Genomic DNA, 57,671 nt, shown 5'->3' with positions numbered 1-57,671 from the left:
GAAGGTCTCAATCTCGATTTCCAGTGAAGTCTCGCCGCAGATGCGCGAGTTTGAGCGCTTCAATACGGTATGCGCCAACGCTTACGTCAAGCCGCTGATCAAGTCCTACCTCGATCGTTTAGTGGTGACACTCAAGCAGTCTGGCGCCGATTGCCCGGTGTTCATGATTCACTCTGGCGGTGGAATCATATCTGTTCAAAGTGCAGCGGAGTTTCCAGTGCGGTTGGTCGAATCTGGGCCTGCCGGCGGCGCGATTTTCGCAGCCGATATTGCACGCAAATATTCGCTGGATTCGGTCGTTTCGTTCGACATGGGCGGCACCACCGCCAAGATCTGCCTGATCGAGAATCAGGTGCCCAAAACGGCTAAGACATTCGAAGTCGCCCGCACCTACCGCTTCAAGAAGGGTAGCGGTATGCCGATCTCGATTCCTGTGGTTGAGATGGTTGAGATCGGTGCGGGCGGCGGTTCCATCGCTAGCATCGACAGCATGCGTCAGATTCGCGTCGGCCCTCATAGCGCTGGCTCAGAACCAGGCCCTGCCTGCTACAACCGTGGCGGCGAAGCGCCGACTATTACTGACGCAAACTTACTGCTAGGACGTTTGGATGCCGACAACTTCGCTGGTGGAGCCATGCGCTTGTCTATCGACAACGCGGCATCGGCCACCTCGAAAGTGATTGGCTCCCAGCTGAACATGGACGCTGCCACCGCCGCATATGGCGTGTGTGAAGTGGTCGACGAGAACATGGCGAACGCCGGGCGAGTGCACGCGGTGGAAAGCGGCAAGGACATCGCTGAATACACCATGATCACCTTCGGGGGCGGCGGCCCGCTGCACGCAGCGCGGCTATGCGAAAAAATGGGCGTTTCGCGGTTTCTGGTACCTGCGGGCGCCGGCGTCGGTTCAGCCATTGGTTTCCTTCGTGCACCTTTCGGTTATGAGGCCGTGCGTAGCTCGTTTGTGCGTTTGTCCGAGTTTGATGCGCCGCAGGTAAATGCGCTGGTTGATGACATGAAAGCCGAGTCTATCGGTTTCTTGCGTCAGGGGATGCCCGAGGGCGAGCCTGAACTGGAGTGCACTGCGTTTATGCGATACGTCGGTCAGGGATGGGAAATTCCAGTCGCGCTGCCGTTCAAGCCTTTTAGCAACGCAGACACAGCACAATTTAAGACGCTGTTTGAGGCGGCTTACACCATGTTCTTCGGTCGTCCAATCGAAGGGCCGGATATCGAAATCGTGAGTTGGTCGGTAAAGGCAAGCTCGCCGCTGTTACCCGTGCAGGCTGTCACTCAGATTAAAGCTTCATATCGTGCGGATGAGGTGTCCCGCCGTCAGGTGTTCGACGTTGTCAGCGGTGGTTTTGTCGATGCGGGGATCTTCCAGCGTGAGCTTCTGCAACCAGGGGCGCTAATCGACGGCCCTGCCATCATTGCAGAGCGCGAAACCTCGACCTTTGTGTCGTCCTCATTCACCGCCACCGTACAGCCAGATGGCTGTCTGCTGGTTGTTCGACGCTAAGCGTCACTTGCATAGAAGGCGATTTAACATGAGCGATACATTGATCGATATTCAAATGCAGGTGATGTGGAATCGCCTGGTTTCAGTGGTTGAAGAACAGGCACTAACGCTGATCCGCACCGCATTCTCCACCAGCGTGCGTGAGGCGGGCGACCTCTCCGCTGGCGTGTTTGACCGCGCTGGCAATATGCTCGCCCAAGCCGTAACTGGCACACCCGGCCACGTCAATACGATGGCCGAAGCGGTGGTGCACTTCATCAATGACATTGGCCTTGAAAACATTTACGAAGGCGATGTGTACGTCACCAACGACCCGTGGAAAGGCACCGGGCATTTGCATGACATCACCATCGTTTCGCCCTCGTTCTACAAGGGCAAACTGATCGGCTATTTTGCCAGCACCGCGCACGTCGTGGACATCGGTGGTCGCGGTTTTGGCCCTGACGCTCGTGAGGTCTATGAAGAAGGCCTGTTCATCCCGATCATGAAGCTGTTTGAGCGAGGCAAGGTCAATCGAGACCTCGTCAATATTTTGCGCAACAACGTGCGTGAAAACGATCGGGTTGTGGGCGATTTTTACGCTCTGTCGGCCTGCAACGAAACCGGCCACAAGCGCCTGCTGAGTATGCTCGAAGAGTTCAAGCTCGAAGACCTTGAACATATTGGCGGTTTTATTCTCGAGCACAGCCGCCGGGCGACTCTGGAGAGCTTTAAGTCGCTGCCACACGGCACTTACGAAAACAGCATGACTCTGGATGGTTATGACGTTCCGGTGACGCTAGCTGTGACCCTGACCGTTGGCCCGGATGGGATTTTGACCGACTTCAAAGGCACCTCCGGCATGAGCCAGTTCGGCATCAACGTACCGCTGGGCTACGCCAAGGCCTATGCCTGCTACGGCCTCAAGTGCATCGTCGCGCCGGAAATCCCGAACAACTCGGCATCCCTAGCGCCGTTTGAAGTGGTCGCGCCAGAAGGTTGCATCCTCAATGCCAAACACCCGGCACCCGTCTCCGTGCGCCACGTTCTGGGCCACTTTGTGCCGGATCTGGTGCTCGGTGCGCTACACAAATGCCTGCATGGCCAGGTGCCTGCTGAGGGTGCCAGCGCCCTGTGGAACCTGCACCTGAGCGTGCGTCCGCTGGACAGCAACCCGCAGGGCCGCAACGCCGAGATGCTGATGTTCAACAGCGGCGGCATGGGCGCGCGGTCGGCCAAGGACGGCCTGAGTGCCACGGCCTTCCCGAGCGGCGTGCACACCATGCCGGTGGAAGCGACCGAGCATGCCGGCCCGGTGATCGTCTGGCGCAAGGAGCTGCGCAATGGCTCCGGTGGTGCCGGGCAGTTGCGCGGCGGGTTGGGGCAGGAGATCGAGGTGTCTGCCGCCGAAGGTTACTCGTTCCGCTTCAGTGCGATGTTCGACCGCATCCTGTATCCGGCCCGTGGGCTGGAGGGCGGCAAGGAAGGTGCGCAAGGCTACGTGGGACTCGACGACGGCACCGTGCTGCGTGGCAAGGGGCAACAATTCGTGCCTGCCGGGCGCCGACTGGTGTTGAGCCTGCCGGGTGGCGGCGGGTACGGCGATCCGCATCAACGGCCTCGCGAAGAAGTCGAGCGCGATCTGCGTTTTGGCTACATCAGCGCTGAACAGGCACGAGACGATTACGGCTATGTAGCCGGGCAGGGGGCGAAGTGATGGACTTTCAAAGTACACGCGTCAGATCGGTGAAAAGCTCGCCCAGCATGGCGGTCTCGGTTCTGGCCAAGAAAATGCTCGCTCAGGGTGAGCCGGTGATCAACCTGAGCCTGGGCGAGCCGGATTTCAACACGCCGGCCCATGTCATCGAAGCGGCGCATCAGGCCATGCTCGACGGCAACAACCACTACACCGCGCCCAACGGTTATGAAGCGCTGCGCAAGGCAATCGTTGAAAAGTTTGCCAGCGAAAACGGGCTGACCTACGGCATGGACGAAATCTGCGTGGCCAACGGCGCCAAGCAGCTACTGTTCAATGCCTTTCTTTCCACGCTGGAGCCGGGTGACGAAGTCATCACCCCGGCACCGTACTGGGTGTCGTACACCGATATGGTGCTGCTCAACGGTGGCGTGCCGAAGGTGATCCCCTGCGGTTCCGAGCACGGTTTCAAGCTTGATGCTGAGCGTTTGGAGGCAGCGATTACTCCAAAGACTCGTTGGCTAATGCTCAACTCTCCGAACAACCCGTGCGGAGCGATCTATACCCGCGAAGAGTTCGCTGCATTGGGTGCTGTTCTCCAGAAACATCCGAAGATCTTGGTCATCTCGGATGAAATTTACGAGCACATTATCCTGGGGAATAAGCCGTTTGTTCCTTTCGTAATCGCCTGTCCGGAGCTTCGCGACCGCACCCTTCTTATCAATGGTGTATCTAAGGCCTATGCGATGACGGGATATCGCTTGGGCTATGCGGCTGGCCCTAAGGGTTTGATTGATGCGATGAACAAAACCCAGTCTCAGACCACTACTTGCCCCTCAGCAATTTCTCAACTGGCTGCGGCAGCGGCGCTGAGTGGGCCGCAGGATTTTGTTCGCGACGCCAATCGCGAATATCAGGCGCGGGGGGCGATGGTTGTCGAGGGCTTGGCTGCGATCGAGGGGCTGGAACTGCAAATGCCAGAAGGCGCGTTTTACGCTTTTCCCAAATGCGCAGCGTTCATTGGCAAGCGGACGCCCGATGGCGAGGTAATCAAGAACGACACCGATCTTTCCAGCTTCCTCCTACGGGTTGGCAAGGTTGCTACTGTCCCCGGTTCTGCATTTGGTCTTGAACCTTATATCCGTCTGTCGTTTGCGACGTCTCGCCAACAGCTCGAGCGGGCAATCGTGCAAATGCGCGAAGCCTTGGCACTGCTCAACTGAGCCAATCGTGGCCAACCTACCGACTGAGGAGAAATTGTGATGAGTAAGCCTTTCAAACGCCTGCTGATAACCGGCGCTGCAGGCCGCCTAGGCAAAGTTCTGCGCGAGCACCTGCGCGACTTCGCCGATGAGCTGCGCCTTACCGACATCGCCGACATGGGGGCAGCCGCCCCCCATGAAGAGCTCGTGCGTTGCGACTTAGGTAATCTGGCCGATGTACTGCCGCTGGCCGAGGGCGTCGACGCGATCGTTCACGCCGGAGGTATACCACTAGAGAACACATTTGCCGCAATCCTGAACGGCAATATCGTCGGTACCTACAACATCTATGAGGCGGCACGTCAGCACGGTGTGAAGCGGGTGATTTATACCAGCTCCAATCACGCAATCGGTTTCTACGATCGCACCCAGACCATCGATTCCACCGTTCCGCATCGTCCAGACAGTCTTTACGGTTTAAGCAAGTGCTTCTCCGAAGATCTGGGCCGCTACTACTGGGACAAATTCGGGGTGGAGTCAGTAAATCTGCGTATCGGCTCGTCGTTCGAGGAGCCTCTGGATCGCCGCATGCTGGCGACCTGGTTGTCTTTCCGTGACTTCGCCCAGCTGGTTGAGCGTTCACTGCTCGCACCGCGTGTTGCTCACATGATCGTCTACGGCATGTCGGCTAATCGTGAATCGCTTTGGGACAACCGGACGGCGTCTTCTATCGGTTATGAACCCAAGGACAGCGCGGACGACTATCGGGAAAAGATTGAAGCGAAATTCCCGCCAATGGACGCCAATGAGCCAGCAGCACGCTATCACGGAGGTAGCTTCGCCGGCGCGGGTCACTTCGAGGACGCCAAGTAAGGCCTTTTACACGTATTTTAGAGATCCGAACCATGGCTACGACAGCTACAAAGCAACACTACGATGTCGTCATTGTTGGTGGCGCAGTGAACGGCAGTGCTACCGCTTATTTTCTGGCGAACAATCCGGATTTCACCGGTTCGGTGCTTGTGGTCGAGCGCGACTGGACATACGCGCAGTCCGCCACTGCACTGTCTAGCAGCTCGATTCGAGTGCAGTTCTCTAATCCGATCAACATCCAGATTTCGCGTTTCGGGGCTCAGTTCATTCGCGATTTCCCTCAGCTGATGGAGGTCGGGGGAGATCAGCCAGATCTCAACTTCAAAGAAAACGGCTACTTGTTCCTAGCCGACCAGAAAGGTTTTGATGTGCTTAAGCGCCTTCATCAGACGCAACTGGATAATGGTGCTCATGTCACGCTGATGGAAACCGAAGCCTTGATCAAGCGCTTCCCGTGGGTTAATCCTGACAGCCTGGCTGGCGGCACCTACGGTGAGAAAGATGAGGGCTGGTTCGACAACTACGGGATCATGAACGGCTTCCGCAAGAAGGCCCGTTCTCTGGGTGTCGAGTACATCGAGAACGAGGTGGTCGAAGTACTGCGCAAGGGCGATCGTGTTAGTGCCGTGACCCTGAGTAATGGTGACCGCATCACTTGCGATTACTTGGTTAACACTGCAGGCACTCGTGGGCCAGCCGTGGCGCGTATGGCCGGTTTGCAGATTCCTGTTGAGCCGCGTCGTCGCTCGTTGTTCGTTTTCGACTGTCACACACCGCTAGAAGGCATCGTGCCACTGACCATCGATCCAACCGGTGTGTTCTTCCGTCCCGAGGGGCATTTGTACTTGGGCGGCACCTATCCCAAGGTCGATCCGGAAGTTGCCTACGACGACTTCGACGTGCTGCATGACGAGTTCGAAGAGGAAGTTTGGCCGATTCTTGCAGAGCGAGTTCCTGCGTTCGAAGCCATCAAGGTAGTGAACTCTTGGGCTGGGCATTATGACTTCTGCGTTCTTGATCACAATGCGATCGTCGGCCCGCATAACGAGGTAAGCAATTTCCTCTTCTGCAACGGTTTCAGTGGTCATGGTCTGCAGCAGGCACCAGCCATTGGTCGGGGCTTGAGCGAGCTGATCACCTATGGCGAGTACCGCAGCTTGAATCTCGAGGCGCTTTCGTATGAGCGCGTTGTTGAAAACCGCCCCTTTTTGGAAGACTCGGTCATCTGACCGTGCGGCCCAATGGAGAACACAATGATTAACAAAAATCCCACATTGGCTCGCACCGGTGGTCAGGTATTGGTCGACGCGCTTCGTATTAACGGCGTTGATCGTGCGTTCTGTGTGCCAGGGGAGAGCTATTTGGCCGTGCTGGATGCATTGCATGATGCCAAGGACGACATCGATCTGGTGGTATGCCGCCAGGAGGGCGGTGCTGCTTATATGGCCGAAGCTTACGGCAAGTTGACTGGCAAGCCGGGCATCTGTTTCGTCACACGCGGGCCTGGTGCTACCAACGCATCTGTAGGGGTGCATACAGCGTTCCAGGATTCCACACCGATGATTCTGTTCATCGGTCAGGTAGCTCGTGACCAGGTTGAGCGGGAAGCATTCCAAGAAATCGACTATCGCCGCATGTTCGGCCAAATGGCCAAGTGGGTTGTCGAAGTCGACGATGCGGCTCGCCTGCCCGAGTTACTGAGTCAGGCGTTTCACCGTGCCACCAATGGTCGTCCTGGGCCTGTAGTCGTCGCATTGCCTGAGGATATGCTGACCGACGTAGTCAATGTACCCAACGCCGGGCCAGCCCAATCCATCGAAGCAGCTGCTGCCCCTGCTGCGCTGGAGCATCTGCAAGCCTTGATCGCTCAGGCGAAGCGGCCGTTGGTAGTTGTGGGTGGGGGTGGCTGGAGTACGCAAGCCGTCGCTGATCTCCGCACGTTCATCGAGAGGCAGAATCTACCTGTCGCCGCCTCGTTCCGTTGTCAGGATCTGTTTGATAACACCTTGCCGAACTACGCCGGTGATCTGGGCCTTGCAGCAGGGCCTGAACTGGTTGAGGCGGTCAAAAACTCTGACCTTCTGATTGTCATAGGTGCTCGTCTGGGCGAGATGACCACGGGTGGTTACGCACTTGTGGACATTCCTGTTCCCAAACAGAAGTTAGTGCACGTGCACCCCGGCATTGAGGAGTTGGGTCGGGTATACCAGCCCACACTGGCCATCAACGCGGGTATGAAAATCTTTGCGGCTCAGATCGCGCTGTTGCCTGCGATCAACCCGCAGGGACTAGCTGACTGGACGGCGCAGCTCAACCGTGGCTACCGAGCAAACTTTGAGTGCCCAGCTTCCCCTGGTGCGGTTCAGATGAGCGAGGTCATCGCGTGGCTGAACCAGAATTTGCCCTCCGACAGCATCCTCACATGTGGTGCCGGTAACTATACGGGTTGGGTGCATCGCGGATATCAGCACCGTACCTTCCGTACATTGCTGGGCCCCACCAATGGCTCGATGGGCTACGGTGTGCCAGCAGCAGTGGCGGCCAAGATCACGGAGCCGCAACGTACCGTAGTGGCCTTTGCCGGGGACGGATGTTTCCTCATGAACGGTCAGGAGCTGGCAACTGCTGCCAATTACGACGCCCGCCTCGTGGTCATTGTAGTCAACAACGGTATGTACGGAACCATACGTATGCACCAGGAGCGCAGCTACCCGGGACGCGTATCAGGGACTGAATTACACAATCCGGATTTCGCGATGTTCGCGCGTTCATTCGGCTTTCATGCCGAAACTGTAACGGCCACCGAACAGTTTTCCGAGGCCTTCAAGCGCTGCGTCGATTCGCAAAAGCCTGCTTTGATAGAAATTCAAGTCGATCCTGAAGCGCTAACGCCGAAGATGACTTTGAGTCAAATCCGCGAAAAGGCCCTCGCTTCGCGCTGATTTACCTCAGGCGGGACGGATTGATCGTCCCGCTTTTTTTCGCCTTCATTTTTTTAGAGCGCTTTCTCATGAGACTTGCCGATCCTGAACTGCTGCGTGAATTGTGTTACGTCGACGGAAGCTGGGTCGCCGCTGACAATCAGCAAACCATTGATGTCACCAACCCTGCCACAGGCGAAATAATCGGCCGTGTGCCGCGTATGGGCGGTGCAGAAACTCGCCGCGCGATTGATTCTGCTCAAGCTGCGTTGCCCGCATGGCGCGCCTTGACCGCAAAGGAGCGTGCCGCGCGGCTGCAGGCATGGTTTCGCGAGATCATGGCGCATCAGGAAGATCTTGCGCAGATCATGACTGCCGAACAGGGCAAGCCTTTGGGGGAGGCGCGGGGCGAAATCGCTTTCGCTGCAGCCTACGTCGAATGGTATGCCGAGGAGGGCAAGCGTCTGTATGGCGATGTGATTCCTTCGCCCCATTCCGATCGCCGTCTGATTGTGACTAAAGAGCCAATCGGCGTCTGCGCAGCGATCACGCCGTGGAATTTTCCGGCAGCTATGATCACTCGCAAGGCGGCCCCGGCACTAGCAGCGGGCTGCACCCTGATTCTTAAACCTGCTTCTCAGACGCCTTTAAGTGCTTTGGCTCTGTGCGTGCTTGCTGAGCGTGCAGGGATTCCGCGCGGCGTCCTGAGTGTAGTTACCGGCGACTCAGGTGCCATTGGGGGTGAGCTGACCTCCAGCCCCGTGGTGCGTAAACTGTCCTTCACCGGCTCCACGCCGATCGGCATTAAGCTGCTTGAGCAGTGCGCCGCAACGGTTAAAAAAGTCACCATGGAACTGGGTGGCAACGCTCCGTTCATTGTCTTTGATGATGCGGATCTCGACGCGGCGGTTGACGGTGCGGTAATCGCCAAATTCCGGAACTCGGGGCAGACATGCGTGTGTGCAAATCGCTTCTATATCCAGGATGGCATCTATGAGCGGTTCGTCGAAAAATTCGCTGCAAAGGTGCGAAGCCTGGTGATTGGCAATGGTGCAGAGGCTGCGACTCAAGTCGGGCCAATGATCGATAGCAAGGCAGTTTCCGGAGTCGAAGCCTTGGTGCGAGAAGCTCAAGAGGCCGGTGCTCGTGTCATTACTGGAGGAAGGCGGCATGCGTTAGGTGAGGCCTTTTACGAGCCTACACTGCTCGGTGATGTCACCGGCAGCATGCGTGTCGCCCAAGAGGAAATTTTCGGCCCAGTGGCCCCATTGTTCCGCTTCCATACGGAAAATGAGGTGATTGAGCAGGCCAATGCCACCGAATTCGGGCTCGCGTGTTATGTCTACGCTCGGGACGTGGGACGCGTATGGCGGGTGTCCGAAGCACTTGAATACGGGATGGTCGGTGTCAACGTCGGGGTACTGGCCACGGAGGTGGCGCCGTTTGGCGGCGTCAAATCTTCCGGGCTGGGTCGTGAGGGATCGCGCTACGGCATTGAAGACTACGTGGAAATAAAATACGTATGCCTCGGTATAGGCTGATCAGGGGAGGGGGCAGGGCGGAGATCATTCTCCGCTCTGTACAAGGCGCTGGTAGCGCGACAGGCTTTCTTCCAAATGCTTGCGTAATGCTGCACGCGCGGCGCTGACATCCCCCATGGTAATCGCCGTCAATATTGCACCGTGTTCCCGGCCAATCTTCTTAATATGCGCTAGGCGGCTCTTGCCGGTGGACTGACCATGCTTGAGATGTAGATCGAAAATTATGTCCGGGCCAAGGGCTTCGAGCAGCTGGGTGAAATGTGGATTGTTGGTCGCGCGTGCAATGGCCAGATGAAATTCAAAGTCGGCCTTAGCTTCGGCTTCCAGATCTGTACCATCCAGTGCGTTGAAGCGGTCGAAAGCATCGGTGATGTCGGCCATGCTGGTCGGGCTGCGACGTTCTGCAGCTCGGGCTACGGACTCAGTCTCGATCCCCAGGCGAAGTTCCAGCACCTGAGCGGCTGCGCGCACGTCATCGGCTGCCGTGCTTAGGGCGTAACCGATACGCTTAATGTCCTGCTCGACGACGAACACCCCTACGCCTTGCCTGGCGATCAGGCGTCCGCCAAGGCGCAACGATGCGACTGCTTCTCGGATCACCGGGCGGCTGACGTTGAACTCTTTGCACAGCTCTTGCTCGGAGGGGAGTTTCTCACCTGGGCGATAGGTGCCCACATCAATGCGATTCGACAATTCGCGAATCACTGTCTCGGCAAGATTGCCTCTACGCGTACCAGTCGTCGCGTCCATCGTCGTTGCTCCTAAAAATGCTCATCAAGGAATGAATGGTTGAACTGCTGAGTGGGCTTCGTCAAATAGTTGCGAACCTCGAATTATTTAGCAAAAACCGCCCGTAAATTCAGGCGGTTGCCTATCCCGTATGTTATCAAACAACTGACCTCACATGGTGCGGCACGCATCTTTTCCCTCGAATCATGCATCGCATTTGTGCAGATTTCTCTACCCCGAAATTCTTCATGTGCAATTTCGCTGGTGCGAAGCGCACGCCCATTGACAGTTGCCTGCTGACTGTTATCTTACAAGTGAAGGCGACAGTCATGGTGCCTGAATGCAGTGAGATGTCCGGAATAAGATCTGGCGGCCGTAGCTGGAGCCAGATGTGGAAAAAAAGAAGATTTGCACGCCAACGTGCTCAATTCGTTTGTCCGTCGGTTTCTGGGAGGGGTATATGCACAAGAACAACCTGATTCACACAGCACTGGCGTCCGCTTTTTTGGTCGCGCTGAGCACCGGCGCAGCGTATGCGGCTGACACCGAGCTCGTTAAGATTGGTTTTGCTGGCCCTCTAACCGGGCCGTCGGCGCACCAAGGTCTTGACGTAGAACATGGCGTCAGCATCGCTATCGAAGAGGCAAATGAACAGAAACTGAAAATCGGTGACAAAGTCGCTGAATTCAAATTAGTGTCGGAAGACGACGTAGCTGACCCCCGTACTGGGACTGCCGTGGCGCAACGTCTGGTCGATGCAAAAGTAGCTGTTGTCATCGGACACTACAATTCGGGAACCAGTATTCCGGCCTCGAAGATCTATGGCGACGCCGGGATCCCGCAGATTTCTCCATCGGCCACCAACCCGGCACTGACCCGTCAGGGCATCAAGTCGGTGTTTCGCGTGGTGAACGACGACGCCACGCTGGGCCGTTACGCCGGTAACTATCTGGTCAATAAGCTTGGCGCCAAGCGCATTGCGATTTTCGACGATCGCACCGCCTACGGTCAGGGCCTTGCTGATGAAGTGAACAAGGCCGTCAAAGCCGCGGGCGGCAACGTTGTTGTGCGTGAGTACACCAACGACAAAGCCACCGATTTCAACGCCATTCTCACCACTGCGAAAGCCCAGCAGGTCGACGCCGTCTTCTTTGCGGCCCTTGATTACCAGGCCGCGCCGATGGCCAAGCAGATGAAGAACCTGGGCATTAAGGCCAAGTTCATGAACATCGGCAATTTGCCCAATGACGAGTTCAAGAAAATGGCTGGCAGCGCCGCCGAAGGCGCGTATGCCTGGAACTACGGCACGCCGCTACAGGACATGCCTAAAGGCGCGGCGTTCGAGCAGAAGCTCAAGGCCAAGTATGGAGTAGGGGTGGTGCAGTCATCTCCTGCGGCATATGACGCCACCTGGGCGGCCATCAACGCGATGGTCAAGGCGCAGTCGGACGATCCGGCCGTTTACCTGCCTGTGCTGAAAAACTCCAGCTACGACGGCGTAACCGGAACCATCGCGTTCGATGACGCTGGCAACCTGAAAAACGCTGCAGCGACCATCTTTCAGTTCGAAAGCGGCAAGTGGAACACCCTGTCGGTAGAGCGCGACTGAGCCTTTATTTGCCCACAGAACCACAAGCGGGCCGCGAAGGCCCGCGACTACAACAAAAAGACTTTTTCTGACCTGCCCTGAATGTCACCGCGTTGCTTTCATCCGCTCCGGCAGGTGGACACGTCGCAGCTCTGAGGATTCACCAAGTGGAAGCCACTCTCAATATCTTGTTGCAGCAAGTTCTTAATGGCTTGGTGCTCGGTAGCATCTATGCTCTGGTCGCACTGGGTTACACCATGGTGTATGGGATCATTGGACTGATCAATTTTGCACATGGCGAAATCGTCATGGTGGGCGCCATGGTAACGATCTCTGTTCTTACCATGCTCGCCGGATTTGGATTCGCACCGGGGGTTCTTACTCTGCTGCTTGCCATCATGATCGCAGCGATCGTCTGCATGCTCATGGCACAAGGGATGGAGAAGTTTGCCTATCGGCCATTGCGAAAGGCCCCAAGGCTTACCCCTCTGATTCTGGCGATTGGGATCTCAATCTTCCTGCAGAATCTCGCGATGATGATCTGGGGGAGGGGGTATAAGACTTTTCCCGAAGTTGTTGAGACTCAGCCCATCGACATTTTTGGTGCCACGATCACGAATGTCCAACTGAGCATCATGATCATTTCAGTGTGCATCATGGTCGGCCTATGGCTGCTTGTCGATAAGACCAAGCTGGGCAAGGCCATGCGAGCCACTGCACAGAATCAGGAAGTGGCGGGGTTGATGGGTATCAACATCAACCGAGTGATTTCGGCGACCTTTGTGATCGGCGCGTCGCTGGGCGCAATCGCGGGAGTAATGCGAGCTGTCAACTATGGCCAAGCGGATGCGTACATGGGTTTGTTGCTGGGACTTAAGGCATTCTCGGCTGCCGTATTAGGCGGTATCGGTAACCTGTTCGGCGCCATGCTTGGCGGGCTGCTGCTAGGTCTGATCGAATCATTGGCCGCAGGCTACACCGGCCAGGTAACTGGCGGGTTCCTGGGCGCGAACTACCAGGACATCTTCGCGTTCATGGTGTTGATCATGGTCTTGCTCTTCCGGCCAAACGGCCTGATGGGTGAGCGCATGGCCGATCGCGCATAGGAGCCCGGTATGAAAAATCAACATGCTCAATATGCCCTGCTTATTCTCGCGTTCATTGCGCTACCTTTCGTAGTAGATGCCATCCCATTTTTAGGGGCCACGTGGGTACGTATTCTCGGCTTTGCGATGCTTTATGTATTGCTCGCACTAGGTCTGAATATCGTGATTGGTTACGCCGGTCTGCTCGATATGGGCTACATCGGGTTTTACGCATTAGGGGCCTACCTGTACGCATTGCTCTCTTCGCCACATTTGAATATGGCGGGCTTGGTCGACGGCGTGCTCAATTGGCCCCTCTGGGTCATCATCCCGCTCTCGGCATTTGTCGCGGCAATCTGCGGAGTGCTGATCGGCGCGCCGGTGCTCAAATTGCGCGGCGATTATCTGGCCATCGTGACCCTAGGTTTCGGCGAGATCATCCGGATCTTCATGAACAACCTGGATCAGCCGGTGAATATCACAAATGGCCCTCAGGGGATCTCCGGGATTGCCCCCCTGCACATCGACGGCGGCGCCTGGAGCTACGCCCCCGGCAGCGCACCTGAGGCGATAGTGTCGCTACAGACCAAGTGGAGCCTGTTCGGCCTCAACGTCTCGCCGGTCATCAGCTACTACCTATTTTTCCTGGCAGTAGTGATCCTTTCAATCATTCTCTCCAAGCGCTTAGAGGTTTCGCGTATTGGTCGCGCTTGGATGGCATTGCGGGAGGATGAAGTGGCGGCTGAGGCGATGGGACTGAACAAGCGCAATCTTAAGCTGCTGGCATTCGCCATGGGCGCCACCTTTGGCGGTGTCTCGGGGGCGTTATTCTCGGCCTATCAAGGGTTCGTCAGCCCGGAGTCGTTCACCCTTATGGAATCGATCATGGTGCTGGCAATGGTCGTACTCGGCGGCATGGGGTCAATTCGGGGTGTGGTACTAGGTGCGCTTATCCTGTCGATCATGCCGGAGATGTTTCGCGATCTGGTGAACTGGATTCAGCCATTCGTAATGGACAACGTCACGTTCATTAGCCGCGAGGTATTGCGGAACATCCTTGATGCGTCGACGTTACGGATGTTGGTTTTTGGTCTGGCTCTGATCCTGGTCATGCGTTTCCGACCGGAAGGTCTATGGCCGTCCAACCGCAGACGTGCGGAGCTGCATGAGGAGAAAGCAGATTCAGTAACTGCTGAGCCGGTGCTAGATACTGCTATCGAGCACGCAGAGCCAGCGCAAGCCGAATACCGACTGAACGAGGCAAATAAAGTATGAGTGACGTACTGCTAGAACTGCGCTCAGTCAGCAAATTCTTCGGAGGCCTGCAAGCCCTACATGGGATCGACCTGAGTATTGGACGTGGCGAAATCCGTGGCTTGCTTGGGCCCAACGGTGCTGGTAAGACCACGCTTTTCAACGTGCTCACGGGCCTATATCAGGCGGAAGAGGGCAAGGTCACTTTTAACGGTAAGCCGCTTCGTATCAGCAAGCCTCACAAGGTTGTGGAGGCGGGCATCTCTCGTACCTTCCAGAACATCCGCTTGTTTCACAACATGACCGCGTTGGAAAACGTGATGATTGGCCGACATGTACGAACCAAGAGCGGCGTGTTTGGGGCCATTTTTCGCACTCCAGGTTGCGTTAGGGAGGAGCGGGAGATTTACGAGTCGGCACGCTATTGGCTCAACTACGTCGGTATCGGGCGCTTCGCTGATGAGCTGGCGAAGAACCTTTCATACGGCGATCAGCGCCGCCTGGAAATCGCACGAGCCCTTGCCACCGAGCCGCTTCTTGTCGCTCTCGACGAACCTGCAGCCGGGATGAATGCCTCTGAGACCGAAGGTCTTCGCCAACTGATGTGCAAGATGCAGGCTGACGGCAAGACAGTGCTCCTGATTGAACATGATGTGAAGCTAGTTATGGGCTTGTGCGACCGGGTCACTGTACTGGAGTTCGGAAAAAAGATTGCCGATGGGCTGCCAGCGCAGGTGCAGAAGGATCCTCGGGTCATCGAAGCATATCTAGGCACGGAGACCGCTTGAACATGAAAAATATTCTTCAGGTAAGCGACCTCAAGGTGTCTTACGGCGCTATTCAAGCCATCAAGGGCATGGATTTCCATGTAGGAGAAGGTGAGATGGTCGCTCTGATCGGTGCAAACGGCGCCGGCAAGACTACTACCCTCAAAACCTTGGCCGGGTTGCTGACGCCCAGTTCAGGACAGATCATCTTCGACGGGAAAGCCCATTCAGGGATTAAGAGTTACGACTTGATCCGCGAAGGTTTAGCTCTGGTGCCGGAGGGAAGGGGCATCTTTCCACGGCTCACTGTGTACGAAAACATGGAAATGGGTGCCTTCTCTAGAACGGATAGTAAAGCCTCGATAGAAGCCGATATCGAGCGCATGTTCACTATCTTTCCTCGACTCAAAGAGCGTGCATTCCAGCTCGCAGGGACTATGTCTGGCGGCGAGCAGCAGATGCTTGCGATCTCTCGGGCGCTAATGGGCAAGCCTAAGCTCTTGCTTCTTGACGAACCATCAATGGGGTTAGCGCCCATTATCGTTCAAAAGATTTTTGAGACTATTCGGGAAGTGTGCAAAACCGGTGTCACGCTGCTGTTGGTGGAGCAGAACGCCAAGCTGGCTCTGCAGACTTGCCAGCGGGCCTATGTAATTGATGGAGGACGCATTGCCCTCGAGGGGCAGGCGGCTGAGCTTTTACACGACGAACAGGTTCAGAAAGCATATCTGGGTGAATGACGTACTTCTCCAGTTTTGCCCACATCATCTGGGTTGACGGATGTTGACTCGGTGATGGGAGCCAGGAGCCTTGGAGTATGAGGTATGAATATCTATCAAAGAAGTAACCGTCCGGCCAAGTCACCTACCGAACTCCAGCATTAAGGGCGATGGTGTCCGCGTATTTTTAAGCGGACGCGATCGCCCTTATCGCCAGGATTTCCATGCGCCAACGAAGCTCTTACCCCAAACCATTCAAAGCCCAGGTCGTCCAGGAATGCCTGCAACCCGGAGCGACAATTTCCAGTGTAGCTATCCATCACGGCATCAATGCCAACGTGATCCGCAAGTGGCTACCGGCTTACCGAGATCAATCGCCTGCAACCTTGCCGGCTTTCGTTCCGGTAACAACGGCACCAAGGCGAGCATCAGAAGAGATGGTGATCATCTCGCTGCCTCTGGGCGATAAATCCATCACCGTAAAATGGCCAGCCTCAGATCCGGACGGCTGTGCGTGTTTTATTCGTGGCCTGGCCCGATGATTCGTGTCGATGTCATCTGGCTCGCCACCGAGCCCATGGATATGCGCGCCGGCACTGAGGCCGCGTTGGCCAGAGTGGTCGCGGTGTTCGGTGCGGCGAAGCCGCACTGCGCTTACCTCTTTGCCAACCGCCGGGCGAACCGGATGAAAGTCCTGGTGCACGACGGCGTCGGTATCTGGCTGGCGGCACGGCGCTTGAACCAAGGTAAGTTTCATTGGCCAGGCCTCCATCGTGGAACGGAGGTCGAACTCGACCCCGAACAACTCCAGGCGCTGGTACTTGGATTACCCTGGCAACGAGTCGGTGCGGGCGGCGCAATCACATTGCTTTAAATGCTGCCTTTTAGCTGAAGCGGTCGGGCTGCTTTGGTAAAATCCCCGCCCATGACTTCCTTGCCCGTTCTCGACCAAATGACTCCCGAACAACTGCGCGCACTGGCTGCGCAGTTGATGTCCAAGGTCGACACCATGGGCCGAAAGATCCATCGTGATGAAACGATCATTGAGCAGCTCACTCACGAGATCGCCGTCCTCAAACGGCACAAGTTCGCCAAACGCAGCGAGCAGATCAGCCCGGCGCAAGGCAGCTTGCTTGATGACCTGCTCAATACCGACCTCGAAGCCATCGAGGCCGAGTTAAAAGCCCTTCATCCAGCGCCCGCAGAGACAGAACCGCGCCAGCGACCCAAGCGGGCGGCGCTGCCGCCGCAGTTCCCTCGCACTGTGATCCATCACGAACCGGACAGCACTCAGTGCGCGTGCGGCTGCCAGCTTCAGCGCATCGGTGAATACGTCAGCGAGAAGCTGGACTACACGCCGGGCGTGTTCACGGTGGAGCAGCACGTTCGTGGGAAATGGGCCTGCCGACAGTGCGAAACGCTGATCCAGGCGCCGGTGCCGCCGCAAGTAATCGACAAGGGCATCCCCACTGCGGGCCTGCTGGCCCACGTGATGGTCGCCAAATTCGCCGACCACCTGCCGCTCTATCGACAGGAAAAGATCTTTGGCCGTGCCGGCCTTGCCATCCCGCGCTCGACACTGGCGCAGTGGGTGGGCCAAACCGGCGCGCAGCTTCAGCCGCTGGTTGATGTGCTGCGAGAAGCAGTACTGGCCCAGCGCGTCGTGCACGCCGATGAAACGCCGGTACAAATGCTGGCACCCGGCGAGAAGAAAACCCACCGCGCCTATGTCTGGGCTTACAGCAGTACGCCGTTTTCGGCCCTCAAGGCCGTAGTCTACGATTTCAGCCCCAGCCGTGCAGGCGAACATGCGCGTAACTTTCTGGGCGCATGGAACGGCAAACTGGTCTGCGATGACTTCGCCGGCTACAAGGCCAGCTTCGAGCTGGGCATCACGGAAATCGGCTGCATGGCCCATGCGCGCCGCAAGTTCTTCGACCTGCATGTAACTAATAAGAGCCAGTTGGCTGAGCAGGCGCTTCACTCGATTGGCGGGCTATACGAAGTCGAGCGACACGCCAAGGAAATGAGCGACGAAGACCGTTGGCGATTACGCCGGGAAACAGCAGTGCCCATCGCTGAAAAGCTGCATGAGTGGATGCTGGCCCAGCGTGAACTTGTGCCCGAGGGTTCGGCCACAGCGAAGGCTCTGGATTACAGCCTCAAACGCTGGGTAGCGCTGACGCGCTACCTGGCAGATGGTGCTGTGCCCATCGACAACAACCAGATCGAGAACTTGATCCGGCCGTGGGCGCTCGGGCGTTCAAACTGGTTGTTTGCCGGGTCGCTGCGCAGCGGCAAGCGGGCGGCGGCAATCATGAGTTTGATCCAGTCAGCGCGCATCAACGGGCATGATCCGTATGCTTATCTCAAGGACGTGCTGACACGGTTGCCGACGCAGCGGGCCAGTGAGATCGAGAAACTGCTTCCGCATAAGTGGCAGTTGGTTTAATCACGCAAGACATTATGCCCGGCGCACACTCCAAAAGCGCACAGTTCGACAAAGGACAGCTATGAAAAATCTCATCTTCGACCTAGACGGCACTCTTGTTGATTCCGCACCAGGTATCGTCGTCAGCCTGACACACGCAGTTCGGGCTCTAGGTCATGACTTCACGCCCTATGCCGGAATCACGCACCTTTTGGGGCCGCCGATGACTCAGGTAATGGCGCAATTGCTAGAGCCTTACGGAGATGACCGGGTCGACGAGGGCGTCGAGTTGTACCGGACACATTATGGGCAGGACGGTATCTCTGGATCAGTGGCTTACACGGGAATTAGACAAGTTATTGATTCGCTGGCTACACAAGGATATGCGTTGTACGTTGCTACCTCTAAACGTCAGGGGTTTGCCGAGCGCATTCTGAGTGATACAGGGCTGCGAAGGTATTTCCAAAACGTTTTCGGTACTTCGCCGGACGGTAAACTGGACGATAAATCTCGCTTGCTGGATACAATGCTGGCGATAGAAGCGATCCGTCCTAAATCCGCCTGCATGATCGGTGACAAACGCGATGATATTATAGCCGCCCATCAAAACGGATTACTTGCCATTGGCGTCCTTTGGGGCTACGGCGACCGTAAGGAGCTGACCGAGTGCGGTGCCGACAAGCTAGTCGAGCAGCCGACCCATTTGTTGGATGCAATCCTAAAAGACTAAGGTGCAAGACCTATGAGCCAGCCGCTTCCCAGTTCTTAATTTGCCAGCACCAGCGAATTATTTGACCAGTCCGGAAAACTGAGGCGGGCACCATTATCTTGATGTTTGGACAGTAAAGGCGACTTCGCCGGACGCTTACTCAAAGAACGCTTCCTCCTCTGGACATGCTTGTCACATTAGCGTCAGTAGGTCGGACTCTTAACTTCACGCGCTCAGCTCGGGAGCTCGGGTTGACGCAAAGCGCTGTCAGTAAGCAGATCAGACAATTAGAGGGTCACCTGGGTGTGGGGCTTTTCGAGAGAAAACCGCGTGGTGTGGTGCTTACTTCGGCTGGCTCGGAGCTGTTCGTGTGCGCTGTTCACACCTTGGAGCTAATCCACCAAGGGATGATTCGGGCTAGGCACGGTGGCTTCGAGGACGCATCGGTGCTGAGGAGCGATGAGGCTCAACTTTAAGTCTGATGTTCAGAGACGGGAAATGCCAAGATAGTTTGAGCGGGCCAAGCAGCCGCAGGCGCTTTGTCGAGGTATCGAAAATTTCTTCGCATTGAAGCGGCATTGGTTATCGCGGGCATGCTGGGTGCTTTCACCATGAGTGGCTATGTACACCTGGAGAAGTATTACCAGACCCTAAACGTTTCGTTCGACCGGCTGAACTTTGGAGCTCAAAAGTACGCAATCTATGGTGGTGGTGTAGGTATCGTCTCGTGGATCGGGGCATTCATGGTCGGTATAGCTGCGGCGCTCTTGATCGCGGTCATGCTGGCTTTGCTCGAGCGGCCTGGGAAGGCACCAGCGCCTCAAAGTATGCCGTCATGGATGGCCCGGATTGCTGATCGGGCTCGCGAGCTACGCACCTCACTGAAGATCACGGCGGGTTTTTTTTCACTTGCCATTTTGCTGGTTGGCTCTTGGTACCTGACCATGCAATTCCCCTCAGGAGTGGCTAGAAACGCAGCGCTCAACACTGCTGCAAAATGCAGTGAGCGGACACTGATCTATAAAAACTTGGATCGTACACAGGCCTGCCAAATCGCCGAGTCAGACGACGTGCTTTTTCTGCTCAAACGATCTCACGCTGATAAGGGCGGTGTCTCTTACCACACCCTTGAAGTCCCCAAAGAAGGGCTGCTCAGGATTGAAACTCAGGAAGAGGAGCTACGCTTCGATTCATGAGTGAGATCATCGGAAATGTCGAGGGGATTGTTTCTCGACGTGAATTGATCGCTACATAGACTTCACAGAAACCACTTCCACGTACCGGTATTTTTTCCGGGCCATCTTAACCGCTTCCTGCTCAGCGAGGAGGGTGCTCAAAGTGTCGGCTACGTGGATCAGATCGTAGGTTTTGCCCTCAAACTGGTTGCCCACTTGCATGGTTACTCGGAGGCGCGGAGTGAACGCCTTTGCGGCTTTCTTTTTTGTCCGTGGCTTGGGGGGAGGCGAAGGTACGAGTGCTGATGTCGGCGTAAGTGCTACAGCAGCAGTCACTTGTCGGGCCGGGGCGGCGCTGCCGAAGAGCGCGCGGCCTTCAGTCTAATCTGTGGTCATGGGGCATCCCGTGGGGATGTGTTGCTGGCCGGATTCCACCATTTCGAGATGGAGCCCGGATGATGAGCCACCCTGATCTAGGAGATCACGAGATCCGTTATCTGGAAATCGATTAGGGCAGATGATCCCGTCGATTTAATCTCTAGGGTTGAGGAGCTCACACACTGCGAATCTGACATCAAAGGTATGATTCCGCACACCGGTGCGAACAAGCGGAGCGCGCAGGTGCAGCCGAAAGCGTGACGGATGGATCCCCGAAGGGCCAAGACGCCAGCGGGCGCCTTGGTTCACGACAGCCTCGCTCGAAGAGTCACGCCATTGAACTCAAGTTTCCTCCTGGGCACCAGCGTACGGTTCAGTTCACGGTTCATCAGCAGAGGTCTAGACTCATCACGTTCAGATCTGTGATGGAGGGCCACCAAAATGGCTACCGAAACTGACGACATGGTCTACTGCGACATTCACATGCCGCTTGCTACTGGTAGAGCGTTTCTCAGGCTCGTAACTGCTCTTCGTGAAAGTGAAGTTCACCCCAATCTCGATACGGTCTTCAGAAATATTGAAGACGAGCTGAAGCTGTCTATCGATCTTCTGGTGAACCCCTTGGACTGGAGCAAGTTGGACGCAACACGACACTAATGGGCAAGCGGAGCGCGCAGGCGCGAGGATGAAAGCCCGAAGGGCCAAGACGCCGTACGTAGTAGGGCGGCTTGGTTCACGACAGCCGACCCGAAGGGCGCGCCCTCAAAAGGTTATTCGGGCTTAGCAGCTTGGCCGTTCCACGACTCAACCAGCTCATCAATTTTGTCAGGGAGAGTCGGTGTCTTAGAGAGAACCAAGCACGGCTTGTTGCCCACGTACTCTACGGTGACATATAGGGAGTCCCCAACGTCGACCCCCAGGTCTTGGAGAACCTCGTCAGGAATCCGGATGGCACCATCACCGTCTCAGTCTTCAATCATCACTTCGATCGACATGCTCATAGCCAACTCCATACCCTATTGTCTGGGGAACCCCACCAGCTACACATCAAGGTTATCCGCGATCAACCAAACCATTCGCAGAGGCTGTTTGCTGTCGATCACCTTGTAAACGCCATCACGCTTGCTACGAGGCAGCTTCTTCACAACATTTTTCGCTACCGCACGAACACCTTCGTCAGTCCCGTGTATCCGAGCCGCGAGTAGCAACACGATCATCGCGTCAGTAAGGTTCATGCCAGAGCTCAGTAGTAATGATCGCCCAGTGTAATGAAGCACTAGGTGTGTCGCCCAGGCGCTCTACGAGGCGCCAGATCAATGGAGGGAAAAAGTGCAGAGGTTTTTCAACGTGAGATTGTTCGGATGGCTTGCTGTGGCATCAACCCTCCCGGTGGTGAGCGGTTGCGGTGATGACAGCTACAAATTGAATTGCCCTGAAGCCGATTCAGCATTCATCGAGAAGTCGGTAGCTGATTATTTCGCGAAGCACCAAAACCCGTCAGGCACCAGGACATACCGCCTGGTCGGCGGAAACCACTACGACACCGCAACCCATTGGTGGATTGTTCCTCTGGATGCTGATGGGCAAAAGCTTCAAGCGCTTCTAAGCTGCGACGGACACCTGGAACTCACTGATCGCTAGCCGGCAGTTGTCGAGAAAAATGACTGGGCATTGGCAATCAACTAACATTTATAAAACCATTAGGTACTAGGAGCTTCACATGTCTCGTCTCGCCGAATTCCGCAAACTCGAACAACAGCTCGCAGCACAGCTCGCAGAGCTGGAAACGCTGAAAAACGACACCGGCCTGAAGAAAGAAATTGAGTTTGAAACCAAACTGCGCGACCTGTTGGACGAATATGGCTGCAGCCTGAAGGATGTGATCAACATCCTTGATCCGCAAGCGGCTAGCCGGAAAGGAGCGCCCGCTGCCCCAGAAAAAGCTACTCGTCGTGCTCGCACTGTTAAGGTCTACAAGAATCCCCACAGCGGCGAAGTGGTCGAGACCAAAGGCGGAAATCACAAGACCTTGAAGGCTTGGAAAGCCGAGCACGGTAGCGATGAGGTTGAGTCCTGGCTCGCCCACTGACCGGTCGAGCTGACAATTGAAGCCGCCCTACGGGCGGCTTTTTGTATCATCCCTGATGGCTTGGAAAATCAACCCGATAACGCCGCTCGACACTGCCTCCATGCTTTAGTCTCATGCGCACCTTAACAGCTTAGGCCGGCGCCATCGACAATTTGGGCATTGCTTGTCCAGGCTATTTGATGGGCTTTTTGAACACATAGGCAAATTTGTCGGTGTGCCGTTTGATCGCCGGATCGAACACTCTCAGCTCGTGTTTATCACCAGGGTTCGCCAATACCTCGCTCTGGCCTACGAAGACAAAGCCAGCGGCAACCACCGCCTTCTTCGCTACCGCAGGTTCGATCCGGTGCAAAGTGTCTACCTGAGTGGTTACGGTGCCGGCCGCACCCGCATGATCAAGTCTGTAGGAATCAATCTGCGCATTTCGTTGTTCCGTTGCTTGGAATGGGCGCGATCTCAGCGATGCAGAAAGATGCTTCTATGTGTCGCTTGGCATTGCGCTGGTGGTCAGAACGGATGCCCTAGCCAGGCTGCGCCAGTATGCATCCTAGCCTTGGTCGTTGTGCTTCTGCCGGTATCCGGCCATAGATGCATGGATCATTTGCCTCGGTAAAGGTTGCTGCACGTCTCGGCAGAGAAGCCAGTCGTCTGCAATCACTGCACGGTATTCTTTTGCCGTCGGCTATCTGCCTTTAACGCCTGTGCAATATTCGAGAGTGCGCCTGCCTGGCGACCGTCCTGTTTGAGATCGCTCGCACGGGGCTCGAAGAATTGGCAGTGCCTGCGGAGTGCGTTGGGATCGTTATGGTTTAAATCATGCTCGACAAGCATTTCGAGTGCCTATACAGGCCGTGTTCCAATGACGACCAATCCTGCCCTCGAATTGGTAGCTGGACAACTGGCGTTGGGATGCACGAGCGGTTTACACAATTATTGAAATGAACGACGGAGCGGTGCTGGTGTGCCAGAGTGCAATTTAGAGCTAGTGATTTGGCAGCTCGCCGCCAAAGTGTATGGCGAATCGCTGCGCAAGGTCATCCCCGAGATCTTGTCCAGTTACCGGCGTGAGCCGGGTTTGGATGACTTAACGCGCCTGTTCGAGTCTTCGATCGGTCAGGACGCATTTCAGATCTTGAAGGTCTCCCTGGCTGACCTGGGTGATCATGAGAGCCATCAGCCTGAGGTTATCGAGCTTCGGTATCGTAAACGCTGGCATCTACATATCGGGTTACGACGCCGGTTGGTGGTTGAAGGCCATGCGACGGATGTGATCCGTGACGCGCATTTTGCGGGTGAGGTGGGCCTCTAACCTGAAGCCGACTTCACCCAGAGGTTGCTATCGCAGATGTGCAACATCAGTTTGGTTGAAAGGTGGCGGAGAGCTAGCCCAATGTCCCGCAATGTATGGAGTGGAGCGATCCCAGCCACCAGGCTGACGTCGTAGGGAAGCGAAGCGTATCACCCTTCATCTGGGTACTGTTGATCCATACAGCTGTTACGAATATTCTCTATGGAGAACATTTGTACTCCTGGGGGCTGCGGTGGAAAACGATCTGATTGATTGCGAGGGGTTCGAGGAGCTAGGCGTGCCGTCAGCCCTAGATTGCTGGAAGCAACAGGCGCATATGCTTGCTTGCGAGATCAGTGATCTTCAGAGAGATCTTTCGAATGCTCGTCGGAACATTCGCACGCTAGTTAAGATGCATACAGAGGCGAGCAAGAGCAGGGATCATCTGACGTTGGAAGTCAGCCGTTTACGTTGGGCACTTGGTGACGCGCTCAGAGTTAATAGCAGGTAGGCGTAGATCTAGCAGTCGCGTGATCAGGTTGGTGGCGTTCAATCGGCGAAGCTGAATTCAATTTGTTCAAGAGACTTTGTGCCCAAGCCGTTGGTTAGTCGAGGGGTAATGCGGCTTCGCGGCCCGCTCTCTAAAATATGAAGCTCCTTGAGTACTCCTGCTCTGGCTAGCTCAGCCATCTCTAGTTCTGTTTGCTGGAGCAAAGAACGGGTTGATTGACCAGTCTCTGCCGCGATAGTGACGGCAACCAATGCCAGGGGGCTCAGCCCCAGTGGTGCGCTGAGCGTCGAAATCATTTCCAGGGTAGGGCTGCTCTGTCCGCGTTCTAGCTTGCTAACGTAAGTACGGCTGCTGACTTGTGCCAAGTCTTTCTGTGAAAGGCCACGAGCCTTTCGCATCGCCTTGAGCACGACAGCTATTGCGGATTTCAGTGACATACAGCTTCCTAGGCTAATGAATATCTGGCTCGGCCCAATGTCCAGGATGGGCAGACGAAAAAGCGTTTCAGGCCAAAGGCTACCACAGCCTGATGAATGCGCACCGCCAGCTTCGGGACTGTGCCGTAATGATCCGTCAACCTGATTAGGTTGTCTTAGTTGGGAGACTAACCCTGCACTTGTGACATGCATCCCATACGCGTCTGCCCAGCTAATTGCCGGCAGCGCTCCCCTTTGTAGGCCCGAACGACGCTATCGCCCCCCCACAGTGGCAACTGAAGCAATTGGCATCCGGACGAACACGCCTTCATCGAGGTGGGCCGGCAACCTGGCACTCCGCCAAGCTCTCAACGCTGAGTTACCTGTCTCTGCGGACAAATGGTAGCTGTGCCGCAGCCACATACGTCTAGTGACCCCTCTAGCAAGAGGGCTTAACACAGACGTGGCTGCCTCGATCATCGAAACAATGAATGTCGAACATTCGTGAAAAAAATGTGATGAAAATGTGAAAAGTGTATAGAAAGGTCAGCTCATTTTCTGACGCACCACAGGAAGCTCATGTCCTATACGACGCATGGCCAGCTACTCAACGCCTCTGCAGGAATTTTGCTGCGAATGGGGTTGGTGGGTATTGCCTTTGGGATGCTCTGGCTGGATCTCGCAGTTTTTCAGACGCAGATTCTCGAAATCTCGTTCACCGAGATCACCCAAGAGGCCATGCTTTTTGTCTGTGCTGCGCTCTTCTGGACTGCTCCTGGCTCGGCGTCGGAACGAGGCTTCAAGGTTCTTGCAGGCGGGTTCTTCGCCTGTTTGCTGATGCGCGAGCTAGATGGTCTTTTCGATCCAATCAGTCATAGCGCGTGGTGCTGGCCATTTTGCGCGATTGCATTGTTTTGCATTTGGAAAGCGTTCAAGCCTGGCATTGCGCAGAACTCTCTGGATGCTTTAGCGGCTTTCACGCGCACGCCGATGTTTGGCTCCATCTCGACATGCTTGGGGATTTTGATCTTCTCTCGAATCTTTGGCACGGGCGCTTTGTGGCACATAATTCTTGACGAGGGGTATGCAAGGCTTGCTAAAACAGCGGCAGAGGAGGGGGTTGAGCTCCTGACTTATTCCATGTGGTTGGCTGCAGTGATCGAATATTTTGTCGCTCAGCGATCCGCGGTGGCACGGCCACAGATAATGGGTGAGCTTACTGGAGAGTCCGAGTTCTCAGCTCATCATCGAGAGGTATCGCATTAGCGCTAAGCGCTCCGCTAGCCCAGTTTTTTCAAGATGGCACGCCACTGTCTGGGGTTTAACGCCAGCGCTGTCGCCACGCCCACGTAGAACCCTATTGACGCAAGTGAATGACGACCGATGACGTCTTCACTTACGTACCCAAAATGCAAGCACACCAGGCTGATACAAACGGCGAGCCTGTATCCCAGAGGTCGTCGCTGTTGCTCTGACGCAGGCGACAATAAGTTGATTAGGCGACCAGCCGATGCCAGCACGATGACCAACATTGAACCCAGCAGCAGTCCCCATCCCGCGCTTACGAGCACGAACAGCAGTGCAATCATTTCGTTGATCCCTCAATCGCCCGATGGGGCAAGCAGCTTAATACGACTGCTGTGACGGTTGATCGATCCAAGGCGCGTGTCAGTGGATAGCCGAAGGGGAGATCGAACGTAGGTGTGTATGGGCGTTTAACACCGCGCTGCCGTTGACGTTCAGGGGGCTGGAGATGATCAGCGCGGGCTAAGCCAGCTAGGGGAGACGTATCTACATCAGGCTTGGTTTTTCAAGACAACATCAGCGAAGTCATTCAGGCTACTGAAATCTTTTCCCCCTTGCCGGTTCAGCAGAAACCCGCGTATGCCCACGCGACGTGGGCCATCGCGATCGCATTGTTCTGAATCGCCAATCATGGCAACGCTGCTATCACTGAAGTACTCGATGTCTACTCCCAAGAGCTCACAAGTCGCGCGATACATGAAGGCGTGAGGCTTCATGGCTCCAAGTGCGAAGCTGAATCCATGAGCATCTACTGACGGGTAAAGGCGCCGAACAGGCTCTGCGTACGGGGCGGCCAGGTTGGACGCGATGCCTACCTTGATGCCCTCCGCCTGGAGCCTTTTCACAGCCAATAGTCCGTCATCGAACGCTTCGATGCTACTCAGATCAGCATCCAGATCTCGCTGAATATCCGCCATGCGCTCGGTCGAAATTTTGATTCCAAACAGATTGGCGGCGCCTGCTAAGTCGAGTTCACGAGTCAGGATTTGATGGAGATCGTCAGGATGTGGCCGGCGGCCTTGGCGAATGCCTTCCTTGAGAATCTGGCGATAAGGATGCCGACCACACGGGATTTGGAGGAGGGTGCCGAATGCGTCGAGGAGAACGAATTTTATGGGCATCTAGTGGCTATGACTCACTATGGGGCGCTAGCCGCGCGTTGGGTCAGACAGGATATCTGGAATAGGGCACGTAGGTCTAACAGCGGCTCCAGCGTGAGATCATCGTTTTGCAGTGAGCGCGCGCTCACGCCACTGCATGGTGGTAACCGTCTGACCTCCAAATACGCGGCTCTATGGGTACGCGTGGGGGCTAGGGCTATTGGTCGACCATGGGTCACCGATGGCTGGTGACGGCTCAGTTCTGGCTGGCGATCTGGTCGGGCTTATGGGCGTTAGATCAGGATGACCGTTTGAGCTGGCGTTGGAAGAAGGTTGTGAATGATCCAGGCGTTTGAGAGGCCTAGTCATTTCTATTGCCGGGATCGTGGGTAATGTGTAAATGGCATCCACGGCTACACAAGTGCTAGATGTCCCAACCCTTGTCGCGAAGCCGTAAGCAGTTGGTATCGAAAGCTTTTCCTTGGCCGAGGGCGCGTCTGCTGATCCTCACGCAGAGCAAGTGAGTCGGGTGCATGATCGCTACATTCGTGAGCGCTCTAGGCGCTGGGTGATATCTCCACGGGGCGAGCACCGCCGCGGTTATTTTTCCCAGCAGCCCATGGCAACAAAGCCGCGATGAAATGGTTATCGTTGAGCGTTTCAATGACAGACTACGTTGAGAGCCGGTATTGCAGAAAATTGCCACTATCTATAGCTCCTTAACCCGTTTAAGTTAGATAGGCGGCGCACGGAAATATCAGGCTGTTTCTGGGTTTTTTACAAATATTTCTGCTTCTATGCTTTTGGTGTTGCGGCAACCAGTCCTCCAGCGCTACCTTAAAAATAGACCAACAATAAAAAAGGTATTGCGCAATGTCTGAACCTAAATTCTATGTTTTTTTAATCGATACTCCTTATGGAGAAGCTATAGGATTCAGACCGGGAACACATAGGCAAGAAAGCCATCAGCTTTCAGCTTTTCAAGCTCTGGGCCTAGAGTTATTGCGCATGGACACTATCATCGAAAAATTCCCTGTCTATACGAGACTGGCAATAGGAAACTTTGTCAGACATCTGATTAATGATGGATGGCCAGATGAACTTGCCCTTGGGTTACTAGGATCGCAGGATTGGAAGATTCGTATGTACCATGTCTGGTGCGCGATGGGTGAAGATGAGCGTAAGAAGTCAATTGCGTTGAATTACCACGTTTACGAAAACTACTGGCCCACCTTGGATTTCTCTAGGCAGGATTTCACTATCGAGATCGAGAAGTGGATTGCTGAAAAAATGGCGGTCGCTAAGGGAAAGAAAGAAACTTTATGTACTGTCCACTGATCATTTTCTTCTCCTCGCCCAGACGCTGCGTCAACCTCGTATTTTGATTGATGCCGTTTTGCTCGTGCAGGTATTCGGGAGAGGCGCCGGTAGGATCCCGGCAAGGTAGCGGGAGAGCGCTACCGACATAAACTTGCCCTATGGCGCACCGTGCGAGATTGGTACATCGCAGCTCTGTTGAGCGTTAAGGTGTGGGCATAGCCATATAGCCGCTGGAGTGCAAAGAGCAAAGTGTCCCTATCACTGAGCGCGGTTTCCAATCGCACCCGCTGGTAGCCCGGAACGATTGGATAAGCGTCAGTGACTCGGGCTATTCTTCCTCAGGGCATAGTACGGGATGGTCGAGTACCGCCAAGTAGGGCGCCGCCGCCCAAGGAGTTTCCGACGCTGTAACACCGTCAGGGGGGGGCGAGTGACGATACACGCGCTTCGATCCCATTGTTCTGCAACTTCCGCATAAAGTAACGGGCCTGAAGAGCATCGTGCGTCGCAATCACCATCTGGAGGCAGTGATCGACGATGTAGTCGTAAAGCTGATCGGATACCGCCGCATCGTGTAATAGGTAATGTTGCTGGATGGGGTCGTCCAGAAGCAACCCACGCAAGAAAGACCCTTGATGATCCATAGCCATCGATTGTAGGAAAGTCAGCTGCAGCTCGATTAACTAAGCTTCGCTCGCTATCGCCGGTATGGTACCTAGTGGCCACTAACCTGCACCGACACTTCCGCGCGCTCTTCTGTACAGGCTGGGGAATCAAGGTTTTCCGGTGAACCTCTGCTCCCTAACCGCTCCCCTCAACAGCGCCTTCCACCTTGTTACGACGGCAAGCACGTGCTTTTGAACATTGGTGATTTCGCTCGAAAGTTGCTGGCTGAGCGTGTCCATCGCATCGCATCGCATCGCTACGCTCGCTTCAGTAGCTCAGCCCAGAACACCATAGATTGTCACCTGATACCCTGATCCAGATGAGTCTGCTGGAATGGATCCCATCAGTATCCCTAGTGGGTGGCTAAATGATATTGTTCGCGATCAGGGCTCTTAGATTGAACCTTGGTGAGCACGCGCTGACGCACTGTGCCACTGGGAAAATGGAGGACGAGAAGGAACGATGAGCGATCCAGAAGCAAGTGCCAGCGCAGCGGGCTACGGTTATCAGTACGAACGTGCTTTGTACCGAATCTTCACCGCGCCAGCCGCGCAGACTCGATTTGGTGTCGAAACCGCTGATGATGTCGAGGAGATTAGCCATACGTCCTCAGGCACAACCCGTGTTTCAGAGCAAGCTAAGCTTTCTGTCCAACCGCGCAAGAATCCACTGCAAGACAGCAGTAAGAACCTCTGGAACACCTTGCGGATTTGGTTGAGAGGGATGGCAGAGTCTCGGCAACGATTTGACCATCTTGAGTATCTGCTGGTTACCAACCGATTACTGAAGAAAGGCACTCTGGCGATGCAATTGTCAGATGCCGCTTCAAACGAGGACGTAGCAGAAGCCTTGAAGGCTTTGCGTGCCCATGCCAACGGCATGAAAGGCAAAACGGGTGATATTGCAAAAGAGGTAGCTGCTTTCCCCGACTCGGATCTCTCATTCCTGATTCAGAGAATGAGGGTGGAAGATGGCCAGCTCAACGCGAACATGAAAGACCGCATCATTGCGGCGTTGCATCTTCCGGAGGACGCTCTGCCGTGCAGCGAATCAATCTACGATAGCTTGGTGGGCTTCCTATTCAAGCAGTGCCAAGCCGCCTGGGTCGATCAGAAACAGTTCTGGACGGACACGCAGCCTTTTTACAACCTGCTCCACTCTTTGGTGGACAGGTTCATGAATGGGCCTTGGGAACCCCTTCCATTTGAAAAGACCATGTTCTCAGATTGGGCGCAGAGGATTGATCCAGACGACATGCTCTTCATGGGTCAACTCAACAAACTGAGCGTCCCGAGTGACCTGATGATGGAGCAGTTCAGCTTCTTTTGCGGCGCATATTCTGAGCGAGTTCGTCTATTGGATTCGGGACGCGTGCTGCTCGATGATTTTGACAAGGCGGAGAGCGTGCTTTTTGACAGGTGGCGATCAATAGGAGGCGCCCATCGGATCGCTTCCAGCAAGAGGCTCGATCAGTTTGGGGTCTCAGATTATAACGCCGTCCTCGCCAAGACTCTTTTTCCTGAAACCTTCCCGATGACCGTAGGCCGAGTCAAGTCCTCAGCGCAATACCTTTATTGCGGAACCTATCATCGGATGGCGAATGGCGTCGAAACTCGATCGCCTATCCACTGGCACCGTGACGAAGCAGATGGTGATGCATGAGTGAGCCTTTCCTCGATCGTCAATTGATCCATAACTCGTCGCTAGCCTGCTTTCTTCTAGCCCACTTTGTTGGCCAATATCAGAACGCGGCATCGGGTGGAGTACCTGACCTGCCAAAACTGATGCTGGTTCTACCCCTGACGTGGAACGATAAATCCCGTGACGCCCTAGCCAAGCGCAACTCCCGATCGGCCATCGGAACTGTGATGAGAGAAACGCCTCTGCTGAGAATTGATCTTCAGCCTCGTGTCCAGGCGCACATTGGCACCACGCTCCAAGGCCTCAATCTCGCTGTGTCCACGCGCTTGATTGGAAGGCTTGGTGACAGCGCCGACACCGTCCGCTTTCAAGTGCTCACTACTCGTTGGCCAAACGGCATTCGGAACACGGTTCCGACTGCAATGTTGCAGACGGTAGAAAGGTTGGCGAAGTGGTTCGCTGCCGAGTCTACGGAAAATCTGTACAAGTTTATGTTTGGGATTCCCAATGAAATTCACGATTGACGCAGTTATTCTCTGGCCTCTCTCCGACGGCTTGGAGCCAAGGGTCATCCCTTTCGTTGAAGGGAAAATCAACATCATTCACGGCCTGAGTGGCACTGGAAAGTCTTCAATTGTCCACATAATCGACTATGTATTAGGCGCGAAGAAATGCCAGATTCCGATCGGAATAATCCGCGATACCGTTGAGTGGTTCGGTTTGAAAATCCGGATTCTCGACACTCCCCATATCGTTGCGCGACGTACGCCAGGTGCATCCCAGGGTTCTAGTGACTTCTACATGGTCGTAGCGCAGGACGATACTATCCCCGCCAGCGTGGCAAGGACGCACACCCATAGCCAGTACCAGGCTGCATTCGATGCCATGGTTCGGATAAGTGATCTGCCGCATTCGGATGCTGAGGTGCCGTCCAAATTCGATAGTCGAAGTTCATACCGAGACATGGCGGCATTCAATTTCCTACCCCAGCACATTGTCGCCAACCCCAACACCCTGTTCTTCAAGACCGATTCCTTTGCACACAAAGAAAGGCTTACCCGGGCGATGCCGTATGCGTTGGGAATGGTCGATGCGAACTACGTGATAAATTCACGCCGGCGTGACGAAGCGCAGCGAGAGCAAGACAAGGTGCGCAAGCAGATGGACGTGCACGCTGCTGCCAAGGCTAGTCACCACGCTGACGTTGATCAGGTGTTTGATCGATGTGTCCAGCTTGGGTTGCTTTCTGCGGCCAACTCGTCCATGAACGCTGAGAAGGTCGTGCAACTGAAGCGCATTCTGGCTGCGACCCATGAGGGACGGCTTGAGCAAACCCTTTTAGAGCCGCAGCGCCTTCATATCTCCAAGAAGTTGCAGGAGGCAATTGAGGCGGTGGCCAAGCAGCAAGGCGTGGTCGATGAACTAGACACGCAGATAAACGGCTTCTCGCATCTTGCGCGCACCAGCCAGCGGTTTGTAAAAGCCATCGATACCGAAAAGTCTCACGTGATTGGGCTCGATTGGTTGAAGCAAAGCGTGACGGACGGTGGACACTGTATCGCCTGCGGGTCATTTACCAACGCGCTGCCCATGGTGATTTCAAACCTTGAGACTAAGGTTAACAAGGTCACCCGCATATCTGATGCGCTGAAAGACAACCCGGTGGTTGACCAGCAGTTAGCCCTCCTTAAGCGTAAGCGAGCCAAAGAGGAGCGCGAGCTCTCGCAACTGCTCAGGGAGCGCAATCGTCTTATTCAGGATGATCAGCGAACCCGCGACGCGATCGGCCAAATCTACTTCGTCGCAGGAGAGATCAGCCGGCTGGTCAAACAACTGGATGGATCGACAGCGGATGAAAATCTGCTGAAGCGTCTCGGCGAGCTTGAGCAGCTTATCAAGGGCTACACCAATGCTATGTCGGGAACCCACCTGGCAGAGCAGGAGCGCAAGGTCGATCAGCAGCTCACACCGATGATCGAAGAGTATGCAGACCAGTTCGGATTGAACGGCACGCCCGGCTCCCGGATCGTCTTGGACAGGCGAGAGCTCACTCTGCGTTTTGAGTCAGAGGAGAGGAAGGACTTTCTCTGGGAGATTGGAAGCGGGGCGAACTGGATGGGATACCACATCGCGACCTTCCTGGGCATCCACGAATACCTCTCTCAGAACGCTAACAAAAACCTGCCTCCTTTCAGCTTCATCGTGATCGATCAGCCGAGCCAAGTGTATTTTCCTAGCAACTCTGGCGGGTTCAACGCTTTGGATGAAGGCTTCGATGCCATCAGTCAGGCAAGACCGGCGGACGTAATGGCGACCCGAAGGATCTTTGAAGTGTTGTCGGAAGGGCTGAAGCGGGCTGGTCACTTTGTCCAGATCATCGTGTTGGAGCATGCGGGGCCTGACATCTGGGGTGGGGTAGAGCACACAGTTGAGGTCGAGGCCTGGGGACGCAAAGGAGACGGTCTAATTCCGGCGCACTGGATCAATGCCGCTTGAAAATACGGGTCATTTGAAGACCCGAGGTTGTCCTGCCAACGAGTTGCAGACAGCCATGTGGTCTCACCTCTGGTTGCGATCGGGGTATGGAGTCCGGCCTTGGACGAAGGCCGGACACCCATGTATCGCCTAACTGGTTAGTGTTTCACTAAAGGCGTTGTACTGCACGGGCTCGGAGAGTACATCGAATCTAACGTAGAACTCGACTGGCTTTTCATTGACCCTGAAGCAGTTCATGAGCCCGTCAGGTACGGGGATCATGATTCGGTTATCAGAAACAATGGTGGTAGTCGTCAACGCCTGCCCACCTGCATCTCCTGCACTTCTACCTCCTTTAAGCTCTATGTCGTAGTAAAGGCTAATGCCAGAATTGGCCACTGTGAACAGGTACACAATGCGCCAGCCAGCCCACGCCACCTGCGTTGAATGCGGCCATTTGAAGATTTCCAATTCTTTATCGAATACTCGATCTGATAAAGATAGGAACATTTTGTAGTTATTTAGCTGAGGTATACTTTGATCGGTTGTTAAAAGCCTTTCGTGAATGTGTGTGTCGAGTTGCAGGATCGGTGAGCCTGGCTGGGGCGCATGTGAATGGTTGCTAGACCGTGGGACAACAGGGGTGTTTATGATAGATGCCAGAGTTTTCTCGACAGTCCCGGCTTGTTGTGCCGTCACATGTTGGTTTTGCGCGCTACTAGCTTGGATGGCAGCGCTTAGAACCTTGCCAATCTCAAGCTTTCCGGTGAGATAGTCAGCAATTAATGGCTCAAGGTCACCGTTGTCCTCTTGATCTAGCCTATAGAGTTCTCGTTTTTTTTCATGAAGTTTTTTCAGCGCATCGAGTCCCATGCGCTGGGACGTGGGCACGTAATGCTGGATATGTTGGTAAATATGAGATCTAACTAAATCTTTCGTAAAGGTCTCTAGCATGTGGAATGAGGTATCCATGTGCTTAAGGATGGCTACTACGGCTGGCCAGGTTCTGGAAATCTTGATTATTAATGTTTCTCCAGCCATTTCGCATTTAATATTCACGCCATGGCTGAATTTTGTCCAGCGTATGTCAGTGTCATTTAATAAATAATCATTGTGTAGAACTTTTCCCAACATGATGGTCAGGCTGACTTCATCGCGACTTAGCTCATTCAGCTCGTATTCCGCCAAAATCGTAACCGTATCTGGGATCGATGGGATCTGCAGGATCTTGCGCAGGTACCGGGTTTGAACCTCTCGCCTAGGATGCGACTGACTGACTCGTAGCAGTGGGATGTCAGAGGATCCATACTGCTTGATGAGCTCGGGATCATTTCCCTCATACCACTGGAGTGGGATATCTGGATAAGCGGACTTGAGTTCTCCTAGCTCAACTTGATCCTCCCTGTCCTGAATCTGTATTTTCACTCTGCCAGCGAGTGCGGTTTGATTTGAGTTTAATATGTATTGCTGAAATGCTGAAAGAGTGTCCGCTTGAGGATGTTTCGATATAATATAAGACATACCTCGTTCGATTGATGGGAATAGCTGTGATGCTTGTTGAATGGAATCACGAGTCAATGCTTCTCGGCCTGCTGTGGGAATCAAGAACGGAAGATCAGCAAATCCCCCCAGCTGATAGACGGTGGCTACCGGTAAAGGAGCTAAGCCAAATGAAGATCGAAGGCCCATTAGTGAGCCATAACCGGAGCGTAAGCAAAGCCTGCCTTGGATTGGGTGATCGCGGTTGCTAAACTCTGAACATATGGCACCCACTTGGTTTCCAGAGGTGAAGACCTCCATCTTGAACTTCCAGTCGCCAGCGTTGATATTGTCTTCTCCAAGGAGCGACCAGGCATCAATTCCTGTGATGGTGGTTAGGGAGTGTTGACTGATTAGCTCGTTATTTATGTAAACCGGGACAGGCAGGAATTGTACGAACTGTAACACGTACTTTTTAAGCTCCGTGGTATTGATTTCTATGCCGTCCTCAATGTCTGCTGTCAGATTTGTTCCAACAGGAATATCCTCATCTAAAATATCAAATGTGATGCAGTCCTCACCTATCCTGAGCTCGCTCTTGTTGGCTACTGTTCTGAACCCATGAGGCTCATCAGCGCCACGCGTGATCACGCTCAGCTTGGAGCAAACACCAAAGTTTGCCATCGCCCCAATACCAAATGTCCCGATAACACCCGCAGCTCGGGCTGCATCGCTATTCTTTCCGGATGAGCCAGCCTTCCAAAAGTTTTCCTTCAATACGGCTTCGGACATACCAATTCCGTCGTCGATGATCCGGATGATTCGACCGTCTTGAATAACTTCAATCTTATAATCTGAAAGCGGTTTGCCTTCTAGTTTTCCGCGCATTAAAATCGCGTCGTAGCTATTTTGAATGTTTTCCCTGACCATCGCGTAAGGAGAGTCATAGATCTGATCCGAAATGATCTCCAGAACGCGGTTGGTCTCGACCTGAAAAGCAATGCTGGATGTCTTCACGAGTTTTTTCTCCTCAAGGTCGACTCACAATCTTGAATCTTCTGCCTGACACCGACGTCTACACTGGATTTAGCGTAGCTGGACTCGATCAGTCCTCGCAGTTCTAGCCATTTCTCCGTTTCCTTATAGGCTTCGCACAGCAGGATGAATTCGGCCGACGTGCTTGGTGGCGCCAGATGCTGGATGATCAGCGGCCAATCCTCCAGATCCTGCAGCACTTCGGTAGCCAGTCTGCGCAGCAATGGGGTGCGGAGGTGATTTTGAAGAATGTCCCACGCGGCTTGAGTGCGGCCTTCGTGCCGAAGGGTGTCGATTTTCTGGGCCAGGACGTACTCGTTAGCGTCAGGAGTGCCAGGCATTGTGAAATCGAATTGCTTGGAGCTGCCCTGGAACTCAGGAATGAAGCATTCACCCCACGTAGGCGCTTCCAGTCGCTCGTTAGTCATGTGGCGAACGTGGACGGTGCCCTTTTTTGTCGCCAGATCAAGAACTACAAGGTTGTAGCCCCTCATGCGACCCATCGGGAGTGATGACGCACCTCCACACAAGGTGCCGGCACTGATCACAGACAATGTCGTGGGAGCGCCACCTGAATATTTTTGCTGGAGGTACTCGGGCCTGTGTTGGTGGCCATGGAACCCAAGTGAGCATTGCGCAGCCATGATGGACTGCAGCACATCTTGATCCATGTAATCATTCAGTGCGGGGCCTCCGTGAGTGTTGTGATGCCAAACCGCACCGATCAATCGACCCTGCTTCGCGAGATCCCTTACCGCTCCCGAAGCTTTCGACAGTGCGTCCGGATGAATCGCGCCTGCGCGGTTGTAGATATCGTTTCCGTAGCAGCTTGAAAATCCTATCAAGCATATTCCAAGCTCTGGAAAGTCATGCACGTTGAACTGGTCTGCAGGGTTGAGGTTAAAGGTGTGTGCTCCCTGATAAAAATCGTTGAAAAAATTTGCGAAATGCTCAAGACGCCTTTCATACAGCCCAGGATCGGCGATTCGGTATAGGGTCAGGGTTTTCACATCAAGGCGGAAGAGGGAATTGCGTGCCATCAGCTGGCTGGCCAGCATCTCACGTTTCTGACGGTTTTTAGGCCAGGGTACCTCCGTCAATGCCTGTCGGACGTAGGCCATATTGATGTCATGATTACCCGGCACGATTACGAGCTTGGTGCGATCCCCATCGAACAGGTAATCGGCGATGGCGATGAGCGTTTCCGAGGCTTCTTGGTATTGGCGCTTCAACGACGCGTCCGGGTCTGACTCCTTGCCTGATACGCCGTATACGATGTCTCCACAAACCAAGACGAGTGACGGGCGCGGAATTGCTGGATTTCTCTGGTACTGATCGTGATCCGTCCATAACGACTGAAGAAGCGTTTCTGTTGAGATGAAACTGCCGCCGTCCCTATGTAAATCGGCGAGCTGAATCAGCAGTATTGGTTCGAGCGGTGGTGTATTTCCAGTAAGTGCCATGAGTAGTCACCACTCCAATGAAATTCATGTCATCGCCCTCGATGGCTTGAGGGCGTCACGTTGTGACAGCAACTCGATAGCGTCAAAATTCAGTCCACCTTTTCAGCATGATGGTCGGCTGCAGTGGGTGATCAACGCGTGAGCGACTCGTTTGTTTGCAGATACACACCGTTCGACTCCCCGGTGGGCTGGGGTATGGGGCAGGCCACATCCATGACCTGCTAAAGCCGCTCTGGCCGTTCATTAGCGCAAGCTTTCGCGCCTGATGAATCTGCTGCACTCCAGCTTAGCTTGCTATCGAACTCGGGCATGACTACAGGCCAGCCAGCCGTCGCAAACCGCCAGCAAGAGGCAGGGAGGTGAGGTCGGGTCAGTTTTACAAGGCATATTCGCCTGCGCTTTTCTGGGTAGCTCTGACCACGCTTCCTTTTTACGATCAATTGCGATCTAAGCAATCGGGTGGCGCAACCGTTTGATTTCTCGGGGCCAACCCCGGTGGTGGGTGTCTCCAGCCTTCCGTACGAGGGTCATACCAACGAACTGGAGCAGTTCCGGCCAATACATAGCTAACTGAACATTCTTTGGCTGCGGCCTCGAACACGGTGCGATCGGCGGGCCCTGTTGGGCGCGCCTTAGAGCACGCCGAATCGAGCATGGGCCGAGGATCTCAGGCCCTCGACAGTAGTCGTTCTACTCAGCTAACGTTCACGGACGCGCAGTTCATACAGGATGTGATAGATGGCTTTGCACTACATGGGATTTGTCGTGGCTGGTGAAGATGTGGTTGTCCTAGAGGCTGAGATCCCGGACGACGCTGATGATCCGATAACAATCATTATGGATAAGACTTGGAACCTGGCTAACGGTGACCGGTGTGCTGCCTATGCAACGATGTTTCAGCGATGCAGTGATTACCTGCGTGAGCGCAAAATCGACAAGGCCTTGATCAAGGCCAGTGCTTTGCCTCAGAGCGCGGCCAAGCTGGGGCTATTGGAAAGCGCGGAGCTGCGGGGCGTCGTCATTGCTGCTTGCGCCTCAGTGTGCGAAACAAAAGTCATGAAGAAAGCCAACATCAGCCGCACTTTTGGCGATAGAAAGGTTGATGAGTATTTGAAAGATGACGATTTTTGGGATGAGCACGTCGATGGCGGGAAGCTTCGAAAGGGTAGTCGAGAGGCCGCTATGCTCATCGTCGCCGCGAGGAAGCGCAAGTGATAGCAGTACTGCCGGGACTGGTGATTGGCAATAAATTGGGTAACGGACATTTTGGCGAGGTCTTCCAGGCTCAGGATGACGTCCACGGCCAAGTGGCTGTAAAAATTCTCTCTCGGCAGCCACACCACACAGATGCGCAGTGGTTGAAACACAAGGATGGTTTTCTTAGCGAAGCCCAATACCTCTCGCGGGCGAAACATCGCAATGTCGTAGAGGTTTATCACTTCCACGAGGTGGGCGACTCAATTCGTTTTGCCATGGCTTACTGTGCTGGGGGTTCACTGCAAAGCGCCTATGAGTCCGGCCCCATGAGCTTACCGGCCGTTCGTAAGGTTGCCACTGAAGTGCTGATGGGGTTAGCGGCTCTTCACGCCCGTAACATGCTCCACCGGGATATCAAGCCTGGCAATATTCTGCTCGATGGTGACGGAGTCGCGCTGTTAGGTGACTTTGGCTTGGTAACAGACGATTTGCTGCTAGGTTATGCCGACCAGGCGGGTTATCTGGATCACGTGGCATACGAGGTTTGGCATGGATCGGGTACCAGCGTGAAGACTGATATCTGGGCGATGGGTATGACCCTATACCGCTTGCTCCATGGCAAAGCTTGGTACGACGAGCAGATCGGTCAACCTAAACACATCATCAAGGATGGATCTTTCTCGGATCGCCTCAAATGGCTAGCTCATGTGCCCAAGCCGTGGCGCAAGATGATCCGCAAAATGCTTAACGATGACTCAGCTGCCCGGTTTCAAACGTCGGAAGAGGCTCTGGACGCCGTGGGTCGTTTGCCTATCAGCCCAGTGTGGACGGTTGCCGAAATGACGCCTGGGCGCGTGCTGTGGGAGCGAACGGCGGAGAAGCGCAAGGTTTTTGTCGAGTGGGTGCGAACCTCTCCCCGCAATCATACTTGGAAGGCCTGGAGCGAACCTGTTGGCGCTGGGCGAAACATGACACTGGGCGGATCCGCCGGCGCCGTAACGGCCAAGCAAGCGATCACTGGATTGGAGGCTTTCTTTCTCGGCTAGCGCTGCCTGAATATCCTCGCGGCGAGCTGATGCTGAGCTGCTTGCTGCAGAGGATGCGCAGAAAAGCCTGTTATCGCCTGTTTTCATGCTTGCGCTCGGGCAGCATGTAACCGTCCTCGCTATCAGCTGCAGTAACCGGTCGCCATCCGAAATGAGCGCCCGCCAGCTCCCGTCGGCTCTGGGCGCACTGCGGGCAGAAGGCTTCACGTGCGCTGACACCTTCTGGAGGTACCCAGAATGAACCGCAGTACCTGCACCGAGGCATCGCTAGCGTCAAGTTTCCTCGTTTATGGCTCATGTATCGCTCCGCGCTCGTTTCCCTTACAAGTACTGCTCCGATGACGGAATGAAGCTCACGCCGCGTTACCTTGTCAGGCACTTTCTGATGATCTGAGGCTGCGCATCAGTCTTGAAATCTGGCTCCCATAACGGGGTCGCCCCTATCTTCATTGAGGCAGCGCTGGAACCATTGCTCGACCTCTCAGCGCTGCTCGAAATCGGATCTTCTTACTACTGTACGCATAACCAGTTCGTTGGGCTAGTGCCATGTGTCAGATGTTGCATGGCTCGATGGTCTCCCTTCGCGCGGGCGCAAGCTGTCAACGATCATTAGCAAGTCACCTCCTGATCGACCTCACAACCGCAGGGGCATGGATGACGCCGGATGATGCCTCCATCAAGACGACGCCTCATCTTACTCAGGATTTTGAGTATCCTCGCAGTGGCAGATCTGAGAGCGGTGGTGCCTTGGCGGCATATGTGGAACTCATTACCCCTGCATGCCAGGTTTGCGATCTGGGTGCGCTTTCAGCGGCTAGTGTTTTACAGGTACAACGGGTTTAGAATTGCGGCGTATCCAGGTTGCTGTGGAGACGTATCGACTAGCGGATCCTCTACGCTAACAACGCTCGCCTGGCACGATCTACTGCTGAAGTTAAGGAATAACCGCTGAATGGACTTTATCACCACTGGTATCATCGCAAGCTCTGCCTACGACGTCTTCAAACACGGCTTGACCCTCACCGCCCAAACGCTCAAAGAGCGGCTCGCTCAGTGGATCAAGGATGATGTCCTTGCCGATGCGCTTGCCGCCGAGCTGTCCAAGCTCGGGATTAACAATCAGATGAGCGAGTTGGCGATGACCCAACGCATGGACGAGTCACCGGCGATTCCCGCCCTCATACGCGACATCAACGCTGAGGCTGCCTTGTTCGCGCCTTCACAGATCAATACTGTTACCCAGACTCACAGTGGTAGCGGAGATAACGTCGCCGGCCACAAGATCACCAAATGATTGATGTGAGGTAGTGCGGGTTGACTGCGATCGAGCAACACCACAGCGGAACTGGCGACAACGTCCGGGATAAGTACTTCGTAACCATCACGACACTCGCGCCTGAAACGCTGCTTCGCCCCTTGGAAATGGTGTTCGAGAGCTTGCGAAGGCAAGATCGAGAGACAGCAAAAAACTTGCTGAACCTTTTGAAATCCATCCCTCACCAAGATCCAGCGTCACAGGCGTTACTGGATGGTGTTGCTATCTACGGTGAATTGATAGAACCGCAAGACCAGGATGCCGCGTGGGGGACGTTGTTTCGGATCGTATCCAAGACCAAGGATCCGGTTGTCAAGGACGTGTGCCTCGCGGCAATTCTGAGACTTGCGGCTAAGACCAACCGGGCGCCTGAGGCGTGCAAGTACTACAGCGCAGAGACTGAGCCAGGCATTTATGCCAAGGAGGCTTTCTTAACGTTCTTTGCAGATGCCGAGCAGCTTCATGATGCCAGCGAGTCGTTCGTTGTCTCTGAGGAGGAGCTTACTGGCATCGTGGAGGGCGCGATTCGTTTGGATCTCACGGGCCTAGCCGTTCGAGTTGCTGATCAACTCGTTGAGCTTTACCCAGGTTACAACGCCAAGGTACTGAGGACTACGGTTACGGCACTTGAGCTTAATCCTGAATTGAAAGAGCGGCATCTTTGGCTATGCACTCCATCGGTTAAGCAGAAGCTCGACAATTTAGCTTCCGATGTCGTCGGCCTTTTGGAGCAGTCCAAAGGTACAGATCAGCGCCTTTACAACATGGCATGTCCCATCTTGGACAGCTACCAAGGTGCGCCGCCCCAGTCTTTGCTCGATACGCTTCAAAAATACAAAGTTTTTCTCGGCCCAGCTCATGTGAGCACTGCTGCTCAACTAAGGGCATTGGCCGGTGATGAGTCCGCGCTGCTTCAATGGCAGGCAGAGCTTTATAGCGCTCGCGAGAACCCCGTCACGCGACAGGCTTGGTGTGCGAAGTTTCTCGCCTCCAACAACCCCGCCATCGAACAGGTGATGCCGTTCATTCACCTCGCCGATCCGCAAGCGATCACTAGCTGGCTGTCAGGCAACCCGGTCATCAGCGACTTGTCGCAGATGGAGATTGAGTTCATCCGCCTGTATGCGAGCGCATTTCGAGCGGCGATGCAAACCGAAGACCGAGCGCGGCGGAGCGAGTTGGCCGCCCAGGTACACGACTTCTCCAATGTGTGGGGATATCTGATAGATGAAATCTCTCCGGCGCGCATTTTTGAGCTCGCTGAAAAACTCTTTGAGGCCAAGCTGCCTGACAAAGCACTCCTGTTGACCTCAGCGGTCATCGGCTGCGAGGCGCTATGGGTATCGAATTTTGTAGTCACCCACCTCAAATGTCTGGTTGAAGCTCAGCAGCTCGTCACTTTTGATGAAGTGCTTCGCCGCGTTGCAGACTCGGAATTGTCTATTTCGGTACTCAATTTCTGTTCCTTCCGAGATGAGCGTCTGGGAGACACAGTCAGCGCGCTAGCTATGAGCGAACAGATGATCACGCTAGCGCCCGATCTTGCTTACTGCTGGTATCGGGGTTGCTATCTGCGTCATCGAAATTCGAGTCCTGAGGAGCAGCGTCTTTTTCATGCCCGGATCCCGGACACCTTGCTCCAGAATCACTCCAGAGAATCAGCGGCAATTCTATTTTTCGTTACGCTCATAGGGGATTTCAGGCGCGCAGAGACACGGTGGGTAGATTGGTTCATCCAAGATCCCCTTGGGAAATCGATTGACTTCGTTGACTTTTACCTGGGGGCTATCAAGAGTGGTCGAGCTGAAATCGAATTTTCAGCCTCATTGCCGCAATGTTTGGGAGCGGTTCAGTTCACTCAAGACGGCGTCAGACAGACTAGGTTGATCGTCGAGGACTACCTAGATGTCAGTGAGTGCACGCTGAAGGCCTCTAGCCAACTCGGCCAACGTCTGTTGGGGTCTGCTGATGGCGATGCGTTTGATCTTGGGATGATCACCTACGTTGTGGAAGAGCATTTACCTCCCTACTTAGCATGCCTTCGCATGGCTACACAGATCAGGCACAAGCACAACGATGGCAGCGACAGCTTCGTGATCATGAGGATGCCTTCAGACCTTACGGAACTTGTGCCATTTCTTGAACAAAAGCTGAGTAAAGGTCATGAGGGTAGGTCTCGCCTTCGGACAATTGACGATATCCCTCTGTTCATGCGCGGACATGGCCTTTCTCCAGACAACCCGTTAAAGGCAGCTTTCAATTGCTGGGCAGACGCCGGAATTCCCAAGTCTCTACTCCATGCAAGGGGAGAAGAAGCGCCCGGTGAAGTGATACTGGACGCCTACAGCATCAGTTATCTCGCTGTGACGGATCTGGTTCAGAAAATGCTGGATATCGGGGTGTCTTTTATCCTCCCATCGGTCACCTGGGAGGCCCTGCAAGACTGGATCGAGCAGATAAGCGACAGCAATTACATGACGATGGGCGTTGATGGTGCCGGGAAGTTCTACCGCACAACCGCCTCGGACATTCACGCTCGGGATGGTCACATCCTCGCGGCACTCAATCTGGTTTTGGCGAATGCTAGCGTGATTCATCCAGGGCCCTCCGACGCAGCCCTGGAGGTTTTTTCAATCAGGGGAGGTGTCGATCAAACAGTATATGAAGCGATGCAACTGTCGTCAGAGCGCAAGATTCCTTGGCTGTGCATGGACGCTGTCTTTGCGGGGCTCCATGAGTCCAAAGGGAGACCTGTCGTGGATGCTTATGGAGTCATCGCGCGTGCGATGGCAAGCGCGCCGTTTGCCTTTGATCACAAACGCCACGCGTTTTTATTATTCGCGGTCGGTGCGTTGCCGCTGCCGATCACCTACTCGGAGCTTCGGCACCTTGCGCGGACGCCTGACAATCTTGCTGGATTCATCCTGTTCAAGATCATCCAGAATCATGGCCGCGTGATCTTTTTGGCCAACGAACAGCCAGGATTTCTGCTGGAGCTGATCCTGACTCACATAGGTGGTCGATTTGTTTGGAAGGGCACAAACGAACCCATCCGCCAGCGCTACAGCCCCCCAATATCGTACACATCGCATGTTTTTAATCACGGGATCGAGATGTTCCTCAAGGCCGGCGGCGTTGAGCCGGTGGAGTATCGACTCGCTGTTGCCATAAGCTTCCTCTGTACCCCGTTCTCCGATGCCGAGTCTTTATTGAAAGATATCGTTAGCCACTTCATGGAGTTCGCCAAGGGTCGTTTCCTGGATGTGGATCAAGTTCGGAATCACTTGATGCAGATCACGGCTGCGCCGCCTCTACAGTCTGAGGTGAACCCACCATCGGAAGCAGGCCTAGACATCGATGCGGTCAACACTGCGGCCTCTGGATCCGCCGACGGTGATTCGTAAGCATCGGTGAGTCCAGCCGTCCGAGCGGGCAAAGCCCACCTGATGAAGACTGACGCTGAATCGCCATCCTAGCTTGCAACCTGTCCACATTGCGCCAATCACAAAGCGGCGCCTCATCGCAATGAATGGGAATAGCGCCAAGCTCACAGACGGAGCTGAACTCACCTTCTGGCCTCCCGCCTGACATGCGTGGAAAAGAGACGCGAGATCCATCGGGCCAGCTACGCTTTATGTATGTATTGGTTTCGTAAGACAGGGATTGTCACCAAGTGAAACGACTCCTCCTTTTGAGTGGCCCGATGGCCAGCGGCAAGACGTCTGTTTCTGCCGCCCTCCAAGAGCTCTATGGGTTTGTTCCGATCAGCAGCGGCTCTTTTCTGCGGGCGCAACTGACTGCTCGGGATAGCCCTGTTGACCGCCATAACCTTCAGGAGCTCGGTGATTCCCTCGACAAAGCAACCGACTTCTCTTGGCTCATCGAGTCGGTTGCAATCCCCGCCCTAGAGGCCCAACCAGACGTCGATTACTGGTTGCTGGATGCTGTCCGTAAGCCTAGGCAGGTCGAGCTATTCAGGCTCCGTTTTGGCAATGCAGTGAGGCATGTACATATCACCGCGCCAGAGTCTGTTCTGGAGCAGCGATACGCTGCCCGTGGCCTAGATCATTTAAGGGAGTATCAGGCGAGCGTTCTGCACCCGAACGAGCAATGCGCCCGTTCGCTTGCTGGTTTTGCGGACAAAGTTCTGGACACTGAATTGTTAAGCCCGTTGGAAATTGCACATCAGATCATGGATATCTGGGAGAAGTAGCGCATGGAAACTCGGCAGATTGTGGTGATTAGCGGCAAGACCTGCAGTGGCAAAAGTGGATTGGCAAGCTTGTTGGAGAAGGAATTTGGCTTCGCCGTGGTTTCCGATCGTCGAGCCATTGATGATCCGGATTGGCGGCGTCGCATCGCGCAACCAGACATGCCTGAGCGTCGTCACGAACCGGATGGTGGTGACCCTTGGATGCTTCAGGAAACCCGAGCAATGTGCGAGCAGGAAAAAGGCGAGTGTCCGTTAGTGGTGGACAACCTGAATACCCCAGCGCAGGTACTGCAGTTCCGAAAGGCCTTTGGTGCGAACCTTGTGCATGTGCACCTCTATGCAAGCGATGCTACGCTCCAGGCGCGTTACCTAAAATGCATCGAGGGACAAGTCAACCCGTTGCCCTACGACGAGGTTAATCAGTTAAAGGAGCAGTCAGATATCCAGGCGCTCAAAGATGATGCCGACGTGCGCGTCTACACCGAGCGTTCAGACTCCAACGACACGCTCGTTCGGGTGGCCGCACGGCTGCATTTGTACACGCCGCCCGAAATCAGGTGCGTGGATGTGCTGATCGGCGGGCAGTATGGGAGCGAAGGGAAGGGCAATATCGTCTCTTATCTTGCGCGCGAGTACGACGTGATGATCCGCGTCGGTGGGCCCAACGCTGGACACACGGTCGCCAGTTCTGCTGGCCCGTACACCTACCACCACCTGCCTTCAGGGGCGCGGGATGTGACCGCTCAATTGCTTCTTGGCCCTGGCATGACGATTCATCTGCCTGGGCTTTTGAAGGAAATTCAGGAGTGCGGTATCGGTGAGGATCGACTCTTCATCGACCCACAGGCGACGATTATCGAGGAGGACGATAGAGGGGTAGAGCGGGAAGGGCATCTGGTCTCAACCATTGCATCTACAGGGAGCGGAAGTGGAGCAGCCGCTGCCCGGCGAATTCTGAGCAGAGGTAAAGAGATCCGGCTTGCGCGTGATGTTGAGGAGCTTCGTCCGTACGTCGGGAGTCCTGGAAATTACCACGGTTGCACGTCAGACCGCTTGGAGGAAGCCTATCGCAAAGGACAGTCCATCTTGCTTGAAGGAACACAGGGCAGCGGGCTTAGTATTTTCCATGGTGAATATCCTCACGTGACGTCCAGAGACACAAACGTTGCGGGGTGCCTGGCTGAGGCAGGGATATCTCCCAGCAGGATTCGCAAAATCCTGATGGTTGTTCGCCCCATGCCCATCCGTGTTGGAGACCCCGATGGCAAGGAAGGCCACACCTCTGGCACGCTCAAACACGAAACCACTTTTGATGCCATCGCGGCTATTGCCGGTCTTGAAGCCGATGCACTGAACGCCGCCGAGAAAACCTCCACCACCAAGCGCAGCCGACGGGTTGGATGGTTTGAGTGGGATCAATTTCGCAAGGCATGTGCGCTCAACGCCCCCACGGATATCGTTCTGACATTTGCCGATTATCTGAAGTCCTCCAATAGCAAGGCTCGCAGGTTTGAGCAGCTTGATCCGGAGACGATCAAATTCGTCGAAGAGCTGGAGCGTGTTTCCCAAGCACCTGTGTCGCTGATCAACACCCGATTTTCTAAAGACTCGGGTGCTAGCGATTTACGGTCGCTGATTGACCGGCGGAACTGGACTGCACGTTCTGATAGGAGATAACAGATGGATCTGGACAGGTTGATCGAGCTCTACCCTAGGCTTTACCACATGGCGGAATGCGGCGCCTGGGAAAGCATCAGAACGCGCGGATTGATGAGTGCCACCGCCGTCCTGGATCACCTCGCAGTAGAGGGTGGCGACCGTGCTCGATACGAGAGCGAACATCGTGGGGTGAAGATGGATGTGAGGGCTGGAGACCCTTCCCACATCGTGCTCCGTGACCAGAAGCCTATGCCTGAGGGCCGCTTGATCAGGGCTCTCACGGATGGGACAACACCACGCCAGTGGTATGAGTTAATCAACGGCAAAGTGTTTTTCTGGGCTGAGGAGAAGCGCCTTCATGGGCTGCTTGGCGCTCGCGATTATCGCCATCTCGAACACGATGTACTGACGCTCGACTCGTCGACCTTCATTCCGGCGTATGCCGACGCCATCTCGCTGTGCCACATGAACTCAGGGAATACCTGGCCCATGCCGCACCGTCGCGGCACCGAAATCTTTCGCAGAATCCGGGACTACCCTGCCAAGCGCTCGGGCAAGCCGGAAAAAGCGGTGGTCGAGTTGGTTGTCGATTACGCCGTCCCTGATATCGCGAACTTTGTCTTAGAGGTTCGGCGGATGCGGGGGAGTGAGGTCTTAGGTGTCATAGCTTGACGATCATGTGGGGGGAAGTTATGCCGAGACGTCGCTCAGCCTCGCGCATCCTGTTAATCAGTCCCAGTGACCGACTGCTGTTGTTCAAGATTGAGTACAGGGCCGGTGTCTTGGCGGGGATGAGTTATTGGGCCACACCCGGTGGGCAGCTCGGGGTGGGTGAGTCGTTCGAAGCGGCTGCAATGCGAGAGCTTAAGGAAGAGACTGGGGTGGATGTTCAGTCCGTTGGGCCATGCATTGCGCACCGGGAATTCCTGTGGAAAATGCCTGACGGTGGGGATGTGCTCGCGATCGAAAACTACTACGTGGCGCGGGCAGGTATTGAACAATGTTCCTCTGACTCTTGGAGTGGGCAAGAGCGCGGCGCTATCGGCGAAGTGAGGTGGTGGTCGCAGGCCGACCTCGCTGAGTGTGACGAGGATGTCTACCCACTTGATCTTTTGAGCCTGTTCGCCGGAGCGTTAAAAAAGGACGCCCAGTGAGGGAGGATTTGTAGGCAGGTCTCCAGTCGCTTTTGTGAAAATGAGAACCCTCCTAGACTGTTGAGTTGGGCTGGAACAGTCAATTTTTCAAGGTCGAGGGCGCGGTCGCCATTCGACCTACTGCGCAGAGAATTTTTTATTTGGACATCTCTGCGGCGTAAAGTCGCTCCTCTAAGGATCTTATATAGTCTCGCAAAGCCTTCAGTTCGCCCGCAATTTCAACTTGGGATTTGAAGTTTTGGCGGAATAAGAGATCTTCAAGTGTGTTCTTGGTTTGGTCTAAGTCATCTTTTATTGACTGTAATGATTCGTGTGCGTCAGGTGTTGCTAAGAGCTTGTACTGTTGATCTACATAGGGCCAGATAGAGCTGGGATTGCGATGCCCAGTTTTCGAAATCACGGTTCGCGAAACACTTTCTTTAAGGGAGGGTGTGAGCTCGCTTATGAGCTCAGGGTTTTTTCGGAATCGCAGCAGAAGCTCTGCTTTTACTTCTCTACTAATGAAGCGATGGCGAAACATGGACAAGCAAACCTTTCTGTCCTCAAGTCCAGCGTCATCGCAAAGCCTATCGAATTCTTTTGTTAGAGATGCCTTGTTTAAAGGTAGTCCACTTTTGCCTAGGAGTAATACGTCATCTAGATTTGGTGAATGTTGTCCGTCCAGCCTGTTCTGTAAAAACTCCGCGCGATCGTCGAAATAAGCTTGCAACACCAGCGCGAGGCCCATGTTGATCTTTAGCCTGCGTGCATTCTGCGTCGTTCGCGTTTTTTTTGTTGGCAATACAACAATAAGTGTTGAAGTCAGGTTGCTGTTTTCTGCTACTGGCATTTCCTCTAGCTCTTCAGGTCGCAGCCCGAAATTTGTCATCATATTGATAGTAAACATTCTTCGACTGTATAAATACTTAAGTGTCAAGAGATGGCTTTGACCAGACGTATGATCGGCTGGCACTGTCCGAGATAGAAGTTTCTGATATCGCTCGAAAACAGCGTTCCTGAGCTTGGCAATATACTTCTCAGGCATCGGGAATTTGTCATTTACCGCAGTGGTTTTGCTAACCAGTTCTGGGTGCCAGATGAAAGGTCGACTACTATGGGGTGTGAATCGATATTGAATAACAATCCCAGGTTGGTCAGTACTCAATCCGATGATAGGTGGCCGATCAGGTGAGGGATGTTTTTTTTGAAGCCAAATTAGAAAGTTTAAGCTAGCATGTTGAATGGATAACGTTTGAGAACCTGACCGGGCGGGGCGTGCAATTTCAAATCTGTTTATTTTTACTTCATTTTTAAGCTGGTTTGTGAAAGTTGTGAAATATGAATCGTTAAACTCATAAAAGGATATGTTGCGAGCGAAGCAGAATCTAACAAGGTGTGTGATTAGCACGGCGCTAGTTTTGGCGGACTCATTGCCTGTACTTGTTTGGGCAATCTCCATAAGCCATAAATTGACTAGATGGCACGGGATCGCGTTGGGCCAGTACATAAGCGGGAAGTTAGAATAGGACGCATAGCTAACATTGTATTGCCTGGTTCGCATCAATGGTGAGGCACCCGTCGGCAACTGTACAAATGGTAGTAATCTGTAAAGTTGCGTCATTACCGTTTTCCTCCTTGAATGACCTGCAGTGTAGAGCCCTCGCGTGGGTTGTGAGATGTGATATGAGAATATTTGGTATGGCTGATCGACAAGAAGTTTTTAATTTTGGCTTGAAGTAAATTAGAGAGTGATGGCTCATTTATTAGTGATCTTAAAAAATCGTTTATTTCGAGATATGCCATGGCGCATAAATGAGCTTCAAGAAGGGCATGGTTTTCTAGATTTTTTATGTGTTTCTCACCATTTATTAGTCTTTCATTCACCAGTGTTTCGTTATGGGCCTGAGCTCGAAGTTCTTTGATATATTCCCATGTGTTTGGATGATGGTGAGGAGTTCCGATGATTCGATTTTTAAGCGAGTAAGTTTTCACTGTGTTGTAGGCTTTGCGCGCGAATTTATTTTTGATTTCCGAGGTGATGAATGTGCGTAGATCAGCTAGGAGCTCAATCTCGTCATCGGTGGGCGTATACTCCCGCATTATAATTTTACGTAGCCAGTCAATACGTGCGGTGATATTGGTCTCAGTCGTATTTATCATCACGATGCTCCTCGAATTTAATAGCAAAATCCAGTGTTGTGAGTACCCCGTCGGGCCCCGAGATTTCGACCGTGTACACGGTACTATGGTAAGCGCCCGAGCGCTGTAGCATGCTTAGAAACTTGATAAAACTTTCGTGCCCCAAGCTTCGAATAGTCTGAACGTTAAAATATTCACGCACATGGTTATAAAGGGCATGGAGCCCATCGTGGCCTTGAGTGGGGCGGTTTCCGCACTCAAGAGAGATCAGCATGTCGCTAATGCATTGACTTTCGTACTTCACGCTTTCGGGATCATCATGAGAAAAAGAAGTATAAGCATCGATATGCTCTTCATCGAGATGCCCGGCAGCGTATCCGAGTGTGCGACGCAGCTCACCGTCATGATGTTTATACATGACCAGTAGGAAGAATTTACGCATCTCGTGAACTCTGATCTTCCAGCGCTGACCATCCAAGTCGCGTGGAAGGTTTAGCAAAAGACAAAAAGTGTCGATTGCAGAGTTTAAGGTCTCTCCTAACACCTTGCCAGTAGGTGAAGAAATCCCGCGATGTGGTATGTAGAATAAGTGATCGCTGATAACGCCATTCTCGTCGTCATAAATTTTTCGGAGTTTTGCTGAGAGCACCTGAAGCAATTGAATCGCTCGCGCAACCAAAGACGGGATTGGGCGTCTGATAATATAACGCTGATCAAGTACACCACTTTTTCCTTGGCGATGAATTAGCTCAGCGCCGCCACCTTCGAATTCCCAACCCAGACAGTCGAGTTTTAACCGATGCAACTCTCCCTCTCGAACAGGTTTGCACATGCCGATCAAAAGTGCGCAAGCACCATAAAAAGCTAAATGTAGAGTTTTAAAAGTGATACCTTGATTGATGTCTAACGTTCGGGAGTCTGAAGTGAAAGAAATCACATTGTATCTTTCCATAAGTGTAGTATTGCCATATTCTGGATTAGGAGCCCAGTCGCTCTTCCGTTCATTAAAAAAGAGTTTCATTTGGTGATTGCACTTAGCTTGGGTATTCTCGGCGCGTGAATCGGTATAGCGTTCCGCAAAAGCAGCAGCCGCATCTACTATTTGTTCACCATAGCATATGATCATTTCTGCTGCGTTGTTGATGGCTCCTAGGCCTACTTCCATAGGAAGTAATTTCGTGTGTCCGTCCAGTCCGAGTTTGTCTAGGTGCTGGTCATTGAAAGCTGCTTCAGACAACTTTGGGATTTCGTTCACCAGGTTGTGTGCCGATGCAAAAATTCGGAGTTCTTTTTTGTGGGTATACATCGTTCTTCTGACTAGCGGAGTCACAGGCATGATTCGACGCTCGTCGCGCGGTACCAGGATTACCTCATCTGGTGCCGAGTAAGAATGTTTCAAATCAAGCTGATTTAAGACATTGGCGACGGCTGGATATCTGTCGAATAGCTGTGACGAACAACCTAGAACTGCCTCAAGCCACTTGCGCGAAACTACTCGCATTTTCAGTCTTTTTGCAAGTAAGTAAGCATCCTGGGTGTTCAACCAGCGCACAGCGTCTTCGAGGAATTTTTCGTCTAAACAGTTTTTGTTCTTTAGAATATCTGATAGCTCAAGATCAGATTCCGTGTAGTAGTGTAGAATGGTTAGCAGTCTGTCTTCGAGCTTTAATGTATTAGCTATTCCTCCACTTGCAAATTCCTGAAAATAACCTCTAAGATGATCGTCGCTGACTAGCTGAAAACCATATTCTTGAGGCTGAAAAACCTCTTCGTTTAAAATTACCCAACGCGCTAAATTCACAGAGGTGTCGATGACTCTCAACCATTGCTTATGCCAGCCAGACGGATGTTGGAGATTGCCCATTTTCAAATGGAAGGCGGCTTTTTGAATTGGGTGCAGTAACAGGCTGTTTTCTCGGTCGGTCAGCATACTTCCGTTTGGTAGGTAATCATCGAACCTGACTGTGATAGTGGTGCCGTCGTCATAATTATCAATCACCACCCATTCGGGACTACCAATCCCTCCAGAAACCAACCAGTCTGCTTCAAAGACATCTGGATTCACGTTGATGAGCTTGCGAGCACGGTTAATGAGCGCTTCTACATGCTCATCTTCTGTTAAATGTGTTGGTATCTTTCTCGGCATTTCAGTTCTCCTGGCTTGCAGAGTGACCTGACGACGTGCGAATATTGATGAATAATGAATCATATTTCTTAACTTGATCGAGGGCCATCTTATGAGCCATTCTCAACTCTTCTAATGATTCCCCGCAAAAATTGCTAGCGATTTGGATGTCCGCTTCGTTCGCACCATCAATGTCAAGTTCTGCAGACAGCCTAGATACTTGTGCAATATTGCAGATAGCGCGGTGACTGAGATTGGTAGAAGGATTAATCGCGAGTTGTTCATCTTCTGGCAAGGTCAAAACTTTCGCTTCAAATGCGTACAGTGCGGCTAAAAGTTCGTCGCTGATGTGTAAATGAAGACTCCCGCTTTTGGTATTTTGTGTGACAATAGTTTCGTTGCCACCCGATAAGCGTCTGCGAGCCACGATCGCAAAAGGGTCATTTCCAGTCGCTTCGTTGAGAATGCGAACAATAAAAAGATGGAGATGTTCCATTGTTGTGAAGTCGCTCGCCGCAAGCGCCCATGGACGACCGTGCGTAGATACTACAATCATTTTTTGCGCTAAGATTCTGAGCGTCCGGTTTCCGAACCTTCTCACTAACCATTTGGGAATGTAATTAGATTCGGTAACGGCAATAGTGTTCCCCAACACGATAGACGCAACTGCTAGGCTTCCAGTTCTTAAAAAGGTTATTATTCCTTGAGTCGCTCGTAAGACTCTAGGGGATAAGTCAATTTTGCCTTTAAAGGAAGTTAAATCCACCGCGATCCGAGTTTTTAATGAGTTTTTGTCTTCTTTGTTGTTACTGATTTTTCCTGGTTGGGTGGCCGGGCCTCTGGATGCAGCATACAAAAACAACCGCTTCCAGCTAGGACGCTTTTGTTGTTTTAGTAGGATTCTAATGTTTTTGGTGCATTCCACTATTTTTGAAATTATTTCCCGACTGATTCTGTTTAGGTGCGCGACTTTTCTGCTCATGGCCCTTGGTTTGGAGACCGAAAATCTGACTAGGCCATTCTCTGTGTCTACTTGAATATAACAGTCGCCGTTGTCCATATATAAAGCTGCGGCACTGATTGATTCGGCGGTAAAAACAGGATTGTTGATCACCAATATTGCAATTGCGGCGTTACAGTCCACGATACTCAGCATGCCCAGCAGTCGACTGACATATTCGTTAGAAGGTGTAGCATTTATGTACTTATTTGGACAGGCGCTTTTTGCCTTCCTGAATAGTGCATTGGTTCTGCCGAGGCTTAGTCCAAGTGGAGAACGATGCACTTCCTCTGCACTTATTGCGCTAATTTTCCCTGTATCAAAGTAGTTTTTTACCAAAAGTAAAAACCACGCCAGAGCGTCAGGGTTTGTATGAGAGCATACGTGAACTCCATCATCTCCAATACCATCGGAATGGATAACATTTTTACGTTCTTCTATTGGGATCGTAGCAATGAGCGCACTACCTATTTCATGCGTTGCTATCATCTCTTCCCAATAGCCATGAAGAGCTTTGCTGACCAGTTCGACGCTGCTCTCAAGTTCTAGTTTGAATTTGCTTAGATAAAGATCGTCAGGGAGTTCTAAGTTTTGCTCAATCATGAAGTTTTTAGGTAACACACCTTCCATTGCTGTAGCGATGGGGGTCTTTTTACTTTTGTGTCCAAGAGGAGGAGTGCTCTTCTCATCGCTACGATCCCCGCCTTTGGCATGTGGAAGTACAACCGAAGTTGGTATTACACCCATCCGAGACAGTGCTTTTAAGATCTGCGCGCCTGCATTCCAGTACGATATTCTTGAATCTAGCGACACGCGTTTGTTCTGAATGGTTTTCTGAAACATAGTTACAACTGTATTCTGCCAGCTTCCTACGTCGTCATGTTCAGGCCAATTGTAGTTTCTCAGACTTTCAATAATAACTCGCAGCCCTTTGAATACGGTGTTGTAGCTATTTTCAGAAATGCGCGCACAGACCTTTTTTGTTGCCTCTGCGAGTACATGCAGTTGGTTATTAGAGAAACCGCCGAAGTGTGCGCAGGTGCAGGTTATCGTGCCCTTGACCGCCGCGTCAGATGACCACTCGAAGAACAGGGCTTTCTCTGTGATCTGGCACGTGAGCATTGTGGGTAACCTTTATGGGTAGCCTTTGGATGACGTGCATAGCAGGTTAGTCTGATCTCGGTTGGTGTCAAATCCAGGTGTCAAGGAAATTTCTATGTTTTTGAAACTGAACGGATAATTCAGTCAATGAGATTCTGTGTCTAGAAAATGTCCATGATGAGGTCCGGCATGCATTCACGCACCATCTGCATGGCGTCGACGCCATTGTCGGTCTCGCCGACGATCTCGTAGTTTTCGTTTTCCAGCAGCATTCTGATGGCCAGGCGAACGACGGGATGATCGTCGATGATAAAAACTGAGTTCATGATTCAATCCATAACAGGCAGCGAAGAAAGCGCGAACCTTATCGCAGATGTTCGAGGGCGCGCATGAACAGAACAGGTCTGCGGCCATATATAGGAAAGTTCCTACATGATTTAGCGGCTTTCCGTACGTAAATGCTCGTGATGTGCATAAATGTTTAAAAAATGCAAAGCCTGCAGCCAGGCGAAAGCAGTTATCAGAATGCGCGTGTTTATTTCGATTAGGAATGTTCCTACATGAACATAAGTATCTAGCTACATATTTAAACAGTGTCAGATTTTGAAACAGTCATGCGCCGTTTCACCTTTTCGGGTGTGCGCGCTATCTTCATTTGCATCAATCTGTGATTGGATGTCGAAGTGGGGTCAGAGGTCACTTGACTCGGGTGATATAAGTTGCAAAAGTTCAAGGGTGTTCATGGGTTTTGTCAGGCAACCCAGTAATGGAAGCCCTCTGCTGCGGGCTTCGCTTTCGATCTCGGCAAGCTGCCTGGGCTCAAGGCCGCTGAGCAACACCGCGTGGCGAATCAGCCCGCGCGTGCTGGCAGCCTCGATCAGGTCCGCGCCGTCCATGCCCGGCAGGCGCTGGTCGCAGAGCAGAAGGTCATAGGGCTCGGGGCTGCGCTCCAGCGCTGCGAGGGCTTCGGTGGCGTTCAACGCAGGCGTCACGCGATACAACCCGTGGTTGTTCAGCAGGACCTGCAAGGCGATGAGCTGGAATGGATGATCCTCTACCAGCAGGATTCGTAGGGTATGTCTGGGCATCGGGTCGTCCGGAAAGAGGCATGGGTGGCTGATTGGACAGGGCGCTCGTCCGGGAGCAGGCGCGGTGAGGCGTTCAGGGCTGGTGAGTATCGGGACCGGCCTGTGGGACGGCCGGATTATTCGGCAGGTGCTGCGAAGCGACGATAGGGCGTTTCCGAGCGCCTTGTAGGAAGTTTCCGAGAATTCGGTTTTCTTTTCCTGAAATGGTGAAAAGAAAAGCCCGAAGTCACGCCTGACTTCGGGCTGTTTTCGATGGAAAACTCAGACCGGGCTGGAGCGGCCAGTCATTTCACGGGCCATTTCGCTGGCGTAGCTGTCGGTCATGCCGGCAATGAAGTCGATGACCCTGAGGAACGAGGTGTGCAGCGGCCACTTCGGATCCGGGGCGTTGTTGCCCAGCAAGTCCAGGATGCGTCGGCTCTTGAACGACGGCGTGTGACCATCGAATTGTTCCAGGGCCGCGCCACAGAATGCGTTGAGCAGGATCTCGAGCGTGGTGTAGGCGCCGATCTCGTGCAGGGTCTTGCGTTTGTCCTGGAAGATTTTCTTGCGGGCCATGTCCTTGGCGTTGAGCACGCAACGCTTGGCGGGGCCGTGCATGTGCTCCACCAGATCACCCTGCAAGGTGCCCGCCAGCAGCGCGTCCTGTTGTTCGACGAAGGCGCGGGCGGCGGCGTTGGTCAGGTGTTCGATGGCCTTGCCGCGCAGGATCGCCAGTTTGCGCCGGCGCGAGTCGCCAGGGCCCAGTTGACGGTAGGTTTCCGGCAGATCATCGCCCACCAGGCCCAACAGCAGCGACTCGACCTCGGGGTAGGTCAGCAGCTCCATTTCCAGGCCGTCTTCAAGGTCGATCAGCGCGTAGCAGATGTCATCCGCCGCTTCCATCAGGTACACCAGCGGGTGGCGCGCCCAGCGCTGGTCTTCCAGTTGCGGCAGGCCGAGCTTGCCGGCGATCTGTTCAAGGATCGGCAGCTCGCTCTGGTAGCAGCCGAACTTGTGTTTCTTGTAGCCCAGGGCGTCGGCGTGGCGGGCGGTCCAGGGGTATTTCAGGTAAGTGCCCAAGGTCGCGTAGGTCAGCCGGGTGCCACCTTCGAACTGGTGATATTCCAGTTGCGTCAGGACGCGAAAGCCTTGGGCGTTGCCTTCGAAATTGAGAAAGTCGCTGCGCTCGGCGTCGCTCATTGCGTCGAGCCAGCCGCGGCCTGCGGCCTGCTTGAACCAGTTGCGGATGGCGTCTTCGCCCGAGTGGCCGAACGGCGGGTTGCCGATGTCGTGGGCCAGGCACGCCGACTGCACGACCATGCCCAGGTCGCTCGGCTCGCACCAGTCGGGCAGGGCGCTGCGCAGGGTTTCGCCCACGCGCATGCCCAGCGAGCGGCCCACGCAACTGACTTCCAGCGAGTGGGTCAGGCGGGTATGGATGTGGTCGTTGCTGGTGACGGGGTGGACCTGGGTCTTGCGGCCGAGACGGCGGAAGGCGCCGGAGAAGATGATGCGGTCATGATCCTTGTGGAACGGGCTGCGGCCCAGTTCTTCGGGGCTGTGCAGGGTCTTGCCGAGGCGCTCGCGGGTAAGCAGTGTTTGCCAATCCAAGGCCGGTACTCCATCGGGTGATTACCGGCCTAGCTTCACGCCTCCCCCGCAAAGCTGCAAGGGGCAGATCGTGACGGGGCGTGAATCAGAAACCGGCCGCGTCGACATCGATCAGCAGCAGCCGCTGGCCGTTGTCGAAAAACTGCCCGGCGGTCAGGCAATACTGGTTGCTGGTGGCGTCGCGGTAGGTGTTGGACAGGGTCAGTCGGCGCTCGTGCCAGCCCTCGGCGAGCAGGTGGTAGAAGTAAGGCCGCCAGGACCAGTTGTGGCCCAGGTAGCGGGTGTCGGCCAGCCAGGCGCCGTTCTGCCACTCAAGGTTGGGGGTCAACTGGGTGCCGTGGCGGTCGCATTGATAGAAGCGCAGCAGCCAGGGGAAATCCGCCACGTTCGGCAGCTCGGCCAGTGGCGCGTTGCCCTCGGCCCAGCCCTGAAGCCGTTGCATGAGCTGGCACAGTTGCTTGCGCAGGGTCATCAGGCGCTCGCGCTCGACCACTTTGCGCTGCACGTAGCCGTCACGCAGTTGCGCGAAGCGCTCGACGAAGGCTTCGGCGGCGAAGAAGTCGGTCTCGGCCTGGGCAAAGAGAAAACCCTGCACGTAGCGCGAGCCGCACTCCAGAGCGAAATGCAGTTCGGCCTCGGTCTCCACGCCCTCGGCGATGATCCAGCAACCGGTCTTTTCCGCCATTTGCGCCAGGGCCTTGACCA

Annotated in this window: 52 protein-coding genes and 1 pseudogene (2 of these 53 cut by a window edge); 35 read left to right on the top strand and 18 right to left on the bottom strand. The window is 54.0% G+C overall.

Annotation, left to right across the window (positions count from 1 at the left end):
* The 7 genes from NPS29_RS00490 to NPS29_RS00460 all read left to right on the top strand — a co-directional run.
* A protein-coding gene (locus NPS29_RS00490) for a hydantoinase/oxoprolinase family protein (protein ID WP_274130048.1) crosses the window boundary here: on the top strand, nt 1-1,522 show its 3' portion. Its footprint begins 557 nt before the window's first position; the window shows 1,522 of its 2,079 coding nt (coding positions 558-2,079); its start codon lies off the left edge, out of view; the stop codon is at nt 1,520-1,522.
* Between the two features lie 28 nt (nt 1,523-1,550).
* Nucleotides 1,551-3,218 (top strand): hydantoinase B/oxoprolinase family protein, encoded by a 1,668-nt coding sequence (locus NPS29_RS00485; protein ID WP_274130047.1) that lies wholly within the window; start codon nt 1,551-1,553, stop codon nt 3,216-3,218.
* Nucleotides 3,218-4,420 carry an aminotransferase class I/II-fold pyridoxal phosphate-dependent enzyme gene (locus tag NPS29_RS00480; RefSeq protein WP_274130046.1) on the top strand — a complete coding sequence of 401 codons (1,203 nt, stop codon included), beginning with the start codon at nt 3,218-3,220 and terminating at the stop codon, nt 4,418-4,420. Before NPS29_RS00485 ends, NPS29_RS00480 begins: the two co-directional genes overlap by 1 nt.
* A 39-nt stretch (nt 4,421-4,459) precedes the next feature.
* Nucleotides 4,460-5,272 carry an NAD-dependent epimerase/dehydratase family protein gene (locus tag NPS29_RS00475; RefSeq protein WP_274130045.1) on the top strand — a complete coding sequence of 271 codons (813 nt, stop codon included), beginning with the start codon at nt 4,460-4,462 and terminating at the stop codon, nt 5,270-5,272.
* Nucleotides 5,273-5,304: 32 nt separating this feature from the next.
* On the top strand, nt 5,305-6,501 hold the full coding sequence (locus NPS29_RS00470) for an NAD(P)/FAD-dependent oxidoreductase (protein WP_274130044.1): 1,197 nt from the start codon (nt 5,305-5,307) through the stop codon (nt 6,499-6,501).
* A gap of 24 nt (nt 6,502-6,525) precedes the next feature.
* A complete protein-coding gene (locus NPS29_RS00465; RefSeq protein WP_274130043.1) occupies nt 6,526-8,214 on the top strand; it encodes a thiamine pyrophosphate-binding protein in 1,689 nt (562 codons plus the stop codon).
* A gap of 68 nt (nt 8,215-8,282) precedes the next feature.
* The gene (locus tag NPS29_RS00460; protein ID WP_274130277.1) at nt 8,283-9,734 is read left to right on the top strand and encodes an NAD-dependent succinate-semialdehyde dehydrogenase; all 1,452 of its coding nucleotides are present in this window, start codon (nt 8,283-8,285) and stop codon (nt 9,732-9,734) included.
* A gap of 24 nt (nt 9,735-9,758) precedes the next feature.
* Here the strand turns inward: NPS29_RS00460 and NPS29_RS00455 are convergent, their stop codons facing one another.
* Complete coding sequence (locus tag NPS29_RS00455; protein WP_274130041.1) at nt 9,759-10,484, bottom strand: FadR/GntR family transcriptional regulator; 726 nt, start codon at nt 10,482-10,484, stop codon at nt 9,759-9,761.
* A 439-nt stretch (nt 10,485-10,923) separates the two neighbouring features.
* Here NPS29_RS00455 and NPS29_RS00450 point away from each other — a divergent pair, with 439 nt between their 5' ends.
* From NPS29_RS00450 to NPS29_RS00400, 11 genes are all read left to right on the top strand, one after another.
* On the top strand, nt 10,924-12,072 hold the full coding sequence (locus NPS29_RS00450) for a branched-chain amino acid ABC transporter substrate-binding protein (protein ID WP_274130040.1): 1,149 nt from the start codon (nt 10,924-10,926) through the stop codon (nt 12,070-12,072).
* A 146-nt stretch (nt 12,073-12,218) separates the two neighbouring features.
* The gene (locus NPS29_RS00445) at nt 12,219-13,157 is read left to right on the top strand and encodes a branched-chain amino acid ABC transporter permease (RefSeq protein ID WP_274130039.1); all 939 of its coding nucleotides are present in this window, start codon (nt 12,219-12,221) and stop codon (nt 13,155-13,157) included.
* Nucleotides 13,158-13,166: 9 nt separating this feature from the next.
* On the top strand, nt 13,167-14,411 hold the full coding sequence (locus tag NPS29_RS00440) for an ABC transporter permease subunit (protein ID WP_274130037.1): 1,245 nt from the start codon (nt 13,167-13,169) through the stop codon (nt 14,409-14,411).
* Nucleotides 14,408-15,178 carry an ABC transporter ATP-binding protein gene (locus NPS29_RS00435; protein WP_274130036.1) on the top strand — a complete coding sequence of 257 codons (771 nt, stop codon included), beginning with the start codon at nt 14,408-14,410 and terminating at the stop codon, nt 15,176-15,178. Before NPS29_RS00440 ends, NPS29_RS00435 begins: the two co-directional genes overlap by 4 nt.
* Before the next feature lie 2 nt (nt 15,179-15,180).
* The gene (locus NPS29_RS00430; protein WP_274130035.1) at nt 15,181-15,897 is read left to right on the top strand and encodes an ABC transporter ATP-binding protein; all 717 of its coding nucleotides are present in this window, start codon (nt 15,181-15,183) and stop codon (nt 15,895-15,897) included.
* A 203-nt stretch (nt 15,898-16,100) separates the two neighbouring features.
* Nucleotides 16,101-16,418 carry an IS66-like element accessory protein TnpA gene (gene tnpA, locus NPS29_RS00425; protein ID WP_274130034.1) on the top strand — a complete coding sequence of 106 codons (318 nt, stop codon included), beginning with the start codon at nt 16,101-16,103 and terminating at the stop codon, nt 16,416-16,418.
* Nucleotides 16,415-16,750, top strand: a complete 336-nt coding sequence (gene tnpB / locus NPS29_RS00420; RefSeq protein ID WP_274130033.1) for an IS66 family insertion sequence element accessory protein TnpB — start codon at nt 16,415-16,417, stop codon at nt 16,748-16,750. Before tnpA ends, tnpB begins: the two co-directional genes overlap by 4 nt.
* 51 nt (nt 16,751-16,801) lie before the next feature.
* Nucleotides 16,802-18,328 carry an IS66 family transposase gene (tnpC, locus tag NPS29_RS00415; RefSeq protein WP_274130032.1) on the top strand — a complete coding sequence of 509 codons (1,527 nt, stop codon included), beginning with the start codon at nt 16,802-16,804 and terminating at the stop codon, nt 18,326-18,328.
* A gap of 61 nt (nt 18,329-18,389) precedes the next feature.
* Nucleotides 18,390-19,037: an HAD hydrolase-like protein gene (locus NPS29_RS00410; RefSeq protein WP_274130031.1), complete on the top strand. Its 648-nt coding sequence runs from the start codon at nt 18,390-18,392 to the stop codon at nt 19,035-19,037.
* Between the two features lie 164 nt (nt 19,038-19,201).
* Complete coding sequence (locus tag NPS29_RS00405; protein ID WP_274130029.1) at nt 19,202-19,492, top strand: LysR family transcriptional regulator; 291 nt, start codon at nt 19,202-19,204, stop codon at nt 19,490-19,492.
* 135 nt (nt 19,493-19,627) lie between these two features.
* The gene (locus tag NPS29_RS00400; RefSeq protein WP_274130027.1) at nt 19,628-20,212 is read left to right on the top strand and encodes a hypothetical protein; all 585 of its coding nucleotides are present in this window, start codon (nt 19,628-19,630) and stop codon (nt 20,210-20,212) included.
* Nucleotides 20,213-20,263: 51 nt separating this feature from the next.
* Here the strand turns inward: NPS29_RS00400 and NPS29_RS00395 are convergent, their stop codons facing one another.
* Nucleotides 20,264-20,527: a hypothetical protein gene (locus tag NPS29_RS00395; protein WP_274130025.1), complete on the bottom strand. Its 264-nt coding sequence runs from the start codon at nt 20,525-20,527 to the stop codon at nt 20,264-20,266.
* A gap of 483 nt (nt 20,528-21,010) precedes the next feature.
* On the opposite strand from NPS29_RS00395, the gene NPS29_RS00390 reads away from it, so the two are divergent.
* Complete coding sequence (locus tag NPS29_RS00390) at nt 21,011-21,226, top strand: hypothetical protein (RefSeq protein WP_274130023.1); 216 nt, start codon at nt 21,011-21,013, stop codon at nt 21,224-21,226.
* Nucleotides 21,227-21,339: 113 nt separating this feature from the next.
* On the opposite strand, the gene NPS29_RS00385 is transcribed toward NPS29_RS00390, so the two are convergent.
* Both NPS29_RS00385 and NPS29_RS00380 read right to left on the bottom strand, forming a co-directional pair.
* On the bottom strand, nt 21,340-21,519 hold the full coding sequence (locus tag NPS29_RS00385; RefSeq protein WP_274130276.1) for an AbrB/MazE/SpoVT family DNA-binding domain-containing protein: 180 nt from the start codon (nt 21,517-21,519) through the stop codon (nt 21,340-21,342).
* 90 nt (nt 21,520-21,609) lie between these two features.
* A complete protein-coding gene (locus NPS29_RS00380; RefSeq protein WP_274130021.1) occupies nt 21,610-21,804 on the bottom strand; it encodes a hypothetical protein in 195 nt (64 codons plus the stop codon).
* A gap of 94 nt (nt 21,805-21,898) precedes the next feature.
* Here NPS29_RS00380 and NPS29_RS00375 point away from each other — a divergent pair, with 94 nt between their 5' ends.
* Both NPS29_RS00375 and NPS29_RS00370 read left to right on the top strand, forming a co-directional pair.
* A complete protein-coding gene (locus NPS29_RS00375; RefSeq protein ID WP_274130019.1) occupies nt 21,899-22,210 on the top strand; it encodes a hypothetical protein in 312 nt (103 codons plus the stop codon).
* Nucleotides 22,211-22,289: 79 nt separating this feature from the next.
* Entirely contained in the window at nt 22,290-22,658 is a 369-nt protein-coding gene (locus NPS29_RS00370; protein ID WP_274130017.1) for a histone-like nucleoid-structuring protein, MvaT/MvaU family, read from the top strand.
* A 172-nt stretch (nt 22,659-22,830) separates the two neighbouring features.
* On the opposite strand, the gene NPS29_RS00365 is transcribed toward NPS29_RS00370, so the two are convergent.
* Complete coding sequence (locus NPS29_RS00365) at nt 22,831-23,010, bottom strand: hypothetical protein (protein WP_274130015.1); 180 nt, start codon at nt 23,008-23,010, stop codon at nt 22,831-22,833.
* A gap of 609 nt (nt 23,011-23,619) precedes the next feature.
* Between NPS29_RS00365 and NPS29_RS00360 the strand changes: the two genes are divergently transcribed.
* Nucleotides 23,620-23,967 carry a hypothetical protein gene (locus tag NPS29_RS00360; RefSeq protein ID WP_274130013.1) on the top strand — a complete coding sequence of 116 codons (348 nt, stop codon included), beginning with the start codon at nt 23,620-23,622 and terminating at the stop codon, nt 23,965-23,967.
* 528 nt (nt 23,968-24,495) lie between these two features.
* On the opposite strand, the gene NPS29_RS00355 is transcribed toward NPS29_RS00360, so the two are convergent.
* Nucleotides 24,496-24,894 carry a helix-turn-helix domain-containing protein gene (locus NPS29_RS00355; protein ID WP_274130012.1) on the bottom strand — a complete coding sequence of 133 codons (399 nt, stop codon included), beginning with the start codon at nt 24,892-24,894 and terminating at the stop codon, nt 24,496-24,498.
* Between the two features lie 558 nt (nt 24,895-25,452).
* Between NPS29_RS00355 and NPS29_RS00350 the strand changes: the two genes are divergently transcribed.
* Nucleotides 25,453-26,139 carry a hypothetical protein gene (locus NPS29_RS00350; RefSeq protein ID WP_274130011.1) on the top strand — a complete coding sequence of 229 codons (687 nt, stop codon included), beginning with the start codon at nt 25,453-25,455 and terminating at the stop codon, nt 26,137-26,139.
* Between the two features lie 14 nt (nt 26,140-26,153).
* Here NPS29_RS00350 and NPS29_RS00345 read toward each other — a convergent pair whose 3' ends face one another.
* Complete coding sequence (locus NPS29_RS00345) at nt 26,154-26,462, bottom strand: hypothetical protein (RefSeq protein ID WP_274130010.1); 309 nt, start codon at nt 26,460-26,462, stop codon at nt 26,154-26,156.
* 207 nt (nt 26,463-26,669) lie between these two features.
* Nucleotides 26,670-27,299: an HAD family hydrolase gene (locus tag NPS29_RS00340; protein WP_274130009.1), complete on the bottom strand. Its 630-nt coding sequence runs from the start codon at nt 27,297-27,299 to the stop codon at nt 26,670-26,672.
* 852 nt (nt 27,300-28,151) lie between these two features.
* Between NPS29_RS00340 and NPS29_RS00335 the strand changes: the two genes are divergently transcribed.
* The 4 genes from NPS29_RS00335 (at nt 28,152) to NPS29_RS00320 (ending at nt 33,401) form a co-directional block, all read left to right on the top strand.
* Nucleotides 28,152-28,616, top strand: a complete 465-nt coding sequence (locus tag NPS29_RS00335) for a hypothetical protein (RefSeq protein ID WP_274130008.1) — start codon at nt 28,152-28,154, stop codon at nt 28,614-28,616.
* A gap of 1,110 nt (nt 28,617-29,726) precedes the next feature.
* Nucleotides 29,727-30,926 carry an ABC-three component system protein gene (locus tag NPS29_RS00330; RefSeq protein ID WP_274130007.1) on the top strand — a complete coding sequence of 400 codons (1,200 nt, stop codon included), beginning with the start codon at nt 29,727-29,729 and terminating at the stop codon, nt 30,924-30,926.
* Nucleotides 30,923-31,429: a three component ABC system middle component gene (locus NPS29_RS00325; RefSeq protein WP_274130006.1), complete on the top strand. Its 507-nt coding sequence runs from the start codon at nt 30,923-30,925 to the stop codon at nt 31,427-31,429. The genes NPS29_RS00330 and NPS29_RS00325 overlap by 4 nt, the downstream gene beginning before the upstream one ends.
* On the top strand, nt 31,413-33,401 hold the full coding sequence (locus NPS29_RS00320) for a DUF3732 domain-containing protein (RefSeq protein ID WP_274130005.1): 1,989 nt from the start codon (nt 31,413-31,415) through the stop codon (nt 33,399-33,401). The genes NPS29_RS00325 and NPS29_RS00320 overlap by 17 nt, the downstream gene beginning before the upstream one ends.
* Before the next feature lie 129 nt (nt 33,402-33,530).
* Here the strand turns inward: NPS29_RS00320 and NPS29_RS00315 are convergent, their stop codons facing one another.
* Together NPS29_RS00315 and NPS29_RS00310 are read right to left on the bottom strand one after the other, a co-directional pair.
* On the bottom strand, nt 33,531-35,876 hold the full coding sequence (locus NPS29_RS00315) for an ATP-binding protein (RefSeq protein ID WP_274130004.1): 2,346 nt from the start codon (nt 35,874-35,876) through the stop codon (nt 33,531-33,533).
* Nucleotides 35,873-37,357, bottom strand: coding sequence for a metallophosphoesterase family protein (locus NPS29_RS00310; protein WP_274130003.1), 1,485 nt, complete (start codon nt 37,355-37,357; stop codon nt 35,873-35,875). Before NPS29_RS00310 ends, NPS29_RS00315 begins: the two co-directional genes overlap by 4 nt.
* A 738-nt stretch (nt 37,358-38,095) precedes the next feature.
* Between NPS29_RS00310 and NPS29_RS00305 the strand changes: the two genes are divergently transcribed.
* The 8 genes from NPS29_RS00305 (at nt 38,096) to NPS29_RS00270 (ending at nt 47,941) form a co-directional block, all read left to right on the top strand.
* The gene (locus tag NPS29_RS00305; protein WP_274130002.1) at nt 38,096-38,572 is read left to right on the top strand and encodes a hypothetical protein; all 477 of its coding nucleotides are present in this window, start codon (nt 38,096-38,098) and stop codon (nt 38,570-38,572) included.
* Nucleotides 38,569-39,600, top strand: coding sequence for a serine/threonine-protein kinase (locus tag NPS29_RS00300; RefSeq protein ID WP_274130001.1), 1,032 nt, complete (start codon nt 38,569-38,571; stop codon nt 39,598-39,600). The genes NPS29_RS00305 and NPS29_RS00300 overlap by 4 nt, the downstream gene beginning before the upstream one ends.
* Nucleotides 39,601-40,552: 952 nt before the next feature.
* Nucleotides 40,553-40,894, top strand: coding sequence for a GapS6a family protein (gene gapS6a, locus NPS29_RS00295; RefSeq protein WP_274130000.1), 342 nt, complete (start codon nt 40,553-40,555; stop codon nt 40,892-40,894).
* 20 nt (nt 40,895-40,914) lie between these two features.
* Nucleotides 40,915-44,319 carry a GapS6b family protein gene (gene gapS6b / locus NPS29_RS00290; RefSeq protein ID WP_274129999.1) on the top strand — a complete coding sequence of 1,135 codons (3,405 nt, stop codon included), beginning with the start codon at nt 40,915-40,917 and terminating at the stop codon, nt 44,317-44,319.
* Nucleotides 44,320-44,588: 269 nt separating this feature from the next.
* Entirely contained in the window at nt 44,589-45,128 is a 540-nt protein-coding gene (locus tag NPS29_RS00285; RefSeq protein ID WP_274129998.1) for an AAA family ATPase, read from the top strand.
* A gap of 3 nt (nt 45,129-45,131) precedes the next feature.
* Nucleotides 45,132-46,805, top strand: coding sequence for an adenylosuccinate synthetase (locus NPS29_RS00280; RefSeq protein ID WP_274129997.1), 1,674 nt, complete (start codon nt 45,132-45,134; stop codon nt 46,803-46,805).
* Between the two features lie 3 nt (nt 46,806-46,808).
* Nucleotides 46,809-47,459, top strand: a complete 651-nt coding sequence (locus tag NPS29_RS00275) for a DUF7002 family protein (RefSeq protein WP_274129996.1) — start codon at nt 46,809-46,811, stop codon at nt 47,457-47,459.
* Nucleotides 47,460-47,464: 5 nt separating this feature from the next.
* On the top strand, nt 47,465-47,941 hold the full coding sequence (locus NPS29_RS00270) for an NUDIX hydrolase (protein WP_337993876.1): 477 nt from the start codon (nt 47,465-47,467) through the stop codon (nt 47,939-47,941).
* Nucleotides 47,942-48,077: 136 nt separating this feature from the next.
* Here the strand turns inward: NPS29_RS00270 and NPS29_RS00265 are convergent, their stop codons facing one another.
* The 8 genes and pseudogenes from NPS29_RS00265 to NPS29_RS00230 form a co-directional block, all read right to left on the bottom strand.
* Nucleotides 48,078-49,541: a hypothetical protein gene (locus NPS29_RS00265; protein ID WP_274129995.1), complete on the bottom strand. Its 1,464-nt coding sequence runs from the start codon at nt 49,539-49,541 to the stop codon at nt 48,078-48,080.
* Nucleotides 49,541-50,080: a hypothetical protein gene (locus NPS29_RS00260; protein ID WP_274129994.1), complete on the bottom strand. Its 540-nt coding sequence runs from the start codon at nt 50,078-50,080 to the stop codon at nt 49,541-49,543. The genes NPS29_RS00265 and NPS29_RS00260 overlap by 1 nt, the downstream gene beginning before the upstream one ends.
* Nucleotides 50,064-52,205 (bottom strand): hypothetical protein, encoded by a 2,142-nt coding sequence (locus tag NPS29_RS00255; protein WP_274129993.1) that lies wholly within the window; start codon nt 52,203-52,205, stop codon nt 50,064-50,066. The genes NPS29_RS00260 and NPS29_RS00255 overlap by 17 nt, the downstream gene beginning before the upstream one ends.
* A gap of 1 nt (nt 52,206) precedes the next feature.
* The gene (locus NPS29_RS00250) at nt 52,207-54,306 is read right to left on the bottom strand and encodes a hypothetical protein (RefSeq protein ID WP_274129992.1); all 2,100 of its coding nucleotides are present in this window, start codon (nt 54,304-54,306) and stop codon (nt 52,207-52,209) included.
* A 152-nt stretch (nt 54,307-54,458) separates the two neighbouring features.
* A pseudogene (locus NPS29_RS00245) lies at nt 54,459-54,611 on the bottom strand (response regulator); the annotation flags it as partial.
* 363 nt (nt 54,612-54,974) lie between these two features.
* A complete protein-coding gene (locus NPS29_RS00240) occupies nt 54,975-55,373 on the bottom strand; it encodes a response regulator (RefSeq protein WP_274129991.1) in 399 nt (132 codons plus the stop codon).
* Between the two features lie 261 nt (nt 55,374-55,634).
* A complete protein-coding gene (locus NPS29_RS00235; protein ID WP_274129990.1) occupies nt 55,635-56,966 on the bottom strand; it encodes a deoxyguanosinetriphosphate triphosphohydrolase in 1,332 nt (443 codons plus the stop codon).
* An 85-nt stretch (nt 56,967-57,051) separates the two neighbouring features.
* Nucleotides 57,052-57,671, bottom strand: the 3' portion of a protein-coding gene (locus tag NPS29_RS00230; protein WP_274129989.1) for an EAL domain-containing protein. The gene runs 544 nt beyond the window's last position; 620 of the gene's 1,164 nt are visible here — the last part of the coding sequence; the start codon falls outside the window, past its right edge — the gene reads right to left on this strand; it ends in the stop codon at nt 57,052-57,054.

The sequence above is a fragment of the Pseudomonas putida genome (genome assembly GCF_028682175.1).
Lineage (GTDB): Bacteria > Pseudomonadota > Gammaproteobacteria > Pseudomonadales > Pseudomonadaceae > Aquipseudomonas > Aquipseudomonas putida_AD.
This window is presented reverse-complemented; position numbering and strand designations above follow the sequence as displayed.

Coding starts and splice junctions, on each gene's coding strand:
- NPS29_RS00240 (WP_274129991.1), bottom strand. CDS start 55,373: ATGCCCAGACATACCCTACGAATCCTGCTGGTAGAGGATCATCCATTC.
- NPS29_RS00380 (WP_274130021.1), bottom strand. CDS start 21,804: ATGAACCTTACTGACGCGATGATCGTGTTGCTACTCGCGGCTCGGATA.
- NPS29_RS00405 (WP_274130029.1), top strand. CDS start 19,202: ATGCTTGTCACATTAGCGTCAGTAGGTCGGACTCTTAACTTCACGCGC.
- NPS29_RS00475 (WP_274130045.1), top strand. CDS start 4,460: ATGAGTAAGCCTTTCAAACGCCTGCTGATAACCGGCGCTGCAGGCCGC.
- NPS29_RS00305 (WP_274130002.1), top strand. CDS start 38,096: ATGGCTTTGCACTACATGGGATTTGTCGTGGCTGGTGAAGATGTGGTT.
- NPS29_RS00460 (WP_274130277.1), top strand. CDS start 8,283: ATGAGACTTGCCGATCCTGAACTGCTGCGTGAATTGTGTTACGTCGAC.
- NPS29_RS00330 (WP_274130007.1), top strand. CDS start 29,727: ATGAGCGATCCAGAAGCAAGTGCCAGCGCAGCGGGCTACGGTTATCAG.
- NPS29_RS00270 (WP_337993876.1), top strand. CDS start 47,465: ATGTGGGGGGAAGTTATGCCGAGACGTCGCTCAGCCTCGCGCATCCTG.
- NPS29_RS00320 (WP_274130005.1), top strand. CDS start 31,413: ATGAAATTCACGATTGACGCAGTTATTCTCTGGCCTCTCTCCGACGGC.
- gapS6a (WP_274130000.1), top strand. CDS start 40,553: ATGGACTTTATCACCACTGGTATCATCGCAAGCTCTGCCTACGACGTC.
- NPS29_RS00345 (WP_274130010.1), bottom strand. CDS start 26,462: ATGATTGCACTGCTGTTCGTGCTCGTAAGCGCGGGATGGGGACTGCTG.
- tnpB (WP_274130033.1), top strand. CDS start 16,415: ATGATTCGTGTCGATGTCATCTGGCTCGCCACCGAGCCCATGGATATG.
- NPS29_RS00455 (WP_274130041.1), bottom strand. CDS start 10,484: ATGGACGCGACGACTGGTACGCGTAGAGGCAATCTTGCCGAGACAGTG.
- NPS29_RS00370 (WP_274130017.1), top strand. CDS start 22,290: ATGTCTCGTCTCGCCGAATTCCGCAAACTCGAACAACAGCTCGCAGCA.
- NPS29_RS00275 (WP_274129996.1), top strand. CDS start 46,809: ATGGATCTGGACAGGTTGATCGAGCTCTACCCTAGGCTTTACCACATG.
- tnpC (WP_274130032.1), top strand. CDS start 16,802: ATGACTTCCTTGCCCGTTCTCGACCAAATGACTCCCGAACAACTGCGC.
- NPS29_RS00280 (WP_274129997.1), top strand. CDS start 45,132: ATGGAAACTCGGCAGATTGTGGTGATTAGCGGCAAGACCTGCAGTGGC.
- NPS29_RS00260 (WP_274129994.1), bottom strand. CDS start 50,080: ATGATAAATACGACTGAGACCAATATCACCGCACGTATTGACTGGCTA.
- NPS29_RS00480 (WP_274130046.1), top strand. CDS start 3,218: ATGGACTTTCAAAGTACACGCGTCAGATCGGTGAAAAGCTCGCCCAGC.
- NPS29_RS00485 (WP_274130047.1), top strand. CDS start 1,551: ATGAGCGATACATTGATCGATATTCAAATGCAGGTGATGTGGAATCGC.
- NPS29_RS00465 (WP_274130043.1), top strand. CDS start 6,526: ATGATTAACAAAAATCCCACATTGGCTCGCACCGGTGGTCAGGTATTG.
- NPS29_RS00255 (WP_274129993.1), bottom strand. CDS start 52,205: ATGCCGAGAAAGATACCAACACATTTAACAGAAGATGAGCATGTAGAA.
- NPS29_RS00310 (WP_274130003.1), bottom strand. CDS start 37,357: ATGGCACTTACTGGAAATACACCACCGCTCGAACCAATACTGCTGATT.
- NPS29_RS00450 (WP_274130040.1), top strand. CDS start 10,924: ATGCACAAGAACAACCTGATTCACACAGCACTGGCGTCCGCTTTTTTG.
- NPS29_RS00250 (WP_274129992.1), bottom strand. CDS start 54,306: ATGCTCACGTGCCAGATCACAGAGAAAGCCCTGTTCTTCGAGTGGTCA.
- tnpA (WP_274130034.1), top strand. CDS start 16,101: ATGCGCCAACGAAGCTCTTACCCCAAACCATTCAAAGCCCAGGTCGTC.
- NPS29_RS00265 (WP_274129995.1), bottom strand. CDS start 49,541: ATGACGCAACTTTACAGATTACTACCATTTGTACAGTTGCCGACGGGT.
- NPS29_RS00355 (WP_274130012.1), bottom strand. CDS start 24,894: ATGTCACTGAAATCCGCAATAGCTGTCGTGCTCAAGGCGATGCGAAAG.
- NPS29_RS00340 (WP_274130009.1), bottom strand. CDS start 27,299: ATGCCCATAAAATTCGTTCTCCTCGACGCATTCGGCACCCTCCTCCAA.
- NPS29_RS00390 (WP_274130023.1), top strand. CDS start 21,011: ATGGCTACCGAAACTGACGACATGGTCTACTGCGACATTCACATGCCG.
- NPS29_RS00400 (WP_274130027.1), top strand. CDS start 19,628: ATGAGTGGCTATGTACACCTGGAGAAGTATTACCAGACCCTAAACGTT.
- NPS29_RS00350 (WP_274130011.1), top strand. CDS start 25,453: ATGTCCTATACGACGCATGGCCAGCTACTCAACGCCTCTGCAGGAATT.
- NPS29_RS00325 (WP_274130006.1), top strand. CDS start 30,923: ATGAGTGAGCCTTTCCTCGATCGTCAATTGATCCATAACTCGTCGCTA.
- NPS29_RS00440 (WP_274130037.1), top strand. CDS start 13,167: ATGAAAAATCAACATGCTCAATATGCCCTGCTTATTCTCGCGTTCATT.
- NPS29_RS00470 (WP_274130044.1), top strand. CDS start 5,305: ATGGCTACGACAGCTACAAAGCAACACTACGATGTCGTCATTGTTGGT.
- NPS29_RS00410 (WP_274130031.1), top strand. CDS start 18,390: ATGAAAAATCTCATCTTCGACCTAGACGGCACTCTTGTTGATTCCGCA.
- NPS29_RS00435 (WP_274130036.1), top strand. CDS start 14,408: ATGAGTGACGTACTGCTAGAACTGCGCTCAGTCAGCAAATTCTTCGGA.
- NPS29_RS00430 (WP_274130035.1), top strand. CDS start 15,181: ATGAAAAATATTCTTCAGGTAAGCGACCTCAAGGTGTCTTACGGCGCT.
- NPS29_RS00335 (WP_274130008.1), top strand. CDS start 28,152: ATGTCTGAACCTAAATTCTATGTTTTTTTAATCGATACTCCTTATGGA.